This is a genomic window from Archangium violaceum (assembly GCF_016859125.1).
Classification (GTDB): Bacteria; Myxococcota; Myxococcia; order Myxococcales; family Myxococcaceae; genus Archangium; species Archangium violaceum_A.
The window spans coordinates 5,627,367-5,685,037 of record NZ_CP069338.1 but is presented as its reverse complement, the minus strand read 5'-3'; the positions used below and the strand labels follow the sequence as shown (position 1 = coordinate 5,685,037).

Below are 57,671 nucleotides of genomic sequence, written 5' to 3'. Positions count from 1 at the left end.
GGAATCAGCGCTTCACGCGCTTCATCGTGTCCTGGATGAGGTCCACGTACTGCCGGTTCTTCGGGTTCAGCTTGAAGGCCTTCCGGTAGGCGTCCTCGGCCTGGGCCCACTGCCCCTCGCCGCGCGACACCTCACCCGTGAAGAACCACGCCTCCTCGCACCCGGGCTCCTGCTTCACCACGTCCAGCAGCTCCTGCAGCGCCAGCTTCCCGTGTGACTCCGGCTTCATCAGGTAGCGAGCCCAGGCCCGGTACGCCCGGTACACCGGCTTCGGATCGATGTCGCACGCGTACTCGAAGTACTCGAACGCGGCCGCGTAGTTCTCCGCCTTCAGCCGCCTCATCGCCTCGTCGTACTGCGTGCGCGCGTCCAGCAGATCCGTCCGGATGCGGAACTGCTCCTCCGTCGACGGCCGTCCCGTCCCCACCTTCTTCTCCCGCGCCGCCGCCCGCCGCTTGCGCCACAACGCCGCCTGCTCCGTCTCGGACAGAGCGCCGTACGCCCTCGCGTACCCCACCAGCAGCGCCTCCGCCTTCTCCTTCAGGTCCGCCGTCTGGAAGCGCAGCGGAGAGAACTTGTCCGCCAGCGCCAGGAACGCCTTGCGCAGCGCCACCGGCTGCACGTTCTCCGGCACACCCAGCAGATCGAACGGATCCTGGCTCCGGTGCGACATGAAGGCGCTCAACAGCGCGTTCTTCACCGCCTCGTCGTCGTCGGAGAACGGCACGCCCGAGGGCCCCGCCGGCACGAGCGTCGCGGGGTCCACCGTCTCGAGCGTCCCCGGCAGTGGCGTCAGCGCGGGGCCGGGCATCGGGGCCGGAGTGTGGGCCATCGCCGAGGGCGCCGGCTGCGGCCGCTTGTCCACCTCCTCCGCGAAGTCCGCCAGCCCCAGCAGGCAGAAGGCGTAGAGCCGGCGCAGCGTGGCGTCGGTGTCCAGGCCCGAGCGCGCCATCAGCTCCGGGAAGGTGGGCCGGAAGCGCAGCGCCTGGAACAGCCGCGCGTCCTTCGAGGACAGCCGAGGCCCCTCCACGCCCGGCACCTGCGCGAAACGCCGGTCATCCGTGAAGGTGAAGTGCGTGGCCACCTCGTCGAAGGGCATCACGCTGGCGATGCCCGTGAGGATGAGCTGCGCCGTGTTCATCCGCACGCTGGTGTCCGGCGGCTCGATGTCGGCGATGAGCCGGAAGCGCGCGTCCGTCCAGCGGAAGCAGTCCAGGAGCTTCATCGCCATGTTGGCCTGCATCTGCTTGTACAGGTCGAACGGGCTGATGAGCCCCTTCTGCACCAGCAGGCCGCCGATGGGCACCTCCGTCTGCACGCTCTCGGCGAGCGCCTTCTGGTAGTCCACCTCGGACAGCTTGCCCTTCTCCACCAGGAACTTGCCCAGCGTCTCGTGCAGCAGGTTGCTCGAGCACGCCACGGGCGCGCCGTCCTCGAAGGTGATGCGCTTCTCGCGCTGGCGCACCTTCAACTCCAGCGTGCACGTGCGCTCCTCGACGGCCAGCGCGTGCAGGAGAAGTGGGAACGGAGTCTCGGCGAGCGCCCCCTCGCGCTGCCTGAGGACCTGGGCGGGGGTGGGAAACATGGAGCCCGCAGCTTAGAGGTCCGCCCCCCGCCCCTCCAAACCCCTTCACTGGGGGAGCGGCCTCACTCGCTGTCGGACGCCATGCCTGGATCGCCGTAGTACCCGTACCCGTCCGGCGAAGGGTCGGGGACCGACAACCGGCTCACGAGCGAGAAGCCGAGCGCCAGGACCACCACCAGCGCCGCCCCGTAGGCGATGGGGCGGCTGGGACGCGCACGCCACGCCCACAGCCGCTCACGCCGACGCTGGAAGCCGGGCGCGATCACGTACTCCTTCCAGGCCTCCTCGCGCATCAACGCCCCCTCCCCGTCCCGGCCACTCCGGTCGAGCGCCCGCGCCAGCAGCACCCGCCCCTCCACCGTCCCGGGCCGGGCCGCCCGCAGGCGCTCCAGGGCCTCGATGGCGCCCTTCAGGTCCCCACGCGCCAGCCGGAAGCGCCCACGCTCCAGGTCGATGGCCCCCATCTGGTAGCCCGGCTCGTGCTTCGACGCCTCCTCCAGCAACAGCTCGCCCCGGGCCGCGTCCCCCGCGCCCAGGTACGCCACCCCGAGCAGGAACAGCGTCGCCGCGTCGTCGTCCCCCGCCTCCAGGTTGGGCTTGAGCACCTCCACCGCCGCCGCGTACTTCCCCCGCCCCACCCACAGGTCCGCCAGCTCGTAGCGCGCCCTGCGGTCATGCGGGTTGGTCTGCAGCATCCGCTGCAGCTTCGAGGCGCGCTGCCACCGCCCCAGTGCCCGGAAGGGGCTCGGGAGGATACCCACGGTGTAGCGGTCCGCCACCCAGAGGAAACCCAACACGGCCAGGGCCGATAGCACCGGGCTGCCGGTCAACGCGGAGAGGACCAGCCACAGGAGCCAACTGGTGTTCATGGGGTGGCCTCATATCAGGAGGGGCAAAGGCGCCACACGCCACCGGGAGTGTGGCGTGGCGTTTCGCCACAGGGGCGTTCCGCTACAGCGCCCATGTCCGCCTGCAGAGCACAGGCGTCACCTCCCCCAGACTCCCTGGTGCCCAAGCCGCCCCCAGAACCTCCAGGCAGGCGTGAGGCAAGAATTCGGAGCCTGGAATAGGACTGGCATATGATGAACACTCGGGCGCGCGATGGCTTCGGCTTTGCACTACAGGGAGCGCCCTGGTCATCCACCCCCCTCGATTCAATCCCGTGGCTCCTATGCGAACTCCTTTCCCGCCAACCCCGGCCGAACGCCGTGGCCTCGCGGCGCTGACGTCCGCGCCAACGCTGCTGCTGGCACTCCTGGTGTTGCTGACGGCCGGCCGCGCGCAGGCCCAGGCCCCTACCAATGACGCGGACCCCAAGCTGCGCTACTGGAGCGACCAGTACGGCAACTTCGCGCTCATCGGAAACACGCTCGGGCAGGACTGCCGCAGCACGACACCCCGGCCGCTCGTCGGCACGACGCCGCCCAATGAAGCCGTGTACGGGGAGCGGAGCTGCTCCCAACGCGATACCTCCCCGGACTTCTTCTGGACCCTGGATGACTGGACGGTCGAGAACACCGGAGCCGCCACCAGGCCCTATCTCTTCCTGACCGATGGCAGCACCCCCGTCACGCCTCCCCCTGATCCCCTGAAGGCCCGCTCCCAGGCGGTGCTCACCCTTCCCCCGGGGGCAAGGGTCACGTACGCGCGCCTCTACTGGGCGGCCACCCGCTTCAACGCATCGGCGGGCGACAAGGTCCAGGCGCCGGACCTCACCGCCATCCTGTCCCGGCCTGGCGTGGCCGGCTTCGAGAAGTCCCTCACCGCCGACGACTACGCCTTCCAGTACGACGGGGTCACGGAGTACCAGTACCAGTCCACGGCGGACATCACGAACCTCGTGAAGGCCTACGGTCCGGGTGCCTACCAGGTCAGTGACGTGCTGGCCCTTCCCCTCGACACCACGAGCGGCGAGTACCTCTTCGACGCCTGGTGGATGGTGGTCTTCTACGAGGAGCCGGGCGCGAACAAGCGGCACCTGAAGCTCTTCGACAGCATGCGGGTCGTGGCGGGCGCGCCCGGCACCACCGTCGCCCTCTCCGGCTTCCACGTGCCGGCCTATGCCCAGGACGCCAAGCTGGGCGTCATCGCCTTCGAGGGTGATGATCCCGAGCCGGACATCAACGACACGTTCGAGTTCAACGGCAAGCTGCTCAGCAACGACCTCAACCCCGCGAACAACTTCTTCAACAGCACGCGCTCCTGGACCACCCAGAAGAGCACCGTGCGCACGGACACACCGCTCGGAGGGCTCGACGCGGGCACCGACGGGGTGCTCGACACCCTCCCGGTGAGCCACAGGTACGACCGTCCCCAGCTCACCGGCACGCCCGGAAGCATGTCCGGCATGGACCTGGACGTGGTGGACGTCACGGTGGCCGCGGGCACGAAGTCGGCCACGGTGAGGGTCAACACCAGTGGTGACAAGTTCTGGCTGGGCGGCTTCGTCACCTCCATTACCACCCAGGCCCCGGACTTCACCAACACCGTCAAGTCGGCTCGCAATCTCAGCCGCGCCGATGGCACGGTCCGCCCTGGCGACATCATCGAGTACACCATCTCCACCATCAACGTGGGCGATGACCACTCCCGGGACACGGTCCTCATCGACGTGCTGCCCGCGCAGCTCGAGTACGTCCCGGAGTCCATCAAGGTCCTCACGGTGGCGGCGAGCGACACCGCAACTCCCGGTCCCCGCACCGACGCCAAGGGGGATGACGTCGCATGGTACGACGCCGCCACCCGGACCCTCACCGTCCATCTGGGAACGGGAGCCACGGCCAGCAAGGGCGGCAGCCTGAAGGGCATCGTGATTCCCGGGGATGTGGGCGAGAGCACCAGCATCTCCTTCCAGGTGAAGGTCAAGCCCGCCATCGAGGGCAAGGTGGAGAACCAGGCCTTCATCGAGGCCGGAGGCATGCTGGGCATCGATCCGGTGAGAACGCCCTCGCATAGCCCGAGCGGTAGCGGGCCCACGGCGTTCGAGGTCGCCATCGTCCCGGTGCCCGTCATCAGCACGCCCGCGAATGGCTCCTACACCACGGACAACACGCCCACGTACAGCGGGACGGCCCTGCCGGGAACCACGATCACCGTGAAGGATTCGGCTGGCAGGGTCCTCTGCACCGCCGCCGTCACGTCCTCCGGCACCTGGTCCTGCACGGGGAGTACGCCGCTGAGCGAGGGCCCCCACACCGTCACCGCGGTGGCCACGGACAGCGCGGGCAATCCGAGTCAACCAGCGACCACCACCTTCACGGTGGATACGGTGGCACCCGCTCCGCCCGTCATCACCGAGCCCCCCTCCGGCGCCGAGCTCCCCGTTCAGCGTCCCCTGTTCATCGGTACCGCCGAACCCAACTCCACGGTCATCGTGAGCGTCGACGGCAAGGTCATCGGCCGGGTGGTGGCGGATGCCTCGGGCAACTGGTCGCTCCAGGCCCCGGAACCGCTCCTGGACGGTCCGCACACCGTCGGCGCCAGGGCGCAGGACGCGGCGGGCAACATCAGCACCGCGACCAACGTCCCCTTCACCATCGCGGCGGACCCGCCCGATACGAAGATCACCGCCCAGCCGCCGCTCAAGACCTCGAGCACCACGGCCACCTTCGAGTTCACCGCCCCCCCCGACAGGTACGACATCGGCGGCTATGACTGCAGCCTCGACGGCCGTACCTTCGTGCCGTGCACCAGTGCGAAGACCTACACGGAGCTGCCCGAGGGTCGCCACACCTTCGCCGTGCGCGCCCGGACCTATAACGGCGTCGTGGACCCCACTCCGGCCACCTACACCTGGCTCATCGGTGTCGACACCGACAATGACGGCATCGCCGACAGCATCGAGAGGGCCACCGGCACCGACCCGAACGATGACGACTCCGACGATGACGGCCTCCTGGACGGCAATGAGGACGCCAACGGAGACGGCTTCGTGGATCTGGGTGAGACCGACCCGCGCAAGCGCGACACGGATGGTGATGGCATCCAGGACGGCACCGAGAAGGGCCTGCGCACGCCCCAGGGCCTGGGCACCAACGGGGCCATCTTCCAGCGCGATGAGGACCCCACCACCACGACGGACCCGCTCGACAGGGACACCGATGACGGCGGCGTGTCCGACGGTGCGGAGGACTTCAACTACAACGGCCGCATCGACTCCGGTGAGTCGGATCCCAACGACAAGGCGGACGACAAGCTCACGGCCGACTCGGATGGTGATGGCATTTCCGACAGCATCGAGAAGGCCACCGGCACCGACCCGGACGATGACGACTCCGATGACGACGGCATCCTGGACGGCAACGAGGACACCAATCACAACGGCATCGTGGACCCGGGCGAGCTCGATCCGCGCACGCGTGACTCGGACCACGACGGTCTCCAGGACGGCACCGAGAAGGGTCTGACCATGCCTCAGGGCTCGGGCACCAGCACGTCCATCTTCGAGCCCGATACGGACCCCGCCACCACGACCAATCCGCTCGACGACGACTCGGATGACGACGGCCTCCTGGACGGCAACGAGGACGCCAACCACGACGGACACACCGGCACCAGCGAGACCAGCCCGAACAAGGCCGACACGGATGGCGATGGCCTCCAGGACGGCACCGAGAAGGGCCTGACCTCGCCCCAGGGCTCGGGCACCGACGAGACCGTCTTCCAGTCCGACCTGGACCCGACCACCCAGACGAATCCGCTCGACCCGGACACCGACAAGGGCGGCGTGTCCGATGGTTCGGAGGACCTCAACCACAACGGCCGCATCGACACCAGCCTCGGCGAGACCAATCCACTCGACCCCAAGGACGACGTCGTTCCCGCCGACACGGACAATGACGGCCTCCCCGACAGCCTGGAGATGGTCTCCGGCACCGACCCGAACGATGACGACTCGGACGACGACGGCATCCTGGATGGCAACGAGGACGCCAACCACGACGGCGATGTGGACCCGGGCGAGACGGATCCGCGCGAGATCGACACGGACGGCGACGGCCTCCAGGACGGCACCGAGAAGGGGCTCTCCTCTCCCGAGGGCCTGGGCACCGACCTGGCCGTCTTCCAGCCCGACGCGGACCCCTCCACGAGAACGGATCCGCTCAAGGCGGACACCGATGGCGGTGGCACGAGCGATGGCTCGGAGGACACCAACCACAACGGCGCCGTGGACACGGGCGAGACGAATCCGCTCGACCCCAAGGACGACAGGGACACGGATGGTGACGGCATCGCCGACGAGGTCGAGGTGGATGCCGGCCTCGATCCGAACGACTCGGATAGCGATGACGACGGCGTCATCGATGGCGAGGACGGCCTCACCGACACGGACAAGGATGGCAAAATCGACGCGCTCGACCCGGACAGCGATAACGACGGCATCAACGACGGCACCGAGCGCGGTGTGACGCGAGACACCGCTCCCGCGGGCACCAACATCGACTCGCCCAACTTCGTGCCGGACGCGGACCCGTCCACCACAACCGACCCGAAGAAGGCCGACACCGACAGGGACGGCCTGAAGGACGGTGACGAGGACAAGAACCACGACGGCCGCCTCGACTCGGACGAGACCGCCGCGGACGACGCGGACACCGACGACGGCGGAATCCCGGACGGTGAAGAGGTGTGGAACAACACCAACCCACGGGACGACACGGACGACTTCCGCATCGTCGGCCGTGGCTGCAGCACCGCGGGTGGTGGCGCTCCGTTCGTGTGGCTGGCGGCGCTGATGCTCGCCGTGCCGATGATGCGCTCGCGGCGCTCCTCGCGCCGTGGCACCGCGGTGGCCGGTGGGCTGCTGGGGCTCCTGGGTGTGCTGTCCGCTCCGGCGGCGGACGCCCAGGCTCCCACCCCGTCCCCGCTGTCCCAGGCCATCGACGTGCAGCGCTACAAGCCCGGCCCGGGAGCCACGGACATCCTCGGCGTGCACGGCGCCCGGGTGGACGAGCACCTCGGCTGGCACCTGGGAGCCTCGCTCAACTACGCGAGCAATCCCCTCGGCGTCCTCGACCCGCGCCAGGATGACTTCGTCTACGACATCGTCGCCAACCAGGTGACGGTGGACCTGATGGGCTCCATCTCGCTGTGGAACCGGTTCGAGCTGGGCGTGGCGCTGCCCCTCACGTACCAGTCCTCCGAGAGCGGCGCCGCCGTCACGCCCGTCTTCCAGAACGGGGTGAGCGGCGGAGGCGTGGGCGACCTGCGGCTGGTGCCCAAGGCGCACCTGCTAACGGTGGGCGGGTTCGACCTGGGTCTGGTCGTCCCCGTCCTGCTGCCCTCCGCGGGGGGCAATGGTTTCCGCGGCGGCGCGGGCGTGAGCGCGCGGCCCCAGCTCGTGGGCGAGTGGGGCAACGGCAACGGCCTGCGAGTGGTGGCCAACCTGGGCGCCAACCTCCAGCCCGCGCAGCAGGTGCGCAACCTGCACACGGGTAACGAGCTGATGTACGCGGTGGGTGCCCAGGTGCCCTTCTCCGAGAAGCTCGCGCTCCGCGCCACCCTCGCGGGCGCGTACGGGCTGAACGAGCCGGACATGGAGGGGCGTCCGCTGGAGTTCCTCGCGGCGCTGCAGTACCGCATCAATCCGGGGCTGGCGGCGCATGTGGGCGGTGGCCCGGGCATCACCCGTGGCTACGGCACCCCGGGCTTCCGCGTCTTCGCCGGCCTCGACTGGACCCAGCCCGGTGAGCGTGCATCCGCTCCCGCCACCCAGGTCGACACGGATGGGGACGGCGTCGGAGAGGGCTCCGCGAACATCCAGGACACGTGCCCCAACGAGGCCGAGGACAAGGATGGCTTCGAGGACGAGGACGGCTGCCCGGATCCGGACAACGACAAGGACGGCATCCTGGACGCCCAGGACAAGTGCCCCCTGCAGCCCGAAACGGTGAACGGCTTCGAGGACGCCGACGGCTGCCCGGACAAGGAGCCGGTGGACACGGACAAGGACGGGCTGATGGACCACCAGGACAAGTGCCCGACCCAGCCCGAGGACAACGACGGCTTCCAGGACGAGGACGGTTGCCCGGATCCGGACAACGACAAGGACGGCGTGCCGGACTGGGAGGACCAGTGCCCCATGCAGCCCGAGGTCATCAACGGAGTGAAGGACGAGGACGGCTGCCCTGACGAGGGCGAGTCCAAGGTGCGCCTGGAGTCCAAGCGCATCGTCATCCTGGACAAGGTCTACTTCGCCACCACCAAGGACGTCATCCTGCCCAGGTCCTTCGACCTGCTGAAGCAGGTGGCGTCGGTGCTGCGCGCCAACCCGCAGATTCAACTGCTGCGCGTGGAGGGCCATACGGACGGCCAGGGCGGCTCCGTCAGCAACCTGAAGCTGTCGCAGCGCCGCGCGGCCAACGTGCGCGCCTTCCTCATCCGCGAGGGCATCGCCGCGGAGCGTCTCGAGTCGGTGGGCTACGGGCAGGAGAAGCCCGTGGACAGCAACAAGACGGCGGCCGGCCGTGAGAACAACCGCCGCGTGGAGTTCAACATCCTGAAGATGGCCGGAGAGTAGACTCCGGAGTCAGAACCCCGGCCCCGAGCCGGGCCCGGGCGGCGCGAGCAGGCAATCGACCTGCTCGCGCCGTTCCTGTTTGAAATCCCTTGTTACTGTGCGAGACCCCATGTCTTCCACCCTCGTCCGCCCGCTCCTCGTCTCCATGCTCGTTCCGCTGCTCCTGGCGGCAGCGCCTCCTCCAGCCACTCCGGCCCCGCCCCAACTGGAGGACACGCTCCCCGACACCTTCTCCGGCGTGGCGCGCGTGGTGGCGGTGGGAGACGTGCACGGAGACGTGGAGGCGTTGAAGGAGGTGCTGCGGCTGGCCGGCCTCATCAACGAGAAGGGCCGGTGGAGCGGCGGAAAGACCCACCTGGTGCAGACGGGGGACATCCCGGATCGCGGCGACCACACCCGAGAGGCCTTCGAGCTGCTGATGCGGCTGGAGAAGGAGGCGCGCGCGGCGGGAGGCCGGGTGCACGCGCTGCTGGGCAACCACGAGGTGCTGAACATGCTCGGGGACCTGCGCTACGCCACCCCGGGTGAGCTGGCCTCGTTCGCGGACCAGGACCCCACGCCGGATGCACCCGGCACGCAGCCTGGGCTCAACGGGCACCGCGCGGCGTATGGGCTCCAGGGGCGCTATGGCCGCTGGCTGCGCGCCCACCCCGCGGTGGTACGCATCAACGACACCCTCTTCGTGCACGGCGGGGTGGCCCCGGAGGTACCGGCGAAGACCCTGGCCGAGCTCAACCGCTGGGTGAGGCAGGACCTGTTCCCCGGCAATCCTCCGGGAGGTGCGACGGACCCGCAGGGGCCGTTGTGGTTCCGTGGCTACGCACTGGGCGAGGAGGAGAGCGCGACGCTCGCCCTCGAGGCGGTGCTGCGGCGCTTCGGCGCGAAGCGGATGGTGATGGGGCACACCACCGACCGCGATGGGAAGATCCGGACGCGGTGCGGCGGCAAGGCGGTGTTCATCGACACCGGCCTGAGCACCGGTTACGGCCACCACCTCGCCGCGCTGGAGATTCGCGGCGGCAAGCTCACCGCCCTCTACAAGGATGGCCGCGTGGAGCTGGGAGCCCCCTCCCCCGCGGCAAGCGATCAGGTCAGCCCCTGACCCGGGCGCGGTTCAAAGGAGCCGCGCGCTGATGGCGCTGTGCACGTCCGCGCCCGCGTCGGTGAGCACGAGCCTCCGGCCCTCGAGCCTCGCGAGGCCGTGCTGGACCAGCCGGGAGATCTCCGCGCGGCGCGGCTCCGGGTTCTCGCCGTAGCGCGCGCACACCGCCTCCCAGTCCACCCCGGAGCGAAGTCGCAGCCCCATGGCCAGGCGCTCCTCGAAGAGCTCCTGGGGCCCCAGCTCCTCGCGGCTGGACTCCGGCAGGCTGCCCTCCTCCGCCACCCGCATGTACGCATCCGAGCCGCGCAGGTTCACGTAGCGGTAACCCGAGGGCCGCTCGTCCGGCCCGGACGTGAGCAGCATCCCCGTGGCCCCCACTCCCAGCGCGAGGTACTCGCCCCCCGTCCAGTAGAGCGCGTTGTGCCGTGAGCTGAACCCCGGCCTCGCGTGGTTGGAGATCTCATAGCGGCGCAGCCCGTGCGCCTCGTAGGCCTCGCGAATGGCCTGTGCCATCTCCACCACCTCCTCGTCCGGAGGCAGCGCCAGCTCGCCCTTGTCGAGCTGCCGGGACAGCGGCGTGGCCACCGCCAGCACCTCCCGCTCCACCGTCAGCGCGTAGGTGGACAGGTGCTCGGGCTGCAGCGCCGCGGCCTGGCGCGCATCCGCCTCCGCCTGCGCCCGCGTCTGTCCATGCACGCCGTAGATGAAGTCCATGGACACCACGTCGAAGCCCGCCCGCCGCGCCATCTCGAACCCCGCCACCGCCTCCTGGCCGGTGTGCTCGCGCCCCAGCGCCCTCAGCGTCTCCTCGTGGAAGGACTGCACGCCCAGCGACAGCCGGTTGACGCCCGCGGCCCGGTAGCCCGCGAAGCGCTCGGCGTCCGCGACGCTCGGGTTGGCTTCCAGGGAGACCTCCGCGCCCGGCGCCACCTTCAGCCGCGCCGCCACGCCCTCCAGGACGTGCGCCACCCAGCGCGGGTGCCAGATGGAGGGCGTGCCGCCACCGAGGAAGATGGACTCCAGGGGCCGTTCGCGCAGCGAGGGCTCCGCCGCCAGCCGCGCGTCCAGCTCCGCCAGCACCGCGCGCGCGTAGCGCTCCTCCGGCACCTGGCGCACCACCGCCACCGCGAAGTCGCAGTAGGGGCATTTGGCCAGGCAGTACGGGAAGTGCACGTACAGTCCGAACCGCGCCGCCGGAGTTCCCGTGAGAGGGTCGATGGGGCCCGCGAAGTCCATCCCGCGCTACTTTCCTCCCCGGAGCTGCGCGAGTTGCGCCTCCAACCGGCTCACCTTCATCTTGTAGCTGGCCGCGGCCTCCAGCGCCGTCTCCGCCGCCATCAACTTGCGCTTCATCGTCGCCACGTCCTCCTTGAGCTGGTCGCGCTCGGCGAGCAGCTCGGCGGACGCCCCAGACTCCTCCGGGGTCGATGCTTCCAGCTCAGCACGCCGCTCCCGCTCCTCCGCCAGCTCCGCCTCCAACTCCGCCACCCGGGCCTGGTCCTTGTTGCGCGAGGCGTCCAGCGCGCCCTCCAGCATCGTCACCCGCTGGCGCAGCCGCTCCACCTGCTCCTCGGCCTCCCGCGCGCGGCGCTCGGCGTCCAGCTCCTCCACCTCGAGCTCCTCCGCCTCGCCCTCCACCTCCCGCTGCGCCACCTGCTCCCGCACCCGCCCCAGCTCCGCTTCCACATCGGCCAGTGCTCGCGAGAGATCCCGCCGATCCGACTCCACCGTCCGCAGCTCGGCCTGCAGCTCCGCCACCTGCGCCTCGGCCTGCTCCGCCGCCTCGCTCAGCGCCGCCGCGTCCGCCTCCATCCGATCGCGCAGCCGCACCACCTCGGCCTCGCTCGCCGCCAGCGACTCCTTCAACGACTCGAACTCCGCCACCTCGGCACGCGCCGTCTCGAGCTCGGCCTCCAGCTCACGGGTGCGCGCCCGCGCCTCCTCCAGCGAGCTGCTCGACCCCTCGGATTCCGCGAGCATCGCCTCCAGCTGCGTCACCCGCGCCGACAGCCCCGCCCGCTCCGCCGCCACGAGCTCCCGCTCCCGCTCGGCGGCCCGCAGCTGCTCGCCCGTGTCCTCCAGCTCGACCAGGTTGGCCTGATACTGCTCCCGGACGGCCTCCAGCGCCCCCTGCATCTCGGCGCGCTCGGCCGCCAGCTCCGCCACCCGGTCCTGCGCCAACGACAGGGCCTCCTTCGCCCCGACGAGCTCCTCGGCCAGGGCGCCGCGCGAGCTCCGCTCGTGCTTCAGCTCCCCGGTGACGCGCGACAGCTCCGCCTCCACCTCGGCCAGCGCGCGCGAGAGGTCCTTGCGGTCCTCCTCCGCCGTCTGCAGCTCGCCCTGCAGCTCCGTCACCTTCGCCTCGGCCGCCGCCGTGCGCGCCGTCTCGCGAGACAGCGTCAGGGAGGCCTGCTCCAGCTTCGCGGGCAGGTCCTTCAGCGCTCCGAGCTGCTCCTGCGCCTCCGCCAATTGTCTGCGCAGCGTGGCCTCGGAGACGCGCAGCTCCTGGAGCTCGGACTCACGCTCGGAATACAGCGCCCTCGCGCGGCTCAACGTCTCCGTCTTCTGCTTCAGCACCGAGCGGAAGTGCTCGAGCTTCTCCTCCGGGGAGCCCCCCAGCGGCATGCGCGGCTCGGGGGGTTCGGCGAAGGGATCCGCCGCCCCCACGGGACGCACCGGGGCCGTCACGGCCTCCGAGGCCCGGGACGAGGCCTGCACGGAGGGCAGCGACATGGCGGGCCGGAAGGCGGCCGGCGTGGCGGATGACCCCCTGCCCGAGTCCGGGGCGGGCGCCGCCCGGCGTGGCGGTAGCGGCGGGGGTCCGGGCAGGGCCGCGGGACGCGCGTCCTCCTCCAACCCGGTCCGCAGCTCCGTGAGTGTATCCCTCTCCTCTGGCGACGACCCCATGCGCGCCCACGTTAACGCCCGGACCGCCTCTTCTCCACAGACGTCCGCACTCCGTGCGCGTCCCGACCTCCCGCCTGGTCTCCAGGCCCACAACAAGGTCGCGGCGGGCCCATCGGGGCGTTAGGGACTGGGCGGAAAGGCCGCCGGCTTGCCTTGCCTCCCCACACAGGCGGTGACAGGTTCAGACGTTCCATGGCTCAGCGCTACACACTTCCCAACGGACTCACCGTCGTCTTCGAGGAGCTGCATTCCGCCCGGGTGGCCGCCTTCCAGGTGTGGGTCAAGGCCGGCAGCGCCGACGAGCGTCCTGATCAGGCCGGACTCGCGCACCTGCACGAGCATATGCTCTTCAAGGGCACGGCCCGGCGTGGCCCCGGGGAGATCGCCCGCGACGTGGAGGCCCATGGCGGTGAAATCAATGCCTGGACGTCCTTCGACCAGACGGTCTACCACATCGTCATCGCCAGCCAGTTCGCCCGCATGGGGTTGGACATCCTCGGCGACGCCATCCGCTCCTCCGCCTTCGACACGGACGAGCTGGCGCGCGAAATCGAAGTGGTGTGCGAGGAGATCAAACGCAGCCAGGACACCCCGGCCCGGCGGGCCTCGCGCGACCTCTTCTCCACCGCCTACCAGGTGCACCCCTACCGCGCCCCCGTCATCGGCACCGCGGAGAGCGTGCGCAGCTTCGACCGGGACAAGGTGCTCGAGTTCTACCGGCGGCACTACACGCCGAAAAACCTGGTGCTCTCGGCCGTGGGTGACTTCACCGAGGCGGAGCTGCGCCGGTGGGTGGAGGAGATCTTCGGCGGAGACTGGGGCCGGCCCTACGAGGGCGCCGTGGCCCGCGCGCGCGAGCCCGAGCTCACCCGCCGCCGCGTGTTGCTGCGCCCCGACGAGGTGAAGGAGGCCTACTTCAACCTCGCCTTCCCCATCCCCCAGGCGGACCACCCGGACGTGCCCGCCCTGGACGCGCTGGCCATGCTCGCCGGCCAGGGCGAGACGTCCCGGCTGGTGCTGGAGGTGAAGCGCAAGCGCAGCCTCGTCAACGACATCCACGCGTACGCCTACACGCCGAGGGATCCGGGCCTCTTCACCGCCAGCTTCACCCTGCCTCCCGCGAAGCTGCCCCAGGCGCTCGAGGAGACGGTGCGGGTGCTGGCCGCGCTGCGCACGGGCCTGGTGCCCGCGGACGAGCTCGCCACGGTGAAGGCCCTCATCGAAGCCGAGGCCATCTACCAGCGCGAGACGATGCAGGGCCTGGCGCGCAAGCTGGGCCACTACCAGTCCTCCATGGGAGACCTGGAGGCGGAGGCGCGCTACTACGAGGCCATCGCGCGCCTCACTCCCGAGCGCATCCTCGAGGTGGCCGAGCGCTACCTGCGCTTCGAGCGCACCGTCATCACCGGGCTGCTGCCTCCGGGCACCCCCTTCGGCGCGGAGCAGGCCGAGGAGATTCTGGACCGGGTGTCCCGCGAGGTCCCTGGCGCCCCCGTCGAGCGCCGCGCCCCCCGGGCCGCGCCCACCGGGCCGGCGCTGAAGGTGGGCCGCGCCACGGCCACCTCTCCGGGCCGGGTGGTGGAGGAGCGGTTGCCCTCGGGCGCGCGCATCCTCGTGCGCGAGGAGCCCGCCGTGCCGCTCTTCGCCATGCGCGCCGCCTTCCCCGGCGGCCTGCGCTACGAGACGGCGGAGAACAACGGCCTCACCACGCTGCTCGGCCGCTGCCTCACCCGCGGCACGCCGTCGCACGACGCGGAGGAGATCTCCCACCTCATCGACAGCTTCGCCGGCTCGCTCATGGGACAGGGCGGACGCAACTCGGTGGGCCTGCGCGGCGAGTTCCTCTCGCGCCACTTCCAGCCCGCCTTCCGGCTCTTCGCGGACTGCCTCCTCCACCCCCGTTTCCCCGAGGCCGAGGTGGCCCGGGAGCGCGCCCTGCTGCTGCAGGACATCCTCACCCGCGAGGACAAGCCCAGCGGCGTGGCGTTCGATCTCTTCGGCCGCACCCTCTTCCGCACGCACCCCTACCGGCTGTCCACGCTGGGCGAGCAGTCCTCGGTGGAGAGGCTGGGGCCGGACGCGCTGCGCGCCTACCACGCCGCGCACATGGATCCATCCCAGCTCGTCCTGAGCGTGGTGGGGGATGTGAAGGTGGACGAGGTCCTCGCCCTCGCGCACGAGGCCTTCGGGACCTCCCGCGGCCACGCGGCCCCTCCGCCCGAGGTGAAGCCAGAGCCGCCGCTCGAGGGCCCACGCTCGGACAAGCGAGTCCTGGCGCGCGCACAGGCCCACCTCGTCCTGGGCTTCCCGGGCGTGCGGGTGAACGACAGCCGGCGGCACGCGCTGGAGGTGCTCTCCACGCTGCTCAGCGGCCAGGGCGGGCGACTCTTCGTGGAGCTGCGCGACAAGCGCTCCATGGCCTACAGCGTCAGCAGCTTCTCCATGGAGGGAGTGGACCCGGGCTACTTCGCCGTCTACATGGGCACCAGCCCCGAGAAGCTGGAGGCCGCGCTCGCCGGCATCCGCGCGGAGCTCACCCGCGTGCGCGACGAGCCCATCCCCGAGGCCGAGCTCTCCCGCGCGAAGCAGCACCTCATCGGCACCCATGAGATTGGCCTGCAGCGCAACGGCTCGCGTGCCGCGCTGCTCGCGCTGGACGCGTGCTACCACCTGGGCCTGGAGAACTTCTTCCACTACGCGGAGCGCGTGGCGGCGGTGACGGCCGAGGACGTGCGTACCGTGGCCCGCCAGCTCATCGACTTCGAGCGCAGCGCGCTCGCCGTCGTCGGCCCCTGAGCCCCCCGCAAAACAAAATCCCCTCTCCCAGGTGGGGAGAGGGGATGAGGTCACCGGGCCTCGGAGGAGGCCCGGCTCACCGGGACACCCGGCTCACGGCTGCGCGCAGGCCTCGGCGTTCTCGTGGCGGCACTCATGCAGGTTGCGCGGCACCTCCATCCAGTAGATGTCCGGAGCCGCGTTCCTCTGGGTCTTCAGTGCCTCGGTGATGGGAGCCGAGCCCGGGCTGGACATCGCCACCTCGTAGCGCTTGGACCCATCCTTCGACAGCGTGACGACCGGCATACCCGAGCCCGGAGGACCGTTCGTCGGGCGAGCCTTCGAGGACATGAAGCCCGATAGGGTGCGCTTACCGGTGGCGGGATCGGTCGTGTACACCTGGAAGCTCGCGGCCTGGTTCGGATGGCCCGTGATGACGTCCGCCTGCCACGAGTAGGACAGGTCACCCAGACCCGACAACGAGCAGGCCGCGGCCCCCACGCCCGAGGACGGAGCGAAGGTGGGCCAGAAGACGACGCCCGCCAGAATGGTCGAACCTTCCGCCGTCCGCTCCAACAGGCTGTTGTCGTAGCGGATGAACCAACCGGGAGAGTTCGTGCTCGCGCTCGGGACCGTGTTCAGCTTGGCGGCGGTGATGTAGCGCTGCTCCACCCCCGACTCATCCGCGGGCAGGCGCTCGTAGAGCGAGCTCGGAATGGTCACGTCCACCAGCGAGCACGAGCTGCCGTCGACGCACTTGAAGCCCGCGGTGTCCGTCAGGCGCATCCCGTCGAACTTCACCGCGCCGTCGGCGTCATTGAAGGTACGACCACCGCTGCCGTACGCCTGGAAGCCGAAGTAGCGATGCAGCGCGACCTCCGACTTCTCGGCATCGCTCAACTTCAGGTCGCTGTGCTCGGCCGTGTTGAGATTGAGGTGGTCACACGAGAACGTGGAGCCCGAGGGCGAGCAATACGACATGGTCGAGAACTCCCTGGGCTTGCCATCCGACGGCAGGGTCGGCGGGTACACGGCGGAGCCGTACGCCGAGTCGGGGCAGCTGATGGTGAGCTTGCTCAGTTCCATCCGCGTGTTGCTGGAGCACGCCGAGCCCGGGGTACTGAGCCAGCTGTCCGCGTTGCTCTGCAGCACGCCACCCAGGTACTTGATGGTGCTGGTGCGCTTCTGACCGTTGAGCTCTCCGACGAACGTCGCTTCCACGTTGCACTTCAACCGGAGGCACGCCAGCAGGTCGTCCGCGCTGCAGTCCGTGCCCGGCGTGGTGCGCAGGTGCTGCCGGTCGCCGGTGCCCGCGAAGGCACGCAACCAGCCCGTCTCCGGCTGCAGGATGGTGGAGGCCACCTGGAAGAAGGGCGCCTTCTTGTAGGCACTATACGGCCCGTTCTCGTGCCCATCCTCACGCGCCATCTCCAACGAGCGCGCACCGAACCAGTTGGTCACCTCTCCCGTGGTGGCGTCGCGCACGCCCGGCTCGTAGAGACGGAACGTCCACATCTGGCCGCCCATGTCGCCGACGATGAGCGTGTCGAAGAAGCCGTCCACGTCGATCTGCACGCTATCGCCCTTGCCGATGTCCACCATGGCCGGTGAGGCCACCACGGGCATCATCTGGTTGAGCACCTGCTCGTAGGCGGACGTCTTGATGCCGGGCTGGGCCTCCGCGGCCCACAGCTTCTGGCCCGACCAGGCATCCACCAGGTACACGCCGCGGCCACGCGTCAGGTCCGGGCTGTAGCCGCCATTGAGGGCGACGACCCAGCGCTCCTCCCAACCGCGCTCGGAGTCCTTGGCCGAGGAACCCCCGTCGGCCTTGAGACGCACCGGCCCGATGGGCGGCGGCCTGGGCGAGAAGTTGGACCAGGACTGCCCCATGCTGATCGACTCCTTGTCGCACGCATTGGGGAACATCCAACGGAACGGCCGCAGGCTCTTGTTGTCCGGGCTCTGAACCGCCTTGAGCATCAGGTAGGGATCCGTCACGTCCAGCGCCAGGAAGCGCTGGCCGCCGCCACGCTCGGTGATGACGGCGATGGAGCGGAACTCCTGCGACTGCTTTTTGCCGTCCCGCCCGGGCGCCAGCAGGGAACCCGAGGGAGCACCATCCGCCCAGATGTCACGCACCATGGCCGTGCCATCCACGAAGTACTCGTGGCCGCTCACCATCAGACCCAGCTTGGGCATCAGGTCCGGCGGGATGAAGGCCCATAGCTCCTGGCCCGTGCCCACGTCGTAGATGTCGTCGAACTTGTTCTCCTTGGAGGCGCCCGAGATCACCGAGCCCGCGTGGACGGCGTGAACCATGCCACCGTTGGAGCCCACCAGGAGGATGCGGTCACGCGTGCCCGCCGCCGACGACATGTACTCGGTATAGGCGCCGAAGTTTCCGCTGTAGTAGTTCGGGATCGGTTCCATCGGCGTGGGCTTGGGGACCTCGACGAAGCCCACCCGGTTGTAGAGGGTGGACACGCACTGGCCGGCCAGGGCGTTGTCGCAGACGAAGGGCTCGACGGGCGGATCCACCACCACCGGCGTGGAGTGGAAGATGTCCGCGAGCTTGCAGGACGTGGCGGTCTCCGGCTTGTCGTTGTCCGCGCAGGGCCGTTCCTCGTCCAGGATGGAGTCACCGTCGTAGTCGAAGACGTCCATGCCGCGCACGAAGCGGATGAGCTGGAGGGCGCAGTCGTCCTGCTGCTCGGGGGTGCCCGCCCACGCCTTCTTCTGCTTGGAGAAGAGCGTGCCGCAGAAGGAGTCACCCCCCGCCAGCACGTAGCTCTTGAGCAGGGAGAAGTTGTCCTCGTGGAACTCGACGGGCGGGTTGTCCTCCGCAGTGTACTTGCCGTCGTTGTCCCTGTCGATCAGGGTGAAGATGCAGCGACCGCCGTCCTCCTTGAGGGGGTTGCTGGGGTCGCACTTCAGCGCGGCCTTGCGCTTGCCAATCGTCTCGCCCAGGTCCCAGAAGGGCCTCGCCGGGGTGCCACCCTCAAGCTTGCCGCCCTCCACGGGACTGGCCGTGTTCGCCTTGACCCAGATGCCCTCGGTGTTCTCCTGGACGATGTTGTCCTTCGTGAAGCTGGTGATCTCCGGCACGGAGCCCGGTGCGCCCGAGAAGCCCGTCGGCTTGTCCACGTAGAAGGAGTCGTCGCAGTCGCCGTCCTCGTTGAGGTCTCCCTCCGCACCCGGCTTACAGCCCTGGGCGAACTCGCTGTAGTAGAAGAAGCGGTAGAGGTGGCCCTCGTACGGACGGCCCCGGCGCGGGATGAAGCGCGGCACGTACACGGACGATTGAACCCCGCCCGCCTGCACGCCGGAGATGTTGGCCGCGGCGAACGAGGTGGACAGTTCCTTCAGGTCGCCAAGGGCATCGATGATGGCCTCACGCAGCTCGGTGGCGTTGTTGGCGCGGTAGAAGTTGCCCTTGCCGGCCTTCGCGATGCTCTGGAGCATGGCGCTGTTGTCGCCATAGCCAATGGTGTACGTGCGCACGGACTGCATGCCCGGCATGTCGTCGCGCAGGTCCATGTTGGCCAGGAAGAAGGCCACGTCATCCATGAAGTTCTTGTTGCCCACGCCCAGACCGGTCGGCCAGTTCCAGTCGGTGTAGTCGCAGTCCTCCTTGGTGTACTTGACGCCCGGGGACTTCTCGAACTGATCGCAGTAGTTGACACCACCCACGTCCGGGTTGGTCTCGGGGTCCACCGGATCGAATCTGACCAACGACGCGTCCGGGGCCGGGTGCCGGACCCCCTTGGCGACGAGCAGCTCCATCATCTTGGTGATGGGCACCGAGTTGTCGTACTTGGGCGCGCCGTCCGTCAGCACGATGACCGAGTTGACCTGGCAGCCGAAGCAGACGGTGCGCTTGTCGGGAGACGGCAGCTCGTTGCGGGGATCGATCTCCCAGGGCTGGCCCGGCCGGTAGTACCCCGTGGCGGAATCCACGTAGGGCGCCTTGACCCACTCATCGGCGCCCGCAGCGTAGGTAGCGCCCGGCTGACCCGTGTACGGGTTGTCGTAGGTGCCTCCGTTGCAGCAGCCCGGCCAACCGAAGTAACCGGGGCTGAGGGGCTGCTTGAACCAGTTCTCCCACTTCTTGTCCGAGATTTGAGAGGAGAAGTAGCCGCCCAGACCGAACAGGGCCTCACCGATGGAGCGCTCGTTGTTGCGGAACTCCGTCTTGTTGACGGCCTTCATCAGCAGGGGCCGATCGAGCGCCGTCTCGTTGATGGTGGGAAAGGACTTGTCGCAGGTCGGACGCAGACCCGCGAGAATCTCCGGCGGATCGAACCAACCATGGTCCTTGCCGAAGGTGGCCACGCCCATGCGCACGTTGGGCGCCATGTTGATGACGTCCTTGAGCACCTTGCGCGCCACCACGAACTTGGGCGGACGTACGTTGAGCACGCGGCCGGTGACAACCCACTTGCGGAAGGCCTCGGGAGGGAGCGGCGGCTCGTCGAAATCCCGCGGGGGACCCTGACTGGGCTTCAGCGCGTCGGTCACGATCGGACCACGCCACCAGCCCTTGGTCGTCAGGCACCGCCTGCAGTCGGTGACGAGCTGCGCTTCCGGGGAGTAGGGATAGTCCGCGAAATCCCAGCCCAAGCCCGAGTAGCAGGCGGTGAGCGCGTCCCCGGTGCTATCCATCGACTCGAAGTCGGGGTAGAGCGTAGCCGGAGATTCCTCCACGACGAAGTTAATGCGCCGACCGCGCACGTTGTAGAACCTGTTCGGATCGAAGAACGGCGAGGCCAGATCGGCGTCGCTGTCGTAGACGACGGAGCCGTTCTTCCCCGGATCCGCGCTGTCCTTGTCGAACCAGCTCATCGCGGCGACCAGCGCCGGGTCATCGCAGCCCGTGTTGAGGGCGTGTCCCGCCGAGCCCGTACCTCCGCGGTCACCGGGCTTGGTGGTGGACGTGGCCGGGGGCTCGTAGCCGGGCGTGAAGGCCTCGGGCAGGAACTCGGGGAAGTCCTGCATGGACTCGTTGTTGCCCAGCAGGAACATGGCGCTCGGAGGGCTGGCGGGGACCTCGAAGAAGTCCTTGTCGCCGCCGACCGCGGGGCTGATCATCGCGTCGCCAATGGCCACGGCGCTCGTGCAGCACATGGCCTTGTCGGGCTTGGGAACAGCACCCGAGCGACTCTCCACGGCCAACAGACCCACGGCCCCCGCCGCCACCACTCCCGCAGCCATGCTCACCCTGCGGACAAAGGGCCTCCGCAGGGCGTTTCGCATGGTGTCGAAGTTGATGCGCATCATGAAAGGCTCCTAGACACCGAAACGCACCACGAATTCCACTTCGGTGCCACGACCGTTTTCGTCCATACAGTGGACCGTCACTTTATACGGCGTTCCGCCCAACGCACTATCACCGACGATATTGGACAGATCCCGCAGGTTATTGCGGTTACCACCCGCCTTCTGCTTGACCTGGATCATGCCACCCACCTTCACCTGACCGATGTGGCCGCTGCGTACACACCGGGCGTCGTGGGGGACCTCGCCGCTCTCGGGACAGTCGACGACACCCGCCGAGTTCAAGTCCTTGTTCACCGGCTCGACGCTGGCGGTGACGCCCTGGAAGCGCGAGAGCATGTATTGACGACCCGCGTCAGCGCACGCGAGCAACTCGTCACCACTGCGCTCGTTCCTGGCCGCCCCCAGCTCACTGTGGGAAAAGGCCACGGCGGCGGCGGCCAACAGACTGATGACGGCCAGCAGCACCACCACCAGCAACAGCACGGAACCGCGTCTGTCGGGGTGTTTCTTCATGGGCAATCCTCCTAGCCACCGGCACAGTTGAAGGAGTTGGCTTCGCCGGGAAGCTCGCCCCTGCAGGCGTCCGGCGTCACCCCGTCCGGCTCATAGTAGAGCGGGACGGGCATCTCCGTGGACAGCATGTTACGGACCTGGACGGACATCTCCGAGACGATGCGCCGGAAACCGTAGGGCACCGGCTTTCCGGTGGTCGGATCCACACTGAGCGCCTCCTCCGGGGTGCCGTCCGCCTTCCTGCCGAACGCGGGAATCTGGTTCATCACCTCGGGGCCCGCGCCCGAATCGCGGGTGGTGCTGCGCGCCACCAGGCCCACCACGACAGCACGAATGTTGCCGGGGTGGTTGTTCGTGAGGCGCGGATCACCCACATCCATCCCATAGTCGGGCGCAGCTTCATTCGGGTCGGGGATGAAGGTGCTGCCATCCGCCTTCACGAAGGTGACGCGCAACGCCTCGATGTCCTCGGCCACCGGCTCGCCGAACGAATCTTCGGGGCCATCACCGAGCCCATGCCGCCGGAACAGGTAGGGCCGGCCTGGCGAGGCGGGATCTCCATCCTCGTCGATGAGCTGGATGGAGTAGTCGTAGACGTCGATCTTGAACACGTAGACCGCCAGAGCTCCCGAGTTGGAGAAGCAGTTGTGGACCTCGTTGAGGTTGGGGAAGGTGCCCGTCTTGGGCTGCAGCGACAACGACTTCGCCCCCTTCGGGGCGTCCTCGCGCAGCCGCGCGTAGGTCCAGGAGATCGCACCCGGGCACATCAACTGGACGATCTGCCCCCGGCGCAGCCGCTCGGTCAACCCATCGACGAGGGTAACGGAGTCCTCAGCGACGCTCTCGACGCGGGCATTGAACGCCGGGTTGCGCATCCGGAAGACGAGCCGATCCGACCTGTTGATGGCCGTGGGGGACTCTCGGGACCAGTCCGCTGGGAAGCCGAAGGCCAGGGACGGCTCGATGCCATAACCCGCCATGCGCAGGTTGCGCACCACCATCAGGTGCGTCTGCCTCAGCGACGCCTGCCCACCCCGGATGCCCGCCTGCGTGTAGAAGGACTGGGTGTAGCCCAGGAAGGCCGCGGATACCGCGAGCACCGTGATGAAGGTCACCGCGGAGCTCACCATCAGCTCGATGAGCGTGAATCCTCGCTGGCGCCGCATCACAACATCCCTCCTACCCTGGTACGCATGGCCTGCGTGGTCACGACGCGGGGCTCGCCCGCATCCAAGTAGAGCACCTTCACCCAGATCTGCAGCATCCGCTCGTCCACGCGGCGGACGATGTAGAAGCGCTCGTATTCGGTTCTGTTCTTGGACGGATCCTTCTCCTCGTTCCTGAAAACGGGCTCCTGTATCCCGCCGAACTTGGCGTCCTCGAACGTGAGCATCATCTCGTCGTGCATGCACGCCTTGTAGGCGTTGTAGTCGCCCGTGCCCGGCTTGAGCAGCTTGCCATCCTTGTCCAGCGGATCATCCGCGCACAGGGGGTCGGAGGGGATGAGCCGCGGGTCGTCGAAGCTCCAGAGTTGGATCTGCTCGGCCAGATCGTTGGCGACGTCGGTGGCCTGCATGAGCCGACGTGCCTGAGCGGTGGCGCCGCGCGCCTGCACGAGCGCGCCGAGCAGCCCGGCGAGACCCAGGAGGAATACGACCGCGGCGATGAGCGACTCGATCGTCGTGAAACCGTGGTCCTGGCGGGGAGAGGCTCGTCTCAGCATGGGAATCACCTCTAGCGATGCGCCGAGAAGGTCCGGACGATACCGGTGTTGGTGATGACGACGGCCTGGACACTGTCCGAACCGCCACCACCCATTGGGCGGAAGGAGATGGAGGCAGACCCGTCCGGGGACGGGTTGCCCAGTGCGTCGGTGAAGCTCACGGTGCCGTCCGGCTCGAAGATGATGGCACCCCGCCGGGGCTCGTCGGCAGCGCCGTCATTGGTGCAGAAGGTGCACGGGGTGTCGTTGGGGACGAAGCAGAAGGGCGGCGGGAAGGTGCTGGTGCCATCCGTGGGACCCCTGGCGAGCCCGACCTTGCTCTTGAGATCGGCGGTGCATCCCTTGTGCGCCACCCGGCCCACCGCGTCCACGAAGCCCCTGTCGTACAGCCGCACCGAGGGGTTGAAGTGCCCCGAGTCGAACAGCGGGTACTCCGAGCCCGCGGGAGCGGGCGCCACCGGAATCAGATCGCTCAGGGTCCTCCAGCCGGGATTGGCCCTGAGCGTCGCGGTCATGTTCGACCAGGGATCCACCACCACCCAGTACTGGATGGGGTTGCCCAGGTTGGGCGTGTCCGCGTTGAGCAGCAGCACCACGCGGTGGTTGCGGCCATACGCGTGGGAACGCGCGCTGGAGATCGCCGCGGCGAACTCGAGCGCTCCACCCGTCAGCCGTGTGCGCTGGGGCAGCACGTCCAGCGCGGCGAACGCGAGCACGGCGAGGATCGCGATGATGCCGACGACGGTCGACATCTCGACCAGGGAGAAGCCACTGTTGCGGCGAGTTCGCTTCATAAGGGAGTCCATCGTCGGCGCCCCCCGAGCAGAGCCACACTCCAACCTGACACGGGCGCACAAAAGTAAGAGCTGAGCTTCAACGGCCTGCTAATTGGTCCTCTGCGGGCCAGCTTACCGCAAATTCCGACGAAGGATCATCGCATCCTCGAACACACGACGAGCGGGCGACGCGGCGGGCCTCGCGCCGGGAAAATTTCTTTCCCGGCTGCAGCCATCCCGGCATCTTCCAGAGAGCAACGCGAAACGCGAGAAGGGCGACATGACGGGGACGTATCAGACACTCACAGTGGATCTGCCGGAGGCGGAGTCGGAAGCCGCCCAGGACCTGCTGCACGAGGCGGGGGCCATGGGACTGGAAGTGCGAGACCGGGAAACGCCCACCATGCCAGGAGTGCGAGCCCCCTCGGTGGGAGAGGCCATCCTCGTGGCCTACTTCGAGGACGCGGAGACGGCCGAGCAGGCCCGCGCGATGCTCGCCGAGGCCCATCCCTCGGCGCGTCTGCGGATTGCCGAGGAGCAACAGCAGGACTGGAGCAACGCCTGGAAGGCCCACATCAAGTCGGTGCAGGTAGGACGACTGTGGGTGGGTCCCCCCTGGGAAGCGCAGAACGCGCCGGCGGACAAGGTGCGCCTCGTCATCGAACCGAAGATGGCCTTCGGCACAGGTGACCACCCCACCACCTCCCTGTGTCTGGGTGCGGTGGACGACTACATGAGCACCCACCCGGGAGCGAGCGTGCTGGATGTGGGCACGGGTACGGGCGTGCTGGCCATCGCCGCGAAGAAGCTGGGCGCCGGCCGGGTGGTGGGCACGGACAACGATCCGGTGTCGGTGGAGCTGGCGAGGGAGAACGCCCAGGACAACGGGACTCCGGACGTGGAGCTGTCCGGCAAGGAGCTGACGGCGGTGGAGGGCACCTTCGACCTGGTGGTGGCCAACATCCTGGCCAACACACTCATCGAGCTGGCGCCGCTCATCGCCCCCAAGGTGAAGGACAAGCTGCTGATGGCGGGCGTGCTCGCGCACCAGAAGGCGGAGGTGGAGGCCGCGTATGTGAACCTCGGCCTGGTGCCAGAACCGGGCGCCCAACAGGGCGAGTGGGTGCGGCTGGACTTCCACCGCGCCAGGTAACGCGCCGCGGCGGTCCGCCTGAATGAGTTCGGTAGTCACCCGTGTGCACCCTGGGTTGACTACCGTTCACTCCCGGGAGGGGTAGAGTCGCCGCATGCTCAAGCCCCATACCCAGGCCCTGTTCGACGAGTACATCTCCTCCCACCAACACCCCACCAATCGCCTCACCCACAAGATCGCCATTCCCCTCATCGTCCTGCACATCGTCGCGATGCTGGACTGGGTGCGGCTGGCGTCCGTGCCCTGGCTGCCCGGTGGCTCGCTCACGCTGGCCTTCGTGTCCTGGATCCTCGCGTCCATCTGGTACCTGCGCGCCGACGCGAAGCTGGGACTCATCGTCTCCGTGGCCATGGCCCTCTGCATCCCCCTGGGCCGGCTCCTCCCCGTCTGGACCGTCGTCGGCATCGCCGTCTTCGGCTGGCTCGTCCAGCTCGCCGGCCACGCCGTCTGGGAGAAGAAGTCCCCCTCCTTCTTCACCAACCTCATCCACGCCCTCGTCGGCCCCCTCTTCTTCGTCGCCCTCCTCACGGGCGACTACAAGCTCGGCGCCCAGACCCGGGGCACCCCCGAGACCGCCAGCTAGCCGTCCGGGGGAAGAGGAGTTGGAGGCTCAGAGAGAGCTGGCGAGCCGCGCAGGACGCGGAGGGGGCATGAGCTCCTGCTCCGACGACGCGCGGCCCTTCAGCGAGTACACCACCACCGCCTCCCGGCGCCCCTTCACCCGCTCCTCGGAGATGCGCTCGCCGTGGAACCGGCCTCCGCCCGCCCTCCAGGTGCTCTCGCTCACCAGGATGTCCACCCCCAGGACCTTCGTCAGTCCCTCCACCCGCGAGGCCAGGTTCACCGCGTCACCGATGACGGTGTACTCGTGCTGCTCCGCCCCGCCCAGCATCCCCGCCGCCACCACCCCCGTGTGCAGCCCGACGCCAATGCGCAGGGGCGGCTCCCCTCGCTGCTCCCTCCACGCGTTGAGCTCCTCCAGCTTCTTGCGCATGTCGAGCGCCGCCTGCATCGCGTGCACCGCGTGATTCGCATCCCCGTCCGGCACGCCCCAGCACGCCAGCATCCCGTCCCCCAGGAACTTGTTCACGATGCCCCCGTGCCCCATGACGATCTGCCCCATGTGCCCGAAGTAGTCGTCCAGCAACTCCAGCACCGCCCGGGGCGGCAGTGACTCGCTCAGCGAGGTGAAGTCCCGGATGTCGCTGAAGAGGATGGTCACCTCGCGCTGCACCGGCGCCAGCGCCTCGTCCCCGTGATGCAGCACCCGCTCCACCACCTGTCGCGGCAGGAAGCGCGAGAGGTTGTCGCGCCGCCGCAGCCCCAGGAACATGCTGCTCACCGCCGTGTTCGCCCACCCGATGAGCAGCCCGAGCGTGATGTAGCAGCCGAGCACGAAGCTCACCTGCGCGAAGGAGAACCCTCCCACCCACCAGTTCTCCAGCACGTACGTCGCCGAGGCCATCACCGTGGACATCAACACGTGCAGCCAGCTGTAGCGCGCCACCGAGAAGGCAATCACCACCGCGCAGCCCGCCGCCAGCATCTGCGGACGGAACTCCCCCGTCACGGAGACGACCCTCCACGCCAGGAAGCCGAAGAAGCCACAGTCCATCACCGTGACGGCCACCGGTCTCCACATCGCCTGGCGCCGGTTGGGCTTCTGCGTGTAGAGGTTCAGCGTGATGACGATGGCGAGGCCCGTGTAGAGCAGCGAGCCCACCAGCCGGAGTGGATCCTTCGGCAGCAGCTCGCCCGACATCCGCGCGACAACGCCCTGGCTCAGCATGACCAGGACCACCAGCGCCAGTCGCACCAGCGACACCACGCGCTCCCCGCGCTGCGCGCTCTCCGCCAACACCTGCTCCTGGTTCGCCCGGGCCACCTCGAACCGAGCCACCGTACTGTCACTCGGGCGACGCGCCACGACGGGCTCCCTCCCCACGCATAAAAGAGGCCATGTCGCGCTGCGCATAGCAGGTGTCCTGCCCCTTTGCCTCGCTCCCGATGGCCCGCCCGCCCGCCTCCCCTCCCCCAGGGGAGGCTGGACGGGTTGGCGAGGGACCCCGGCCGCCCGAGATTGACGGATGTCGAACATCCACCAGTCAGGAGCCCACCATGGCAGGCAAGTTCAGCAAGACCACGACACCCGGCACGGGCTACGCGGATGCCGTCAAACAGTCGCGCGGCCTCACCGACACGTCCGGACGCGGCGTCCCCGACGAGCGGCGCACCTTCTCCGAGCAGCGAGAGGGCCTCTTCCCCGGCAACGCGGACGACGACACCATCACGGGCCGCAAGGCCGGTTACGGAGGCGATCCCACCAACACGCCCGAAGGCTCGTCCGCCGAGGCGGCGAGCGGCCCAGCGGACGCCGGGACAGGGAGCGACGAGGCGCCTTGAACTCGCGTGCAGGGTGAGTGATGCACAGACAGTAGAGGACTCATGCCAGGACAGGCCCTCTCTCGACTTTTGGATCGCCTCCCCTTCGGGAGGAGTGTCATCGATGGTGTCCCCGCCGCACCGCCCCAGCACCTGCCGCACCAGGAGCCCACCCACGTCTTCCAGGGCTTCGAGTCGCTGCCGGAGGCGGATGGCCCGCGCCGGCTCGGCACGGGCATCACGCTGCTGGTGCACCACCCACGGCCGCGCCCGCCCCGCGACCACGTGCTGCGCGTGATGACGTACAACATCCTCCTGGGCGGGGAGCGCCGGGAGCTGCTCGAGCGCTACTTCGCCACACTGGAGGAGACCGGCCGGATGCCGGATGTCATCGCGCTCCAGGAGGCGAGCCAGCCCACCGCCGTGGAGCTCGCGCGCGACCATGGCTTCCACCTCACCTACCAGGGCCGTGACGTCCGGCGGCCCGTGGTGAACGGCAAGGCCATCCTCAGCCGGCACCCCATCCTCGAGGCCGCGCACTTCACCTATGACTTCCCCGAGGACGTGCGCGCGGCGGCCATCGCCCGCCAGGGATTCGTCGGCGAGCTGGACGAGGACCGGGGCGCGCTCTTCGCGCTCATCGACGTGTGCGGCCACCCGGTGGCCCTCTACAACGTGCACCACACGCTGGGCGACAGCGGCATCAACGCCGGCCAGCTCTGGCAGCTCCAGTCCCTCGTGCACGCGCGAGATGGCGTGCCCTCCATCGCCCTGGGCGACTTCAACGCCAACATCAACGTCAAACACCACTACTCGCTGCTGCCCAACCCCCTGCGCAAGCACGAGCCCACCGAGACGGTGAAGGACTACGAGAACCGCTACGGCGACGTGCACCCCAGCGTGGGCGACTGGGGCGTGGGCAACATCGGCGACGTGCGCGTCCGCCGCGCCCTCCATGCCCTCGAGCACGAGCTGCCAGACCCGCTCCGCCGCGCCCGCGAGCTGCGCGTGCGCATGCCGGATGGCTCCCTGCTGCGGCCGGACGAGGCCCGCGAGATGCTCGTCGCCGGCAAGTGTCCGAAGCACTCGGAGCAGTGGCTGCGCCTCCAGGACGTGGCGGACATGTCCACCCTCAACTCGCTGCCCGACGGGAAGGGCGTGGTGCCCGCCACCGGCAAGCGCTTCGACACCTTCTTCGCCTCCCACCAGCTCGAGCCGCTGCTGCTGGAGGTGGACCACTCCACCGAGGCGTCCGATCACCTGCCCTCCTCCGCCGACTTCCAGCTGCGCGACGCACGGCACTGAGTCGGCCCTGGTGGGGACGGCGGCTTCCTGCTGAAGTCGCCCCTCCCCACCTCCCTGGAGGCCAGCCCACCCGTGGTCCGACTCTTCGTCCCCATCCCCGAGCCCGCTCCCCCCGAGGTGACGCTCTCGGGGGACAGGCGCCACTACCTCCTCCATGTGCTGCGGCTCGGCGAGGGCGCCTCGCTCGAGGTCTTCGACGGCTCCGGCCGGGCCTTCGACGCACGCGTGGCCTCGGTGGACGCGGACACGGTGCGCCTGGTGCTCGGCCCGGCCCGGCACGCCCCTCCGGCTCGCGAGGTCCACATCCTCCAGGGCCTCCCCAAGGGCGACAAGCTGGAGTGGGTCCTGCAGAAGGGTACCGAGCTCGGCGCCACCGCCTTCCACCCCGTGGCCGCCGCGCGCAGCGTGGTGAAGCTCGAGCCCAAGCGCGCCGAGGAGCGCACCTCCCGGTGGACGAAGATCGTCGAGGAGGCCGCCCGCCAGTGCCGGCGCAACGACGTGCCCCTCGTCCATGGACCCCGCCCCCTCGTGGAGGCCGCGCGCGCGCTCGCTCCGGGTACCACGCTGCTCGTGCTCGACGAGGAGGAGTCCGCCGTGCCGCTGGGCGAGGCCATCCGCTCCTGCGCTCCCGGTGCTCCCGTGGCCCTCGTGGTGGGTCCCGAAGGAGGATTGGATCGCGAGGAGGTCTCCGCGCTCCGGGCCCTCGGGGGACGGCCCGTCACCCTCGGCCGCCGCATCCTCCGCACCGAGACGGCCGCGCTCGCCGCACTCGCCGTCATGGCCTACCTGGACGGAGAGCTCGGTTAGGGAGCGGGAGGACGAGCCCCCGCCTCCTGGCGGCTGCCTCCCTCTCGCCGCCATTCCTATGTTTGCCGCGCAACGGCACTTCATTCCGAAGTGCCAGAAGAGGGAGCGGCACACATGGCCATCTACGCCTACGCGCTCATCGGGCTCATCGTGGGCATCATCGCGCGAGCCATCCTGCCATCGACGCGGCTGGTGGGACTCTGGGGCAGCGCGCTGCTCGGCGGGGCGGGAGGCATCATCGGCGGCCTCATCAGCTCCGCCATCGCCCCGGTCAGCGCGACGTCCACCGTTCATCCCCTCGGCATCGTGCTGGCCGTCATCGTCTCGGCCCTCGTGTCGGTCGGGTTGATCGTCATCACCCGCAACAAACGTTTCGCCTGACACGGTCACCAGGCGGGGAAGCCCTGGCTTCCGGCGGTTTTCTTGCTCCCGGCCCGGAGAGGGCGTTTCATGCTGCTACAGCCTTCTCCAGCCTGGAGGAATCGTTGTCCAAGTGCCTGAAGTGCGGAGCTTCGCTGCCGCCCGTAGGGGATTGCCCCACCTGCGCCGCCGCGTCCCAGCTCGCGGACCGGGCCGTCCCGAGTCTGCTGGACAAGGAGATCCAGATCGACCGCCGCCGCCCGGATCGCGACGCGCCGGCGATGGCTCCCCTCACGCCTCCTGGAATGACGGCTCGCCAGACGCCCCGCCCGCCGAACGCGCCGGGTCTCCCCGTCATGCCTCCGCGCGCACAGGCTCCGGCCGCGCAGATGGCACAGGCCCCGAAGGCTCCCGCGCCCCGGCCCGTTGCCGTTCCGAGCGCACCGGAGACCCCTCCGGCTCACGCCCAGGCCGCCGCGCCCCGCGCGCCGACGCCGCCTCCGCCAGCGTCTTCCATCCACCTGCCCGGCGTCGCGGCTCCAGCCCCCCGTTCGAATACTCCGGCCTTTGGTGTTCCCAACACCTCCGCTCCGGCTCCCACTCCGCAGCAGGCGTCCGCTCCGTCCGGCCTTCCCCGCATCCCGCCAGTCACGGCCGCCGAGCCCGCGCCGATGCAGGCGTCCACCGAGGAAGAGGCGTCCTTCTCGGTCGACGTCGAGGATTCCGAGGCCGTGACCCTGCCCGCGACGCCCATGCCCGCCCCGCGCCCGCCGCCCCCCGCGCTCGCTCCCGCTGGCGCCACCGCGAGGGCCAACGCGGAGCCCGGGGTGACGGAAGTCCACGCGCGCCCGGCCTCGCTCTGGCGCCGGCTGCTGGCCTTCACCATCGACACCGGTGCCATCGGCGGAGTGGCCGCGCTCTACCTCATGCTCGCCTCCACCGTGGCCGGCGTGCACACGCCCCAGACGGGCCTGTCCGGGCTCGACGCCTTCGTCATCCAGGTCCGCGCGCTCCAGTCCGTGCTGCTCCCCGGTGCAGTCCTCCTGTTGGTGCTGTCGCTCGTCTACTGCGCCGTGGCCGCCTTCCTCTGGAATGGCCGCACGCTGGGCCGGCGGCTGCTCGGCCTGAGGCTCGTGGACACCCATGGCCTCGCCCCCGCTCCCGGCCGGGCCATCGTCCGCGCCATGCTGGCCAGCCTGTCCTTCGGGCTCTTCCTCGCCGGCTTCTGGATGGCCCTCTTCGACCGGCGCGGCCAGACGCTCCACGACAAGCTCACGTCCACGTACGTCGTCCAACCCAGCTAGCGCCCCTTCCTCCCTAGGAGTGAGGGTCGGGCTCGAACACGCGCAACGTCCAGAAGGAGCCGGTGTTGTAGCCAGGCAGACGTCGGGGGTTGAAGACGCTCGAGCTCGTCACGAAGCCCCCCACGTAGCCAGCGGGGAATCGCGTCAGCTTCAACGCGCAACTGGTGAGCACCACGCCGGGGCGAGGCACCGCGTTGCTCACCATGGTGCACTCGCCCAGCGCGATGAAGAGCCCCTCGGGCAGCTCGAAGCGCACGTAGAAGTCCGCCTTCGAGCCCTCGGTGAAGGTCCAATCCATGATGCGCGCGCACGCCAGGGCCACCCCCGCCTGCCGCTCATGGCCCGGGTCGCTCCTCCCGCCGCCCCCCGGGGTTCCTCGCGCGAAGATGCGCGCGGGCAGCCGCACGTTCACCTCGAAGGGCGCGGCCTGACAGCCACCCGGATCCACCGCGCTGGCATCCTCCACGGTCCGGAACTGATACACCCGCTCCCCTGCCAGAGCGGAGGTGGACAGACCCAACACGAGCACAGACGGCAGCATCCGCGACATAGGGCGTCTCTTTCAGGAGGAGAGGGGAGAGGAAGACGGAGGCGGCGTGCCTCGGGGACGAGGGGCGGTCGGAGACCGGGGGACTACTCCCAGGAGAAGTCGTACGCGCTGTCCAGCGGCCCGGTGGCATAGCCTCGTATCCTCGGGGCGCGGGCTCCCGCCGTGAGCAGCACTCCTCTCAGGATGCCCTCATGGTAGGCATGCGGCATGAAGTCGTGCTTGATGACGAAGTGTCCGCTCTTCTGGTAGTGGGGGCACGTCATCGTCCTCTCGCCGTAGCTCACCGCCGCGCTGTAGCCGGAGGGGACCTGCTTGAGGATGCGCTTCACGTCGTTGCCCGCCAGCAGCAGCAGCGTCTTGCCCGCCGTGGAGGACAGGAAATCCTTCGCGGACTGCTCGCCAATCCGGTGCAGCGTCACCTCACAGCCGCCAAACAGGGGACCCACCTCCTTCACCGCGGTCAGACACAGCCGCAAGAAGGAGGACACCGGGTAGCTGAAGAAGTCGATGTGATGGCTCTCACCGGTAGCGGCCCGACACCGCTGGGCCACCTCCTCCCCCGCCAGCTTCCGCACCACCTCCAGTACGCCGTTGAAGAACATCCCTCGCGCCGTATCGCCGGAGGCCGCGAGCGCCACGTTCCGCTCGAGGTGGGCTTCCGAATTGAAGTCCGTCGTATACATAGCGGCCACGCTCTGTTGCCTCATGGGGAACACTCCTGCCTGCCTTCGGGGGAAGGGAAAGAAACGGGCCGCGCCTACAACCGGATCAACTGCGCCCCGTAGTGGACATTCGCGCCCACCGCGGCCAACAGCACCAGGTCTCCACTGCCCAGACGTACCCGGCCCGCCTCCAGGTCCTCGGCCAGAAGGATCAGCTTCCCGGCCGCGGAGGTGTTGCCGTAGCGGTCCACGTTCATGGCCACGCGCTCGTGGGGCAGACCCGCCGTCTGGATGAAGTGCTCCATCAACCGCTTGTTGGGCTGGTGGAAGTAATAGCGCTTCACCTCGGAGCACAGCTCGGGCCGGTCGGCGAGCACCGCCTCGAGGCACTGCTTCATATAGGTGGAGTAGCCCCTCGCCACCCGAGGCCCGTCCACCACGAAGGCCATGTCCGCCGGCCGCGCCCGCCCCTGGTACGGCAGCCGCAGCATCCCCCCGCCCCGACGAATCACCAGCTCCGCGTGGGCGTTGCCGGACATGGTCGCGAGGATGCCCTCTCCCTCCCTGCCGTCCGCCCGCAACACCACCGCGCCCGCCCCATCCCCGAATACATAGACGGAGAGATAGGCGTTGAGCGGCTTGCGCCCCGGGGCCGGGACGACCTCGGCGGTGTAGACGTCCGGGTGGAGCTGCGGTGAGAGCAACGAGGACGCCACCACGGCCACCGTCTTGAAACGGTGGCCCTGCATCATCTTGCACACCATGTCGAGGATGTAGGGCGTGCCGCCGCAGCCATCGTCTATCACCAGCGCGAAGGTGTCGGCACGGCAGCCCAACCGCTGGTGCAACGCCATCGCGTCATGGTTGAAGTTCAGCTCGTCCGGCGAGCAGGTGACGAGGAAGAGCGCGTCCAGTTCCCGGGCGTCCACGCCCGACTGCTCCAGCGCCCGGCGCAGGGCGACCTCGCACATGTCGGTATTGGAGGCCGGGTAGATGGGGAGATCTCTCTCGGGCGGAGCGATGGCATGACCCCGCGCGTCGATGTCCCACAGGTAGCGCCGCTCGCGGATGCCCGTCTTCTCGAGAATCCGCTCAGCGGACCAGCCCGGAAAAGCCGCGGCGATCCGCTCGTTGCTGATGGACCGAGAAGGAACGAAAGCACCAGCGCCTGCAACGCGAACAGTCTTCATGTCCGCCCCTTGCTTGATTGCGGGTCTGTTCCTTGCATGGAGACTGACAAACAGAGACCACCATGCGACCCCCCATCTCCCCAGGGCCATCCCCTACTTCAGGGCAAGCCCGGGAAAGACACGCCACATTGTTGGACCATGAGAGCGCAAGAATAAAGGTGGGCTGGGCCAGAAACCGTTGTCGCACTCCGCTGGTGAACAAAGCTCCGCGACATCCATCCAACATCCAGCCCATCAGGTCCCCCAGGCCGGAGCTACCTGATGGCTCCACCGTCAGCGGTCGGCCATCCGACCGCTCCACCCCCTCCTCCCGAGGAGGAACGGCAAGTCCCCTCGGTTCTTGAAGGATTCGTTGTGCCCGCCGTCCAGGGCCGTAAGATGCCGCGTCCCCCATGCCTGCCCATCTTGCACACACCCTGATCGCGCATGGCCTCCTCCCCCAGGACAAGGCCGAGGAAGCCTTACGGCATCAGGCGGCGCAGGGTGGCGCCATCGACACCGCGCTCCTCGAGCGCCGGCTCCTGCCCGAAGCCCAGGTCCTGCACGCGCTCGGAGAGGCCTCCGCGCTGCGTCCGGTCAACCTCGCCGATTTCGAGCCCAACGCGGACGTCGCCTCCTTCATCCCTCCGAAGATCGCCGACCGGCTGTGCGTGGTGCCGCTGTCGCTCGACGGCAACACCCTCCACGTGGCCTGCGGCTACCCGGTGCCGATGAAGGAGCTGGAGGAGGTGGGCTTCCTGCTCGGCAAGCCGCTCGAGCTCTGGGTGGCCACCGAGGTCCGCGTCCGCGAGTGGATCTCCGTCATCTACCGGCAGCCGCTCGCGCCGCGCTACGCCGCCCTCCTCGCCTCGCTCGACCCCGAGCGGCCCCAGCCCGTCCCTCCCGCGCAGCCCGCCCCCGCCCCGGCTCCCGCGCCCAGGCCCGCGGTCGATGAATCCGCGGCCCTCACCCTGGAGATGGTGGAGCGACTGGCGCGCTCCGTGGCCGCCGAGCCCATCCCCATCGAGAGGACGCCCGCCGCGCCGCCCGCGCAGCCCCAACCCCAGGTTCAGCCTCAGCGAGGCCCCGCCGCACCTCCGGCTCCGGCCCCCCACGCCGCGCCCGCGCAGCCTCCGCGTCCCGCCGGTCCCCCCGCGCCCACGGCTCCCGCGGCACAGCCCTCGGCGCCCGTCCGCGAGCCGCTGCGGCTGAACATGCCCGAGCCCGCGCGCCCCGCGGCTCCGGCTCCGCAAGCACCCGCGCAGCCCGCGCCCGTCGCTCGCCCCGCGGCTCCGCCCCAGGCCCAGCAGCCCGCGCCCGTCGCGCGCCCCGCGGCTCCGGCTCCGCAAGCACCCGCGCAGCCCGCCGCTCCGGCCGCCACGCGTCCTCCAGTACAACCCCAGGCGCAGGCCACCGCGGTACAGGCGCCCGTGCCGCAGCCCGTCGCCCAGAGCGGGCCGCAGGCGCGCCCGCGGCTCGAGCCCCGCGCTCCAGAGGTCGCCGCGCCGCAGTCCGCTCGCGACGAGGTACCCGACTGGACGCTCGCGCAGGCACGCGCCGCCCTCAAGGAGTCCACGAGGGATCGCGATCGGCTCATCGACACCGCCCTGCGCTTCGGGCGCCGCACCTTCGACTACGTGGCCGCCTTCGCCGTGCTGCGCGGCGCGGCCGTGGGCTGGGACTCGCGTGGCGACGGCCTGGGCAGCGACAAGCTCTCGCAGGTCTCCATCCCGCTCGACGCCTCCAGCGTCTTCCGCACCGTGGCCATCACCCGCGGCAGCTACGCGGGTCCCATGCCGCCCGACAGCCTGACGAAGCACTACCTGGAGCTGTTCGGCCGGCAGCCGCCCCGCACCCTCTTTCTCTACCCGGTGGAGGTGCGCGGCCGGCTCGTGGCCGTCATCTATGGAGACTGCGGCCAGAAGCCCATCAGCCAGCGCCGCCTCTCCGACTTCATCCTGTTCTGCCAGGACATGCCCGGTGCATTCCAGGAGCTCATCCTCTTCCGCAAGCAGCGCCTGGGCGAGCTGCGCAACGTCCTGGACTTCGACGTGGACGTGGACGAGCCCGCCGCCAACACCGGCGCGGCCCCGAGCACCCCGGCCCCCAACATGGCCGCGGGCCTGGGGTGGAGCCCCTTCGTCACCCGCTCCGCCAACGTGCTGGGCCGCGCCGCCGCCATGGCCCCGCTCGTGATGTCCCAGGAGGAGCGCCCGCCTCCGGACTTCGGCCCCCTCCTCAAGCGCCTCACCGGCCCGGACGCCAACCAGCGCGCGAACGCCATGGCCGAGCTGGCGCGCTCGCCCGAGGCCAGTGCCCGGGTGCTCGCCACCCACTTCCCCGGCCCCACCGCGTGGAGCCGCCTGCCCGTGGTGGAGCTGCCCGAGGCCGATGAGCTGGGCCCCATCCCCGGCGCCCTCTCGCGGCTCGGCCGGCCCGCGGCCCAGGCCCTGGCGCCCCTGCTGGACTCGAGCGATCCGGACACGCGCTACTTCGCGCTCCTCACCGCCGGCAGCCTCCCCTACGTGGAGCTGGTGGACGGCGTGCTGCGCGGCCTCTTCGACTACGAGCCGGACATCTCCAGCGCCGCGCGCGTGGCCGCCGCCGCCCTCAAGCACCTGCCCCGCCTGGACGCGGCCCGGAAGGAGCTGCGCCAGGAGCTCACCAGCCGGGACGCGCTGCGCCGCTCGCTGGCCGCCCGCGCCCTGGGCACGTTGCACGATCGCGAGGCCATCGAGGGCCTCATCCACCTCACCGCGGGCGACGACGAGATGTGCGCCCAGGCCGCCTCCGAGGCGCTGCGCGAGGTGACGCGCGCCACGTTCGGCCTGGACACGCGCGCGTGGACGGCCTGGTGGGCGGAGAACCGGCAGCGCCGCCGCGCGGACTGGCTCGTCTCCGCGCTGCGCCACCCGGAGCTGGACATCCGCCTGGCCGCCAGCGAGGAGCTCAGCCGCGCGCTCAACGACGCGCTCGGCTACTACGCCGACGCGCCCGAGCCCGAGCGCGAAGCCGCCGTGCGCCGGTGGGAGGCCGCGGTGGCGGATCCCTCCCGGGCACGTCGGCTGGCCCTGCTCTGATTCGCGGGTGACGGGGGGGCATGAGATGACCCAGGCGTGGATCAGCCTCGGGGCCTGCGCGGGCCTGCTGGCGCTGGCGGGCCTGGCCCTGGTACGCGTGGGACGCAGCCCGATGGCGCTCCCCCTGTCGGTGCTGTGCATCGCGCTGTCCACGTGGAACTTCGCCGACTTCGCGCTGGCGCACTCGGGCGAGGCGGGCTGGCGCCTCATCGCCACGGGCGCGGCGCTGATGAGCGCTCCGTCGGCCATGCACTTCATCCTCTCCTTCGTGGGCGAGCGGCGCCGGTTGTCCGCGGTGATGTTCTCCGCGTACGGCGTCTTCGGTGTGCTGGCGATCACCACCCTGGTGGGGCTGGGCTCGGCGCGAGTGGCCGCGGCGGTGGCCTCGCGGGGCTTCGCCGTGGCGGTGCTGGCGCTCAGCGCGCCGCTGCTGCTCGGTGGCTTCGGATTGCTCACCTGGCACCTGCGCCGCGAGGTCCGCTCCACCGAGCGCACCCGGGCGGGGCTGCTCCTCACGGGACTGGCGCTGCTGGTGACGCTGCTGGGCACGGACCTCGTGGCGGTGCTGGGCACGGACGTGCCGCGCCTGGGCAACCTGGGCACGCTGCTGGGCCTGCCGGCGATCGCCGTGGTGGCGCTGCGCCTGCGCCTCTTCGGGAGGGAGCTCTCCAACGTCCACGCGATGTACGCGCTGCTGCTGGCGCTGATGGGCGTGCTGTCCTACCTGGCCGTCTTCCAGATGTTCGCCGCGCAGTACGGCGCGCTGGTGGTGGGGACGGCGGCCATCACCCTGGCGCTGCTGGCCATCACCCGCCGGGGCGTCATCGCCTTCGTCGCCCAGCGCGAGCGGCTGGAGCAGATGGCCACCCTGGGCCGCTTCTCGGCGCAGATGGCGCACGACCTGAAGAACCCCATCGCCGCGCTCAAGGGAGCCGCGCAGTACCTCAAGGTGGAGCACGCGCAGGGGCGGCCCTGGGACGACAAGGGCGAGTTCCTGGACCTCTTGCTGGAGCAGGTGGAGCGGTTGGACCGCGTGGTGAGCACCTACCAGCGCCTGGGCCGGGTGGAGCCGCTCATGCAGCCGCTGGATATGAACCAACTGGTGGCGAGCGTGCTGTCCCTGCAGACCTTCACCGGCCGCCCCGAGGTGGAGCTCCGGCGCGAGCTGACGGTGGACCTGCCGCGCTGCGCGGGGGATTGGGATCTGCTGGCCAACGCGCTGGAGAACCTGGTGCGCAACGCCTTCGAGGCCATGCCGCGCGGGGGCACCCTCACCCTGCGGACGCGGCTCGAGGGGACGGGGGTGGAGCTCAGCGTGGAGGACACCGGCGAGGGCATGAACGTGCGCACGCGCGAGCGGGCCTTCGACGACTTCTACACCACCAAGGCCACGGGGAGCGGATTGGGGCTGGCCTTCGTACGGCGGGTGGTGGAGGCCCACGGGGGACAGGTGACGCTGACGAGCCACGAGGGACGTGGCACCACGGTGACGCTGCGCCTGCCTGCGTCCGACGAGTGCGCGGGGGCGCTCCTCGAGCGGGAAGCGGAGCCCTGGCCGGGCTGAGAGTGAAAAGAGCCGCCGCTGACGGGCCCGCGAGGGCGCGGTAGCATCGGACGGCCCCGTACCAGGAGATGAAGCACCGTGGCCGAGCTGCTCAAGGGAAGCGTGTTGCTGGTGGATGATGACCCGGCCGTGGCCAAGGTGCTCGGCGCGCTGCTGGGCCAGGCGGGGCTCACCGTGCACACGGCCACCCAGGGCCAGGAGGCGCTCGCCCTGCTGGGCCGCAAGCCCATCGACGTGGTGGTGAGCGACGTGCGCATGCCCGGAATGAGCGGCATGGAGCTGCTCGCCGAGGTGGGACGCACCTGGCCGGACGTGCCCGTCATTCTCCTCACCGCGCATGGAACCGTGCCACTGGCCGTGGAGGCCATGAAGGCGGGCGCCGCGGACTTCGCCCTCAAGCCCTTCGACCGGGAGGAGATCCTCTTCAGCATCCGCAAGGCGCTCCTGCGGGCCCAGCAACAGCAGGAGGGCATGCGCCCCCTGGTGAAGGAGGCCAGCGGCTTCGTGGGCCAGAGCACCGCCATGGCCGAGGTGCAGGCGCTGCTGACGCGAGCGGCCACGGGCACCGCCACGGTGCTGCTGCGCGGCGAGTCCGGCACGGGCAAGGAGCTGGCCGCCAAGGCGGTGCACGACGCCAGCCCCCGGCGCGGCGGACCCTTCGTGAAGCTGCACTGCGCGGCCCTGCCGGACACCCTGCTGGAGAGCGAGCTGTTCGGCTACGAGAAGGGCGCCTTCACCGGCGCGGCCACGCGGAAGCCCGGCCGCGTGGAGCTGGCCAACGGCGGAACCCTCTTCCTGGACGAGATCGGCGACATCACCCCGCAGGTGCAGGTGAAGCTGCTGCGGCTGTTGCAGGAGCGCGAGTTCGAGCGGCTCGGCGGCACGCAGACGCTGAAGGTGGACGTGCGCTTCGTGGCGGCCACGCACCGCAACCTCGAGGAGATGGTGCGCAAGGGCGAGTTCCGCGAGGACCTCTTCTACCGGCTCAACGTGGTGCCGGTATGGATGCCCCCGCTGCGGGCCCGGACCGAGGACATCGAGCCCCTCGTGCGGCACTTCCTCGACGTGCACGCGAAGGCCAATGGCAGGCCGCCCTTCACCCTGACGCCGGACGGGCTCGCCGCCCTGCGCGCCCAGCCATGGCCCGGCAACGTGCGCCAGTTGCAGAACTTCATCGAGCGCCTCGTGGTGCTCTCCGATGGGCCCCTCCTCACCGGCGACGAGGTGATGCGCGAGGTCGCGAGGCAGCCGGGCATCGTCCCGGTGGCGCCCGCGCCCGAGCCCGTGAGTCCCTCCTTGAGCATCGCGGCCGTGCCCACGGCGGGAAGCACGAATGGCGAGGGGCGCACCCTGGAGTCACAGCGCAAGGAGATGGAGCGGCAGGCGCTGGTGGACGCATTGAAGCGAGCCGGGGACAACCGCACCCTCGCGGCGCGCCTGCTCGGCATCAGCCGACGCACCCTCTACAACAAGCTCGAGGAGCACGGGCTGCTCTAGCGCGGTGTGTCCACGGAGTTCCTGGACGAAGTCCGTGGATGTCCCCTCTCCCCCGGGAGAGGGAGCAGGCGGAGCCCGGCACGACCGCCCGGATGCCTGGGAGGGAGGGAATTTCGGAGTGTCCGAGCCCGCGCTCCCCAAAAGCCCGCACTCCCTCCACCTTCGTGGCATGGGCCAGACATCTCGTCCGACGTCTCGTCGGTCTCATGGTGCACTGCTGATCAGCCTGGGACTGCTGCTGGGCCTCGCCTCTCCAGCCTGGGCCGTGGAGCTCCTCTATCCAGAGAGGAACACCACCCGCGAGCTGTCCGTGAGCACGCCCGAGGGCCAGCCGCTCGGCAAGGGCTCCCTCACCCAATGGACCGAGGGGGATCGGCTCCACGTCCTGCTGACCTACCGCTACGAGGATGGACGCATCATCGAGGAGTCCGCCGTCTTCCTCACCCAACCGGAGCTCGTCCAGGAGCGCTGGAACTGGCGCGAGCGCAGGGAGGGGCGGACGACGCGACAGTTCACCTTCGATTTCGGCAGCGGGCGAGCCGTGGGCCTCTCCCGCGAGGGCGGCAAGACGCGCCGGTACAACGAGCGGCTGAAGGTGGAGCCGGGCCGCACCTTCGCCGGAGTGGGCTTCGCCCTGGTGGCGAAGAACCTGCTGCCGCAACTGCGCCAGGGAGAAGAAGTGAAGCTGCAGGCCCTCGCCGCCACCCCCAAGCCTCGCAAGGTGAACGTGAAGCTGTCACGCGAGGGGACCGAGACCCTCACGCTCGGCGGACGGACGCTCACCGCGGACCGCGTGGTCGTCCATCCGGAGATCGGCCTCGCCTCCCTCGTGGTGAAGGCTCCCGACACCAATCTCTACTTCACCGGCTCCGAGCCCCCCGTGATGGTGGGCGGAGAGGGGCCGGTGCTCGAACCGGGAGACCCCGTGGTACGCACCAGGCTCCTCCCGCCGCGTCGCGCTCCCGCGGCGGCCCGGCGACAGACCCCGCCCACGCGTTGAGCGCCCTACCCCAACCCTCCTGGGATGGGCATAGTCTGTGCGCCGCATGAGCATGGACGAGCACGCCTTGGAGAAACTCGGCTGGGGGCCCACCTTCCAGGAGGCCTGGAGCGCCCGCGCGAGCGAAGGAGAGGAGCCGGCGCGCATCGCCGCCGACTACGGCGTGGAGTACGTCCTGTACTCGGCGCGTGGGGACCTGAGGGCCACCGTCCCGGGGCGGCTGCGCATGGCCATCCGCAAGGGAGAGTCCGTGCGCCCGGTCGTCGGGGACTGGGTTGCCTTCGAGCCCCGCATCCAGGAGGGCACGTCCCTCATCCAGGCCGTGCTCCCCCGGCGCACGCAGCTCGCCCGCAAGGCCGCTGGCCGGATCGACGAGGAGCAGGTCGTCGCCGCCAACGTGGACGTGGTCTTCCTCGTCTCCGCGCTGACGCGGGACCTGAACCCGCGGCGGCTCGAGCGCTACCTGGCGCTCGCCTGGGACAGCGGAGCCCAGCCCGTGGTGGTCCTCACCAAGGCCGACCTGTGCGAGGACGTGGCGGCGGCCCGCGAGAGCATCGCCGCGCTGGCCCCGGACGTCCCCCTCCACACCGTGAGCAGCGTCACCGGCGAGGGCCTGGACGCGCTCTGGCAGTACATCGGCGGCAACCGGACGGTGGCGCTCATCGGCTCGTCCGGCGTGGGCAAGTCCACGCTCATCAACCGCCTGGTGGGCACGGCGCGCATGGTGGTCGGCGAGGTGCGCGAGGACGACAAGGGCCGGCACACCACCACCCACCGCGAGCTGTTCGTGCTGCCGCAGGGAGGCCTCGTCATCGACACGCCGGGCATGCGCGAGCTCGGGCTGATGGAGAGCGAGGAGGGCCTGCGCACCGCCTTCGTGGACATCGAGGAACTGGCGGCCGGGTGCCGCTTCAACGACTGCCGTCACGAGAAGGAGCCCGGGTGCGCCGTCCAGCAGGCGCTCCGGAACGGGCAGCTGGCCCCGGAGCGCCTGGAGAACTACCACAAGCTCGTCGTGGAAGTGGCCCGCCAGGAGCGCCAGCGCGACGCGCAGGCCCAGAAGAAGGCCACGCGCGCCCCCAATGACTTCCAGAAGAAGCGCGGCCGCTGACGCCAGGCGAAGGTCAGTGGAGCGGTGGGGAACGTCCCGCCTTCCTCACCGCCTCGGCCAGGGCGTCGAGCTCCTCCTCGAAGTCCGCGATGAGCTCCCGCGGCTCCGGCACCAGGCCCGCGTCCGCCGCCACGCCCAGCGTCACGTGCCCCGCGTAGCTGAAGATGCTCAGGCCCAGCCCCAACCGCGCCGCCATGGGCACCCAGAACATCACGCCCGCGAGCCTCGCGCCCGCCAGGTACACCGGCCGCTTCGGCCCCGGCACGTTCGTCAGCACCAGCGAGGCCTTCTTCCTCATCACATCCACCGCCATGCGCTCCACGGGCGCCGGCGCCATTCCCGCCGCGGACAGCATTCCGAATACCACCGCCGCCTCCGGCGAGCGCTTCAGGCCGTCCATCCGCCGCTTCAGCGCCCACAGCCGCTCCACCGGGTCCGCCAACCCGAGCGGCAGGGGCAGGAACACCACCCCGAACCGGTTGCCCAGCTCCCTCGGAAGGGGCTCCCTCAACGGCCGCAGATTCACCGGGACCACCGCCCGCACGTCCTCCGGCGACTGTCCCCGCGCCTCCACGTAGCGGCGCAGCATCCCCGCCACCACCGCCATCACCACGTCGTTCACCGTGCTCCCGCTGCCGTGGCCGATCTCCCTCACCTTCCCCACCGGTACCGGCTGGGACCAGGCCACCCGCTTCTCCCGCCCGAGCTCGCCCGTGAAGGGTGACGGAGGGTCCTGCATCAGCGTCAGCAGCCTGCTCAGCGCGGAGGCACTTCGCGCCCCCTCCACCGCCAGATCCATGAGCTGGATGGGCTCGGCCAGCAGCTCCGCGCCCCGCTTCCATGCCGCCCGCGTCGAGCCCATCACCGTGCGCGCTCCCCGCAGCAGCCGGGCCAACCGCCCCGAGGCGTCCTCCGCTTCCTCGAAGTCCTCCCTGCGCCCGCCGCCAGCGGCGTGCTCGTCCGTGAGTGCCAGCAGCACCCGCGCCAGCGAGATGCCATCCGCGATGCAGTGGTGCACGCGCAGCAGCAACGCGCCCCCGGCCGCATGGTCCTGGATGACGTGCAGCGACCACAGCGGCCGGGAGGAGTCCAGGGGCGTGCTCATGGACTCGGAGACCAGCGCCTCCAGCGCGGCGCGGCCTCCGGGTGCCGGCAGCCGCGTGCGCCGCAGGTGGTTCTCCAGACGGAAGTCGGCGTCATCCTCCCAGCGCGCGCTCCCCCACAGCCCTCCCGGCACCACCCGCTGCCGGAAGCGGGGGTAGCGCTCCACCAACCGCTCGCGGACCACGTCCTTCAACCGCTCCAGGTGCACGGGCTCGTCGAACCAGAGCACCGCGGTGATGACCATGAGGCTCGTGGGCTCCTCCATCTGGAGCCACGCGGCGTCGGCGTGGTGCATCCGCTCGGACATGGGTTACTCGGCCCGTTCCTTCTGCTCCCGCGTCAGACGGCGGAACTGGAACGTCTGCCTGGAGGGCGTCTGCGCCGTCAGGGTGAGCGTATCCCCCTCCACGTCGTACGAGTACTCGGGCCGCTGGAACTTCCCCTGGGACAGGCCGATGACGCGGGGCTTGCCGCAGACCGGCCCCACCGCCTGCCCGGACTTCGTCCACAGCCGCACCGTGTCCTTCTCCTCGTCCACCTGGAAGGCGCCCCAGGAGCGGATCTCCAGGGCATTGCCCCGCCCCAGCGTGGCGTCCTCCAGCTTCGTGCGCAGCAGGAAGCAGCCCCCGGGCGTCACCACCAGCGCGCGCTCGTAGTCCGGGCGCGGCTTCACGTCCACGCCCCCCTCCTGTCCGGCGAACCGGGGCCGCTCCTCGGGCCGGATGCTCGCCGCCTCCAGCGACCAGCGGCCCACCACCTCCTCGGGGGCCTTCCCCGAGCCCACCGAGGCGTCCGCGCAGGGCTCTGGCGTCTCCTTCTCGGGGCTGGGCGGGGCGGGCTCGAAGGTGCGCCCGCATTGCTTGCCGCAGGCGCGCGACACACAGGCCGAGTCGTCCGGACCACAGCCGGAATTCGCCGCGCACCGCGCGAGCGCGTCCAGCGCCTGCTCACAACCCTCGGCCAGACACCTGTCCACGCACGTCACATCGATGCACTGGGACACACACACCCAGTTGGCCGAGCCGCACCGGCCAGCCAGGGTGCGCGGCTTGCCCGCGGCGGACGGGCCCGCGGGGTTCTGTGCCCTGGCGGACGATGTCAGCAGCAGGAGGAGCAGGACGGAACTGGAGACACGCAGGCGGGTACCCTCACACGAAGCTCCACCGCCATGTGGTGATGTCCGACAGTTCCGGCAACGACAGCTCCAGGCGGATCGTCTCGTAGCGGGCAAATTCCCGGGGATCCACCCGCAGCAGGAGCACCGGAGTACAGGCCCGCGGCCGCTCGGGGAAGGTGTCGAAGGACAGCTCGGAGTCGAAGCCGGCCCGGTAGAAGAGGCACAGGCCGTCCACGCGTCCCTCGCGCACCACCGGCCGCTCCAGCCGCAAACGAGTCGGCAGCGAGCCCGCGCGCAGCGTCTCCAGATCGAGCGCGAAGGCGGGCTCCGCGTCGCACAGCCGCCGCTCCACGTCCTGCGGCCGGATGAAGCGGGTGAAGTACGAGGGGCTCATCGTGTCCCGCAGCATCTGCAGGCAGCTGAAGTCCACATCCGGCAGCCGCTGGTTCCAGATGAAGGGCAGACGCGCCTCCTCGCGCAGCTGCACCGGCTCGAAGAAGACCTCGAAGCGGTTGGGCAGGATGCGGCCCCCATTCACGAGGATCCGATCCCTCAACCCCAGCAGCTTCGGCACCAGGCCCGTGTCGAAGAGCGCGTCCCCCACCTGCTCGTGCAGCAGCACGTCCACCTTGCCCGAGGGCTGGAAGCGCGAGCTGTCCGCGCGGACGAACTGGATGTCCGACAGCCCGTTGCGCCGGGCCACCCAACGCGCCGTGTCCAGGTTGCGCGAGCCATCCACCGCGTACAGCTTGCTCGGCCCACGTCGGGCGGCGAGGAAGGCGCGCAGTCCGCTGCCCGTCCCCACGTCCACCACCACCTGGCCCGGCTTCACGTAACGCTCGATGGCGCGCTGGTACGCGGCCACCCGCTCCGCATCCACCAGTCCCGTGTCCCGAGGCACCGGACTCGACAGCTCCGGCGCGTCCGCGAGCAGGTTGCGCAACGTGCCCACCAGCGGCAGGTGGAACAGCCTCGACTGCAGGTCTCCCCAGGCCTGACGCGGCAGGTCTCTCAGGTTCGCCATATGTCCCCCCAGGCGCTTGGCGCCATGCTTCCAGCCCGTACTGCTCAACCCTGAATACCGGGAAGGCGTGAAAGCGGGAAGAGCCGGCGAACCGGACGTCACCCTCCGGACGGGGAGAGTTTCCGCGGATGAACACTCACGAGCGGCCCAACACCACGAGCTTCATCGCCCCCTCGAAGGGATGGTTGTAGTCGGTGGCGAGATAGCCCCGCATCCGCATGTGCAGGTCGGCCTCCACGCGGGTGCGGAAGATGGTCCAGGGCTTCTGGGCCATCGTCGCGACCGTGTAGATCATCATCCGTGGAATGGGCGCGGGGACGGCGCACACCACCTCCGTCATGCGGCCCGCCAGCTCCCGGTCGAGCTCCTTGAAGGCGTTCGCGTAGCCGATCCTCGCGTTCACCATGCCCGTGCCATCGTGGAAGAAGCAGAAGGTGCCCGGGTGGTTCCTCACGAGCTGGCGGATCTGCTCGCACAGCGCCTTGCCGTTGAACTCATCGCCCTGCTCGGGATGCTTGAGCAACACCAGGCAGGTCGCCAACGAAGGCGCCTTGAGACTTCCCAGAGCCGCTCGTGTCATGGGCACCCGATCGGAGGCATGGGTTTCTGGCTTGGAGGGGACGGGCATGACACTCACATTCTACGCATGGGAACGACGTTCCTCTGAGCGGGTTGAGGGGACGTCATCATTCGTATTCATCAGGACACGTCCGCGGCGGAAAGATGTGCCCTCATGGCGGTCGGATTTCCCGCGAGCTCCGGGAGTGCGGGGAGCGGCCCGGTTGGCACGTGATGTGGCAAGGCGGAACGACGTGCGCGGAGTCCACACGGTGCGCAAAATGGCCTCCGCGCATCCCTTCGCACGGAGCCCCCCATGCGCCTCGCACAAGCCTTCCCAGCTCGTTCAGTCCTCGCCGTCCTGCTGCTGTCACTGATGGCCCTGGGTGGAGAGCCCGCGCGAGGACGACAACCACTCCTGCCCGCCATCCAGGCCTCGCAGGTCGTCACCGGGCTCCGCCAGTTCTCCCCCCTGCCGTGACGCCTCGCCCATGCGCAGGAAGAAACTGACGAACGAGGACACCTGGGCCCCCATCCAGGAGAGTCTCGACGCCTTCCAGCCCGCGCATCTCGCGGCCCGTCTCCGGGAGTACCTCGTCGACGCACCGACGCGCCGCGCGCGCCTCGAGGGTGTCGACGCGCTGCTCGCCGAGCACGCGGGGGCCTGGTACACGAAGGCCGATGTGCGGCTCGGTGACGAGTGCCTCGGCCAGGGCCAAGCGCCGGACGCGGACGTGGAGGGCCACATCCAGCGCATCCTCTCCGCGCTCGGCGAGGCCCACGCGTGGCTGTGCACGCTCGACACGTACTTCCGCTCGCTCGCGCTGCCCCTGGACGAGACGGATCGCACCGCGGTGTTGTCGGACGCGGTGCGGCGGGTCATCGCCCTCACCGCCGAGGCGAGGGGCGGCGCGGGCGCATGGGCCCACCCCGCGCACCTGGCCCTGGGCTGGTTGTTGGAATCCCAGGGCATCCGCCGGACCGAGCGCGTGGAACGGGCACTGCGCGAGGCCCTGGCGGACTTCGGGAGCGGCTCGCCCCCCACCGCCGAGCAGGCCCGCCGGGCCGCGAACACCATCGCCCTGGCGGCGGTGAAGGTGGACGTCCCGCTGCGTTACCGGGAGGAAGAGGTCTCCTGAAACCAGGCGGAGTGCACCGGGCTCAGGCCGGCTGGATGCCGAGCCGCTCGTCCCGGCGCCGCAGCCAGGCCACCAGGGGCAGCGACAGCAGCACCATCCACGCCTTGCCCAGCACCTGCCCCAACAGGAAGTCGAGACCGCCGAAGGCGAGCTGGAGGAAGAGGACACTGTCCACGACGAGGCCGACGAGGCTGCTGGCGAGCACGGCCAGCACCAGGCCCCGCCGCTGCAACGGGGTATAGACGGCGAAGTCGGCCAGCTCCGAGATGGCGAAGGCGCCGCTCGAGGCGACGACCAGCTGCGGCGGAGCGAGCACCGCCGAGAGCAACGCGCCCAGTCCGATGGCCAGCAACGTCCAGCCCTTGCCCAGCCGGCGCTGCACCAGGTCGCGCAGCACGAAGGCGATGCCAACGATGAGGACCCCGCTCGGAGCCAGGATGCCGGGCCCCACGGGAAGCAGGCAGGGACCAGTGCCCGGGCACACCACCCCGATGTGACCGATCATCCAGTTGGAGAGAGGAATCGAGGCCCCGAAGCCCGCCAGATAGAGGAACCCCTCGATTCGACGCTGTTCCATTGCGACCTGCTCCACGACGTAGGACCCGGGGGCCGAGCAACCCGGGGCGCGCGGCATAGCACGTTTCCCCGGAGCTGTCAGAATGGGCCCAAGATGCCCGCGCTCGATCGCGCCACCTTCGACGACTCCCGGTGGCCCATGCTTCACCTCTGGCTTCCGGGAACACTCCCCGCGCAGGGGCTCGAGGAGAGTCTCGCCGCCGTCAGCCGCTACCTGCTGCGCGGTGAGAGGTTCCTGATCATCATCGACATGAGCCGGGTGGGAATCATCCCCCTCGAGCAGCGCTGGCGTCTGGTGGAGTGGCTCGACGCGCACAAGCAGCCCCTGCGCGAGCGGATGATCGGCGTCGCCATCATCGTCGCCTCGCCCGTCGTCCAGCTGTCGGTCAGCGCCGTCCTGTTCGCCAGACCGCTCCCCTTCCCGAACATCTCCTGCCCGGATCTGTCCTCCGCGGAGGCCTGGGCGGCCAAACGCCTCCAGGAGGAGGCCGGGCACACCCAGGCCGGGAAGAGCCGCTGACGGCGACACCCGCTACATCATCGGCGCCGTCGTCTCGAGCTCCTGCGAGTCCAGCAACCCCGTCTGCTTGAGCAGCGGCTGGGTGCTGGGAGCGCGGCCACGGAACTCCTGGAAGACCTCCAGCGGGTGGCGGCTGCCACCGAGCGCGAGCACCGTGTCCCGGAAGCGCCGTCCGGTGCGGGCCAGCGCCTGCGAGTCGGCCAGCCCCGCCTCCTCGAAGGCGGAGAAGGCATCCGCGGAGAGCACCTCGGCCCACTTGTAGCTGTAGTAGCCCGCGGCGTAGCCGCCCGCGAAGATGTGCGTGAAGGAGCAGAGGAAGCGATCCTCCGGGAGCGGCGGGAGCACCGTGTTCTCCGCGGCCACGCGCTTCTGCACCTCGAGGAAGCCGGCCTGCCCGTCGCTTCCGGGCTGGTAGCGGTGGTGCAGCTCCAGGTCCAACGTGGCGAAGTACACCTGCCGCAGCGACATGGAGGCTGCCCGGTAGATGCGCCCGGCGCGAATCTTGTCCTGCAGGTGCTTGGGCAGCGGCTCACCGGTGTCCACGTGGCGCGCCAGCTTGGAGAGCGTCTCCTCGTGGAAGCACCAGTTCTCCATGAACTGGCTGGGCAGCTCCACCGCGTCCCACTCCACGTTGTTGATGCCGGCGGCCTCCGGGTAGTCCACGCGCGTGAGCATGTGCTGCAGGCCGTGACCGAACTCGTGGAAGAGCGTCTCCACCTCGCGGAAGGTGAGGAGCGCGGGCTTGTTGCCCACGGGCGGCGTGGCGTTGCAGACGAGGTAGGCCGCCGGCAGCCGCAGCCCGCCGTCGGGCTCGCGCTTGCGGTCGAGCGCGCCATTCATCCACGCCCCGCCGCGCTTGGAGGCCGGACGGCTGTAGGGGTCCAGGTAGAAGGCGGCGATGTCCTTGCCCGACTCGTCCGCCACGCGGAAGAAGCGCACGCTCGGATCCCACACGGGCACCTCGCCGTCGGCGGCGCGCACGGAGACACCGAAGAGCCGCTTCGCGGTGTCGAACAGGCCCTCCAGCACGCGCGGCAGCGCGAAGTACGGCCGGAGCTCCTCGTCGGTGTACGCGTAGCGCTCCTCGCGCAGACGCTCGGCCCAGAAGGGCACGTCCCAGAGCTTCAGCTCGAGCGAGGCCTGGCCCGTCTTGCGGCGCGCGTACTCCGTCAGTTCGGTGTGCTCCTTCCGGGCACGCGAGCGGGCGGCGTCGCGCAGCTCACCGAGCAGCTGCTCGACCGCCTGCACGCCGGGCGCCATCTTCGCGGCCAGGCTCACCTCGGCGAAGGACGAGTAGCCGAGCAGGCGGGCCTTCTCCCGGCGCAGGGTGAGGATGCGCTCGATGAGGGGCCCGTTGTCCAAATCCCCCGACGAGGCTCGGGTGACGAAGGCGCGGTAGAGCTTCTCGCGCAGGTCCGGCCGGCGCGAGTGCTCGAGGAAGGGCACGTAGCTGGGAGCATCCAGGGTGATGCGCCAGGGCCCCTTCTCGGGGGTGGGCTCGGGGGCTCCCTCGGCCAGCCCCTGCTTCGCCATCTGGGCGGCCATGGCGAGCGCGCTGGGCGGCAGCCCCTCCACCTCCTCGGGCTGCGTGAGCGTCATGGACCAGGCCTTGTTGGCGTCGATGACGTTGTTGGTGAAGCGGGTGGACAGCTCGGCCAGCTCGCGCTCGATGTCCTGGAAGCGCTCGCGGGCCTCGCCCTCGAGTCCCACGCCGGACAGCTCGGCGTCACGGATGGAGGCATCGACGATGCGGTGCTGCGCCGGGTCGAGTGTCTTCCACTCGGGCCCCTCGCGCAGGCCCTTGAGCGCCCGGTAGAGGGGAACGCTCTGGCCGATGCGCATGAAGGTCTCGACGACATCCCCCTCGACGGCGGCGTGGGCCTGGCGCAGCTCCGGGCTGTTCTGCACGCCCATGAGGTGGTTCACCACCCCCCACGCGAGCCCGATGGGCTCGGTGATGGCGGACAGGCGCGCCACCGTCGCCTCCCACGTGGGCTTCACGTCACGCTCGAGCGCATCGAGGTCGGCGTTCAGGCGCGCCAGCAACTCGCGGATGGCCGGCTCGACGTGCTCCGCGCGGATGCGGTCGAACTTCGGGAGTCCTTCGTTCTGAAGCAGCGGATTGTCAGCAATGGACGCAGTCATCACCCGCTGACGTTAGGGCAGCCGTTCGCCGTTGGCAGCAATCACGTGGGGGATGCCAGGCGGGCAGTCAGGGAGTGCACGTCCTCGGAGAGCCGGAAGCCTCCGGGATGTTGGAGCAGTTGACAGGCAACGGGGCGCACTGCACTCACACCGGGCCATGATCTCCCTCGCCCTCGCGGCCTCGCTCGCCGCCGCCCCCGCGCCCCGTGCCGCCACCTCCGCGGAGACCGTCGTCCATATTCCGCGCACGGACGCACTCCAGGGAGTCACCGCCTTCCTCGACCGGGCGGGACAGAGCGCCGCCCTGCTGCGGCCCGTCGTCTGGTATGCCGAGCTCCACCCCTTCCTCTCGTTCGACCTGAGCCAGCCGGCCACCCTCACCCGCCTGGGCATCGACCCCACCGGCCCCCTCACCGTCTCCGTGCGCGGGGGAGGCCGCATCTCCTGCACGCGTCTGACGGACCCGAAGGTCTTCCAGCAGAAGGCCGCGGAGATGCTGGTCACCGCGAGCGGCAAGGCCGAGGCGAAACCCACCACCTCCGGCGGGGTCACCACGGTGAGCGTGCCGCGCGAGTCCGGTGGCCGGGCCGGCTATGCCCTGAAGGGACAGGAGGCGTGCGCCTTCTCGAGCGCCAGCGGGGGCTTCGTGGACGACGGCCAGGGGCAGGTGCTGCTGAAGGAGGCCTCGCGGCTGGTGGGCAGGGCGCCCAGGCCGGACGCGCGGCTGGCCCAGCTTCCCGGCTCCTTCTACGTGCTCCTGCCGGGCCGCGGCATGGTGGTGGGCGTGGACGGAAGCGCCACCGGGTTGCGGCTGGAGGGCACCGCCACGCAGCTGCCCCTGCCCCCCTTCCAGGCCTCGGGAACGAGCCCCTACGGCGCGATGAAGCCCGAGGGGCTGCTCTTCTCGCGAGCGCGGGTGGCGCCGGCCGGGGTGTCCCAGGCCGTGGGCAGCGTGACCGCGAGCATCCAGCAGGTATGCCCCACCTGCCCTCCGGCCCAGGTGTCCTCGGTGGCGCGCGCGGTGGCCGAGCACCTCACCGGCCATGTGTTGATGGTGGTGGACAGCGTGAGGTCGCGCCCCAACCTGCGCACGCTGGAGGGCCGCTTCTTCGCGCCACGCCAGGCCCTCGCCGCCGAGGTGACGGACGCCGCGGCGGTGAAGAGTGCACTCGCGCCGCTGGCGAAGTTTCCCGGAGTGAAGGCGACGGAGGACGGATACGCACTGGAGGTGAAGGGCGGCACGCTCTTCCTCCGGTTGAAGGGCCGTCAGCTCGTGGTGGGCAATGACGAGGCGGTGAGCCGCTCGCTCCTGGCCGCGCTGCCCCAGGCGGGCGCGAAGCTCCCCCACGCGGTGGAGTACACCGTGGACCCGAAGCGGCTGGCGAGCGGGCTGAACCAGGTGTCGCTGCTGGACGTCGTCGCCGACAAGCAACTCGCCGGTCTCTTCGCCATGGGGCTCGAGCTGGGCCCACTGCTGAGCCGGAGCGAGCGCATCTCGGGCTGGCTCGACAGCACCAAGGGGGGAGCGCACCGCTTCTCCACCACCTGGACGCTGCCCGCCACGCCCTGAGACTCATTCCACGCGAAAGTTTTGCAAGCTGTCATTCTTGCAATCCCAAAAGCCAGGAAACAGACATGCGCGCGGGGCCACGCGCCCGAGGCTCCGAACGCCACTGATTGTGACAAGTGCGTGTCAACTTCCCGCTGAAGCAATGCATTGCGTCAAGGGCTGACAATCATCGCGATGCGTCATCGAGCACACGTGCTCGGCCCGGTAAAACCTTCATGACGCCGCGCTGACGAAACGGAATCACTGCCCCCGCGCGAGCAAGAATCAGCAGCCCTGGGCAAGCTCACTTATTTGCCCTATGCGTTCTTGTCTCTCGCGCACCACGGGGGCATGTGTATATTCAAGAAGACGCTCAGGCAGCGCGAGCCCCAAAGGGCGGTTTTGCAATGTCTGAGAATCCGCCAACATCATGACATTTAATGAAGCCCATCAAGCGGGAAGGGTTGTCAGCCCCACCTGCTACTCACATGGCCGGTGCGGACACGCATCCGTCATTCGGGAATAAAAAACAACCACCAGGGCTTCACGTGGTCGCTGGCCGCAATGAGCAAGCGTTTGCTTTTGTCATCATGAAGCACATCACCAGGGAGAGGTATACAACTATGAGAAAGTTGATGAACGGCGCGGTGTTCACCATGGCTTTGGCTGCGTCGGTCGTGAGCGCGCAGGCGGTTGCGCAGACCTCCGCCCCCGTGTCCGTGAGCTACACCTTCGCGCAGGGCGCGCAGGGCTGGACGGCTGGGTTCGCCGATCTTCCGACGGACTACCTCAGCACGGGCATCTACGAGACCGCCTTCGGGTGGAGCGCCATTCCGGATCAGTCCGGGGTGAACGGCCTGATGATCCAGAGCTCCAACCGCAGCGACGATGTCTTCATGTACATCACGAAGAAGATCGACGCCTCCGTGGGCCTTGCTCCCAACAGGCAGTACACCGTCTACCTGAACTTCGACCTCGCGACGAAGGAAGTCGAGGGCTCGTTCGGCATCGGCGGCTCACCGGCCAATTCCGTCTACGTCAAGGCCGGAGCCGTGAACTACGCGCCCGTCCTCAACGTGGAGGACTACGGCGGCTTCCCGTACTACATCCTCAACGTCGACAAGGGCAACCAGCGACAGGGTGGTGCCGACATGGAAACCATTGGCGACCTCGCCAAGCCCGACTCGGAGGTGGAGGGCTACCAGTTGAAGCACTTCGAGCACTCCTTCACCGTGACGACCAACGCCCAGGGTGAGGCCTACCTGATCATCGGCACCGACTCCGGCTACGAGGGCTTCACCAAGATCTACTACACGAACATCCAGGCCAGCTTCTACTAAGGCTTTGACTCACAACGCAGCACATCCATCACCCAGGAAAGGGAGTTCCATGAAGAAGCTGATGAGCAGCGCCGTGTGCGCCATGGCAGTGGCGGCCTCGTTCGTGACCGGGCAGACGGAGGCCCAGGCCACCGCGCCCGTGTCCGTGAGCTACACCTTCGCGCAGGGCGCGCAGGGCTGGACGGCTGGGTTCGCCGATCTTCCGACGGATTACCTCAGCACGGGCATCTACGAGACCGCCTTCGGGTGGAGCGCCATTCCGGATCAGTCCGGGGTGAACGGCCTGATGATCCAGAGCCACAACCGCAGCGACGATGTCTTCATGTACATCACGAAGAAGATCGACGCCTCCGTGGGCCTGGCTCCCAACAAGCAGTACACCGTCTACCTGAACTTCGACCTCGCGACCGACGCGCCAGGAGGCGGGTTCGGCACCGGCGGAGCACCGGCCGAGTCCGTTTACGTCAAGGCCGGGGCGGTGAGCTACGCGCCGACCCTCACGGTGGAGAACCACGGCAGCACCCCGTACTACGTCCTCAACGTCGACAAGGGCAATCAGGCGAATGATGGCGCCGACCTGCAACTCGTTGGCAACATCGCCAAGCCCGACTCGGAAGTGCCCGGCTACCAGCTGAAGCACTTCGAGCACACCTTCACCGTGACGACCAATGCCCAGGGCGAGGCCTACCTCATCATCGGCACCGATTCCGGTTACGAGGGCTTCACCCGGATCTACTACACGAACATCCAGGCCAGCTTCTACTAAGCGGGGCCTGAAACCACCGGGGCCGGAAACCGCTGAGCGTCCAGCAGCTTCCGGCCCCGATCAGGGATGACATGCCTTGCCCACTCGCGACACGCAGGCGCGCGGGAATGTCAGCCAGGAAGCGGTCCGGTCAGTAGAGGTTGTTCTTGTAGTCCTTCTCCAAGCCCTTCTGGAGGAGGCCGGTGACGCCGGGAACCGACAGGAGCGCGCCCGCCAGTCGGACCCCGAGGCCCTTGTCGCTGTTGAGCTTGAAGTGCGCGACGAACACCTTCGCCGGATCGACGCTCTCGGTCCGCGTCTGGAGGGGCCAGAGCCGGGCGCGCACGAGGGTGGGGCTCTCGCGCAGCTCGAGGGCCGGCTGGTCGATGCCGATGACCAGCGTCGGTGTCTTGCCCTGGACGGTGAAGCGCGCGCGCACCGCGTCCTCGCCGGTCGTGAGCCTCGCGCTCCCCGAGAGCTGGACGACGTGCGTGGAGCCGGGAATCAGGAGCGTGGCGGCGACGTGCGGCTGGACGACGATGTTGTGGAAGCTGTCCACCCGGCGGTTTCCCGGGCGATCGGCGAACCAGGCCCTGCCGTCCTGGAGACTCGCCATCGTGCCCGCCGGATCTCCCCGGGGGCTGAGGTCGGCGCGTCCCTGGGCGTCGATCGTCGCCAGCGCCATGAAGCGGCTGGCGGCCAGGAAGGTCTCGGCATCCCGTGGCGTGGCCACGCCAGGCGAGGCCGCCCAGAACTCCGAGCGGAGCAGTGCCTTGGCGCAATGGCCGTAGCATTCCTCGACCGTGACGCGCAGCTCGCCCTCGTCCACCCGGGCCACCCTGCCGTTGACGCGCAGGGTCTCGCCAATGCCGGGCAGCAGGAACAGCGAGCCGAACCCCATGCCCGGCCGGGCCAGTGTCGGGTCATCGAGCAGCGCGGTGGGCACGCGCAGCTCGTGCGCATCGCCCCCGGCGAAACCGGGGGAGCCGCCACCGAGGGTGACGCCGATGCGCGGAGCCTCCCCGAACCCGGCGAACATCACCGGCGACGCGGCGAGCCAGCGCAGCGCCCCTTTGTCCAGATGATCGATGACCTTGAGGTTCACCGGCGCCGGCGCCTTGCCGATGCGGGCTTCCAATTCAGCCACCGTGGTGATCGCGCCATTCATGAGAGGCTCCTGGGTTCGGGCGCGCCTCGAGGCCGTGCGCGCGGTGGGGTGTCTCCGTCCCTTCAACCTGCGCCGGATTCGCGCTTGACCGCAAGCCGCAACCCGGACAACTTGTTTCGAGATTCGGCCACAACCGCTGAACCGAGCCCGCATGCGCCTCCCGGACGGTGTCCCCCAGCACCTGGATGTCGATCCGGACGAGATCTCCCGGCCCGTCCTGGTGGTGGGGACGGGGCTGGTGACCGAAGGGCTGGAGCTGGACTTCCACACCCACCGCAAGGCCCAGCTGTTCTTCGTGAGCCGCGGCGAGGTGACCTGCGAGGCTTCCAACGCCCTGTGGCTCGTTCCGCCCCAGTCGGCGTTGTGGCTTCCCGGCGGGACGAACCACCGCCTCACGGGCCGGGCCCCGCTCGAGGGGCTCGCGCTGTTCGTGGAGCCCGACGCGGTCGCCACCCTGCCGAAGGAGTGCTGCGCGGTGTCCGTCAGCCCGCTGCTGCGCGAGCTGCTGCTCCGTGCCGCGGCGCTGCCCGTCCTGTATCCGCTCGACGGGCCCGAGGCCCGGCTGGTCACCGTGCTGCTCGATGAGCTGGCGGCGGCCCAGGTGGAGCAGCTGCGCCTACCCATGCCCACCGACGCGCGGCTCCGGCGGCTCGTCGAGCTGCTCACCGCCCATCCGGCGGACGGCGCCACCCTGAAGGACTGGGCGAAGCGGATGGGCATGAGCGAGCGCACCTTGAACCGCCTGCTCGTCCACGAGACCGGCATGAGCTTTGGCCGGTGGCGCCAGCGCCTTCACATCATCCTGGCGTTGCAATGGCTCACGCGGGGCGCCTCCGTGCAGAGCGTGGCCATGGATCTCGGCTACGAGAGCGCGAGCAGCTTCGTGACCATGTTCCGCAAGGCGCTCGGCACGTCGCCCGCGCGCTACATCACGCGGCGGCTCGACCCCGCCAGCGCGGGCGGTGGCGCTGACCCGCTCGCGGAGAGTTGAGTCTCATTTCAAAGGAGCGAGCCTCGTGACCGAGAGCGCCACCCCGGAGTCGTCGCCGTCGATCAGGGTGCTGTACATCGAGGACGACGAGTTCACCGCGACGCGCACCTCACGCTATCTCGAACGCCACGGGCTCTCCATCCGGTGGTTTTCCGATGGGCGGAGCGGACTGGCGGAGCTGATCCGCGAGGAGCCCGACATCGTCCTTCTCGATCTGCAGATCCCACAGATGGACGGCCTGCAAGTCTGTGCGGAGCTCCGGCGCAGGTCCGACGTCCCGATCATCATCATCACGACTCGCGAGGAAGAGGCCGATCGGGTCCTCGGGCTCGAAGGCGGAGCGGACGACTACCTCGTCAAGCCGTTCTCGACGCGCGAGCTCCTGGCGCGAATTCGCGCGCACGTTCGGCGAGCACGAGGACGCGCCGGACCGGAGTCCCCGGTGCTGCGGGTCGGGCGGCTCACGATCGACCCGAAGACCTATTCGGCGGCACTGGACGGCGAGCCGCTTCGCCTCACGACGTACGAGTTCGCACTTCTCAAGGCGCTCGCGGAACGGGCCGGGCGGGTGCCTTGGCCTGTCACTCGTGAGACGGATCGTCGAGGCGCATGGAGGCACGATCGAGCTCGCGCCCGCGGAGGACACGGGCACGCGTGCGACGATCCGCCTTCCGGCGGCGGCCTTTACAAATCCACACGATCCACGCATCCGCCGCTAACGGAGACGCGTGATGTTCCGCCCGTGCTTGGGTCAGTCGCTCCAAGCACGCTCGGTTGGTTCGCGACAAGGAACATCACATGAATCGATATGCCACTCTTGCCATGGTCGCCATCGGTCTGGCGGCCTGTGGGAACCCTGCCATCAAGGAAATCCGGGACGGGAAGATCGAAGGGACGATCGTGGACGGGGTCAGCAGTTACAAGGGGATCCCCTTCGCGGCTCCACCGGTCGGCGACCTGCGCTGGCGTGCTCCCGAGCCGGTGGTGCCATGGAGCGGCGTCCGGTCGGCCAGGGATTTCGCGCCGGCCTGCATGCAGGGCTGGCTCGGCGTTCTCCTGTCGGGAGGGCGAAGCGGCGTCAGCGAGGACTGCCTGTACCTGAACGTCTGGACACCGACAGACGAGCCTGACGCGAGGCTGCCCGTGCTCGTGTACATCCACGGGGGGGCATTCACCGGTGGGACCCCTGGCATCCCCGCCTTTGACGGAGAGCGGCTCGCCCGCGAGGGCAACATCGTCGTGGTGACGATTCCCCACCGGCTCGGAGCCCTCGGCTTCCTGGCATCCCCGGAACTGAGTCGCGAAACGGGCCACGGCTCGGGGACCTGGGGGCTCCAGGATCTCGTGGCAAACGCGCCGCTCCGGCCGAGGCGCGGGAAGCGCCTGCGCCTCGTGCACTCGAGGCAGCCCCCTCCCCGCCGCTTTCCGGCGGCGCGGCAAGGAATGCGCTCTCGATAAACGTGGCCAACCTCCTGCTGAGCGTGGTTTCCCTTTTCGGATGCGGCGCCAGCGGGGTTGTATCTCGCCCCAGGAGCGCAGTTCGCGCTGACGACGGAGGGAAGCCACCTGGC

At 69.5% G+C, this 57,671-nt stretch carries 44 protein-coding genes and 1 pseudogene; 25 read left to right on the top strand and 20 right to left on the bottom strand.

The genetic code is table 11. The features are described 5' to 3' along the window. Positions 1 to 4 precede the first annotated feature (4 nt). On the bottom strand, positions 5 to 1,585 hold the full coding sequence (locus JQX13_RS24380; RefSeq protein ID WP_203411315.1) for a DUF4388 domain-containing protein: 1,581 nt from the start codon (positions 1,583 to 1,585) through the stop codon (positions 5 to 7). A gap of 62 nt (positions 1,586 to 1,647) precedes the next feature. Next, complete coding sequence (locus tag JQX13_RS24375) at positions 1,648 to 2,454, bottom strand: tetratricopeptide repeat protein (RefSeq protein ID WP_203411314.1); 807 nt, start codon at positions 2,452 to 2,454, stop codon at positions 1,648 to 1,650. A gap of 302 nt (positions 2,455 to 2,756) precedes the next feature. Here JQX13_RS24375 and JQX13_RS24370 point away from each other — a divergent pair, with 302 nt between their 5' ends. Together JQX13_RS24370 and JQX13_RS24365 are read left to right on the top strand one after the other, a co-directional pair. Then, positions 2,757 to 9,104 (top strand): Ig-like domain-containing protein, encoded by a 6,348-nt coding sequence (locus JQX13_RS24370; RefSeq protein ID WP_203411313.1) that lies wholly within the window; start codon positions 2,757 to 2,759, stop codon positions 9,102 to 9,104. A 109-nt stretch (positions 9,105 to 9,213) separates the two neighbouring features. After that, a complete protein-coding gene (locus tag JQX13_RS24365) occupies positions 9,214 to 10,206 on the top strand; it encodes a metallophosphoesterase (protein ID WP_203411312.1) in 993 nt (330 codons plus the stop codon). Between the two features lie 12 nt (positions 10,207 to 10,218). Here the strand turns inward: JQX13_RS24365 and hemW are convergent, their stop codons facing one another. Further along, positions 10,219 to 11,442, bottom strand: coding sequence for a radical SAM family heme chaperone HemW (gene hemW / locus JQX13_RS24360; protein ID WP_203411311.1), 1,224 nt, complete (start codon positions 11,440 to 11,442; stop codon positions 10,219 to 10,221). Between the two features lie 6 nt (positions 11,443 to 11,448). Then, positions 11,449 to 13,113, bottom strand: a complete 1,665-nt coding sequence (locus JQX13_RS24355) for a hypothetical protein (RefSeq protein WP_203411310.1) — start codon at positions 13,111 to 13,113, stop codon at positions 11,449 to 11,451. Positions 13,114 to 13,305: 192 nt separating this feature from the next. Between JQX13_RS24355 and JQX13_RS24350 the strand changes: the two genes are divergently transcribed. Next, positions 13,306 to 15,909 (top strand): M16 family metallopeptidase, encoded by a 2,604-nt coding sequence (locus JQX13_RS24350; protein WP_203411309.1) that lies wholly within the window; start codon positions 13,306 to 13,308, stop codon positions 15,907 to 15,909. A gap of 93 nt (positions 15,910 to 16,002) precedes the next feature. Here JQX13_RS24350 and JQX13_RS24345 read toward each other — a convergent pair whose 3' ends face one another. From JQX13_RS24345 to JQX13_RS24325, 5 genes are read right to left on the bottom strand one after another with little or no spacing between them, the layout of a single operon-like run. Further along, a complete protein-coding gene (locus JQX13_RS24345) occupies positions 16,003 to 21,168 on the bottom strand; it encodes a hypothetical protein (RefSeq protein ID WP_203411308.1) in 5,166 nt (1,721 codons plus the stop codon). A 9-nt stretch (positions 21,169 to 21,177) separates the two neighbouring features. Continuing rightward, a complete protein-coding gene (locus JQX13_RS24340) occupies positions 21,178 to 21,681 on the bottom strand; it encodes a hypothetical protein (protein WP_203411307.1) in 504 nt (167 codons plus the stop codon). Between the two features lie 11 nt (positions 21,682 to 21,692). Further along, positions 21,693 to 22,847 (bottom strand): prepilin-type N-terminal cleavage/methylation domain-containing protein, encoded by a 1,155-nt coding sequence (locus JQX13_RS24335; protein WP_203411306.1) that lies wholly within the window; start codon positions 22,845 to 22,847, stop codon positions 21,693 to 21,695. Then, the gene (locus tag JQX13_RS24330; RefSeq protein ID WP_203411305.1) at positions 22,847 to 23,404 is read right to left on the bottom strand and encodes a type IV pilus modification PilV family protein; all 558 of its coding nucleotides are present in this window, start codon (positions 23,402 to 23,404) and stop codon (positions 22,847 to 22,849) included. The genes JQX13_RS24335 and JQX13_RS24330 overlap by 1 nt, the downstream gene beginning before the upstream one ends. 11 nt (positions 23,405 to 23,415) lie before the next feature. Beyond that, positions 23,416 to 24,198, bottom strand: coding sequence for a pilus assembly FimT family protein (locus JQX13_RS24325; RefSeq protein WP_203411304.1), 783 nt, complete (start codon positions 24,196 to 24,198; stop codon positions 23,416 to 23,418). Positions 24,199 to 24,460: 262 nt separating this feature from the next. Between JQX13_RS24325 and prmA the strand changes: the two genes are divergently transcribed. Together prmA and JQX13_RS24315 are read left to right on the top strand one after the other, a co-directional pair. Further along, positions 24,461 to 25,333, top strand: a complete 873-nt coding sequence (prmA, locus tag JQX13_RS24320) for a 50S ribosomal protein L11 methyltransferase (protein ID WP_203411303.1) — start codon at positions 24,461 to 24,463, stop codon at positions 25,331 to 25,333. 94 nt (positions 25,334 to 25,427) lie between these two features. Next, positions 25,428 to 25,916, top strand: coding sequence for a DUF962 domain-containing protein (locus JQX13_RS24315; RefSeq protein ID WP_203411302.1), 489 nt, complete (start codon positions 25,428 to 25,430; stop codon positions 25,914 to 25,916). 27 nt (positions 25,917 to 25,943) lie between these two features. Here JQX13_RS24315 and JQX13_RS24310 read toward each other — a convergent pair whose 3' ends face one another. After that, positions 25,944 to 27,260, bottom strand: a complete 1,317-nt coding sequence (locus tag JQX13_RS24310) for an adenylate/guanylate cyclase domain-containing protein (protein ID WP_239015102.1) — start codon at positions 27,258 to 27,260, stop codon at positions 25,944 to 25,946. Between the two features lie 191 nt (positions 27,261 to 27,451). Here JQX13_RS24310 and JQX13_RS24305 point away from each other — a divergent pair, with 191 nt between their 5' ends. From JQX13_RS24305 to JQX13_RS24285, 5 genes are all read left to right on the top strand, one after another. Beyond that, positions 27,452 to 27,736, top strand: a complete 285-nt coding sequence (locus JQX13_RS24305; RefSeq protein ID WP_203411300.1) for a hypothetical protein — start codon at positions 27,452 to 27,454, stop codon at positions 27,734 to 27,736. 42 nt (positions 27,737 to 27,778) lie between these two features. Further along, the gene (locus JQX13_RS24300) at positions 27,779 to 29,020 is read left to right on the top strand and encodes an endonuclease/exonuclease/phosphatase family protein (protein ID WP_203411299.1); all 1,242 of its coding nucleotides are present in this window, start codon (positions 27,779 to 27,781) and stop codon (positions 29,018 to 29,020) included. A 72-nt stretch (positions 29,021 to 29,092) separates the two neighbouring features. Then, entirely contained in the window at positions 29,093 to 29,827 is a 735-nt protein-coding gene (locus JQX13_RS24295) for a 16S rRNA (uracil(1498)-N(3))-methyltransferase (protein ID WP_203411298.1), read from the top strand. A 114-nt stretch (positions 29,828 to 29,941) separates the two neighbouring features. Continuing rightward, complete coding sequence (locus tag JQX13_RS24290; RefSeq protein ID WP_203411297.1) at positions 29,942 to 30,208, top strand: GlsB/YeaQ/YmgE family stress response membrane protein; 267 nt, start codon at positions 29,942 to 29,944, stop codon at positions 30,206 to 30,208. 104 nt (positions 30,209 to 30,312) lie between these two features. Then, complete coding sequence (locus JQX13_RS24285) at positions 30,313 to 31,491, top strand: RDD family protein (protein ID WP_239015101.1); 1,179 nt, start codon at positions 30,313 to 30,315, stop codon at positions 31,489 to 31,491. Positions 31,492 to 31,504: 13 nt separating this feature from the next. Here the strand turns inward: JQX13_RS24285 and JQX13_RS24280 are convergent, their stop codons facing one another. From JQX13_RS24280 to JQX13_RS24270, 3 genes are all read right to left on the bottom strand, one after another. Continuing rightward, the gene (locus JQX13_RS24280; protein WP_203411296.1) at positions 31,505 to 32,041 is read right to left on the bottom strand and encodes a hypothetical protein; all 537 of its coding nucleotides are present in this window, start codon (positions 32,039 to 32,041) and stop codon (positions 31,505 to 31,507) included. Positions 32,042 to 32,124: 83 nt separating this feature from the next. Continuing rightward, on the bottom strand, positions 32,125 to 32,748 hold the full coding sequence (locus JQX13_RS24275) for a DUF2378 family protein (RefSeq protein ID WP_239015100.1): 624 nt from the start codon (positions 32,746 to 32,748) through the stop codon (positions 32,125 to 32,127). 50 nt (positions 32,749 to 32,798) lie between these two features. Then, a complete protein-coding gene (locus JQX13_RS24270) occupies positions 32,799 to 33,893 on the bottom strand; it encodes a 3-oxoacyl-ACP synthase III family protein (RefSeq protein WP_203411295.1) in 1,095 nt (364 codons plus the stop codon). 392 nt (positions 33,894 to 34,285) lie between these two features. Between JQX13_RS24270 and JQX13_RS24265 the strand changes: the two genes are divergently transcribed. The 5 genes from JQX13_RS24265 to rsgA all read left to right on the top strand — a co-directional run bounded on the left by JQX13_RS24265 (position 34,286) and on the right by rsgA (position 42,124). Next, positions 34,286 to 36,952 carry a FrgA protein gene (locus JQX13_RS24265; RefSeq protein WP_203411294.1) on the top strand — a complete coding sequence of 889 codons (2,667 nt, stop codon included), beginning with the start codon at positions 34,286 to 34,288 and terminating at the stop codon, positions 36,950 to 36,952. Positions 36,953 to 36,977: 25 nt separating this feature from the next. Then, complete coding sequence (locus tag JQX13_RS24260) at positions 36,978 to 38,516, top strand: two-component system sensor histidine kinase NtrB (protein WP_203411293.1); 1,539 nt, start codon at positions 36,978 to 36,980, stop codon at positions 38,514 to 38,516. Between the two features lie 78 nt (positions 38,517 to 38,594). Then, a complete protein-coding gene (locus tag JQX13_RS24255) occupies positions 38,595 to 40,013 on the top strand; it encodes a sigma-54-dependent transcriptional regulator (RefSeq protein ID WP_203411292.1) in 1,419 nt (472 codons plus the stop codon). A 169-nt stretch (positions 40,014 to 40,182) separates the two neighbouring features. Continuing rightward, entirely contained in the window at positions 40,183 to 41,013 is an 831-nt protein-coding gene (locus JQX13_RS24250; RefSeq protein ID WP_203411291.1) for a hypothetical protein, read from the top strand. A gap of 46 nt (positions 41,014 to 41,059) precedes the next feature. Beyond that, positions 41,060 to 42,124 (top strand): ribosome small subunit-dependent GTPase A, encoded by a 1,065-nt coding sequence (gene rsgA, locus JQX13_RS24245; protein WP_203411290.1) that lies wholly within the window; start codon positions 41,060 to 41,062, stop codon positions 42,122 to 42,124. 13 nt (positions 42,125 to 42,137) lie between these two features. On the opposite strand, the gene JQX13_RS24240 is transcribed toward rsgA, so the two are convergent. The 4 genes from JQX13_RS24240 to JQX13_RS24225 form a co-directional block, all read right to left on the bottom strand. Continuing rightward, positions 42,138 to 43,535, bottom strand: a complete 1,398-nt coding sequence (locus JQX13_RS24240) for a WS/DGAT/MGAT family O-acyltransferase (protein WP_203411289.1) — start codon at positions 43,533 to 43,535, stop codon at positions 42,138 to 42,140. A gap of 3 nt (positions 43,536 to 43,538) precedes the next feature. Continuing rightward, on the bottom strand, positions 43,539 to 44,231 hold the full coding sequence (locus JQX13_RS24235) for a hypothetical protein (protein WP_239015099.1): 693 nt from the start codon (positions 44,229 to 44,231) through the stop codon (positions 43,539 to 43,541). 145 nt (positions 44,232 to 44,376) lie between these two features. Then, a complete protein-coding gene (locus JQX13_RS24230; RefSeq protein WP_203411288.1) occupies positions 44,377 to 45,369 on the bottom strand; it encodes a 50S ribosomal protein L11 methyltransferase in 993 nt (330 codons plus the stop codon). A gap of 136 nt (positions 45,370 to 45,505) precedes the next feature. Then, positions 45,506 to 45,949, bottom strand: a complete 444-nt coding sequence (locus JQX13_RS24225) for a hypothetical protein (protein WP_203411287.1) — start codon at positions 45,947 to 45,949, stop codon at positions 45,506 to 45,508. 294 nt (positions 45,950 to 46,243) lie between these two features. Here JQX13_RS24225 and JQX13_RS24220 point away from each other — a divergent pair, with 294 nt between their 5' ends. Both JQX13_RS24220 and JQX13_RS24215 read left to right on the top strand, forming a co-directional pair. Then, on the top strand, positions 46,244 to 46,408 hold the full coding sequence (locus tag JQX13_RS24220; protein WP_203411286.1) for a hypothetical protein: 165 nt from the start codon (positions 46,244 to 46,246) through the stop codon (positions 46,406 to 46,408). Between the two features lie 10 nt (positions 46,409 to 46,418). Further along, positions 46,419 to 47,066, top strand: a complete 648-nt coding sequence (locus JQX13_RS24215) for a hypothetical protein (protein ID WP_203411285.1) — start codon at positions 46,419 to 46,421, stop codon at positions 47,064 to 47,066. Positions 47,067 to 47,088: 22 nt separating this feature from the next. Here the strand turns inward: JQX13_RS24215 and JQX13_RS24210 are convergent, their stop codons facing one another. Beyond that, entirely contained in the window at positions 47,089 to 47,643 is a 555-nt protein-coding gene (locus tag JQX13_RS24210) for a VUT family protein (RefSeq protein ID WP_203411284.1), read from the bottom strand. Between the two features lie 93 nt (positions 47,644 to 47,736). Here JQX13_RS24210 and JQX13_RS24205 point away from each other — a divergent pair, with 93 nt between their 5' ends. Beyond that, positions 47,737 to 48,162, top strand: a complete 426-nt coding sequence (locus tag JQX13_RS24205) for a hypothetical protein (RefSeq protein ID WP_203411283.1) — start codon at positions 47,737 to 47,739, stop codon at positions 48,160 to 48,162. Between the two features lie 12 nt (positions 48,163 to 48,174). On the opposite strand, the gene JQX13_RS24200 is transcribed toward JQX13_RS24205, so the two are convergent. Then, positions 48,175 to 50,307 carry a M3 family metallopeptidase gene (locus JQX13_RS24200; RefSeq protein WP_203411282.1) on the bottom strand — a complete coding sequence of 711 codons (2,133 nt, stop codon included), beginning with the start codon at positions 50,305 to 50,307 and terminating at the stop codon, positions 48,175 to 48,177. A 157-nt stretch (positions 50,308 to 50,464) separates the two neighbouring features. Here JQX13_RS24200 and JQX13_RS24195 point away from each other — a divergent pair, with 157 nt between their 5' ends. From JQX13_RS24195 to JQX13_RS24185, 3 genes are all read left to right on the top strand, one after another. After that, on the top strand, positions 50,465 to 51,877 hold the full coding sequence (locus JQX13_RS24195) for a hypothetical protein (protein ID WP_203411281.1): 1,413 nt from the start codon (positions 50,465 to 50,467) through the stop codon (positions 51,875 to 51,877). A 602-nt stretch (positions 51,878 to 52,479) separates the two neighbouring features. Next, entirely contained in the window at positions 52,480 to 53,196 is a 717-nt protein-coding gene (locus tag JQX13_RS24190; protein WP_203411280.1) for a hypothetical protein, read from the top strand. Positions 53,197 to 53,245: 49 nt separating this feature from the next. Then, positions 53,246 to 53,962 (top strand): hypothetical protein, encoded by a 717-nt coding sequence (locus tag JQX13_RS24185; protein WP_203411279.1) that lies wholly within the window; start codon positions 53,246 to 53,248, stop codon positions 53,960 to 53,962. A gap of 130 nt (positions 53,963 to 54,092) precedes the next feature. Here the strand turns inward: JQX13_RS24185 and JQX13_RS24180 are convergent, their stop codons facing one another. Then, positions 54,093 to 55,109 (bottom strand): pyridoxamine 5'-phosphate oxidase family protein, encoded by a 1,017-nt coding sequence (locus JQX13_RS24180; protein WP_203411278.1) that lies wholly within the window; start codon positions 55,107 to 55,109, stop codon positions 54,093 to 54,095. 151 nt (positions 55,110 to 55,260) lie between these two features. Here JQX13_RS24180 and JQX13_RS24175 point away from each other — a divergent pair, with 151 nt between their 5' ends. From JQX13_RS24175 to JQX13_RS24160, 4 genes and pseudogenes are all read left to right on the top strand, one after another. Continuing rightward, complete coding sequence (locus JQX13_RS24175) at positions 55,261 to 56,100, top strand: helix-turn-helix domain-containing protein (RefSeq protein WP_203411277.1); 840 nt, start codon at positions 55,261 to 55,263, stop codon at positions 56,098 to 56,100. Positions 56,101 to 56,125: 25 nt separating this feature from the next. Continuing rightward, positions 56,126 to 56,671 (top strand): annotated as a pseudogene (locus JQX13_RS24170) (response regulator transcription factor); the annotation flags it as partial. A 16-nt stretch (positions 56,672 to 56,687) separates the two neighbouring features. Then, positions 56,688 to 56,819, top strand: coding sequence for a hypothetical protein (locus tag JQX13_RS56455; protein ID WP_430384217.1), 132 nt, complete (start codon positions 56,688 to 56,690; stop codon positions 56,817 to 56,819). A 79-nt stretch (positions 56,820 to 56,898) separates the two neighbouring features. Continuing rightward, positions 56,899 to 57,558 (top strand): carboxylesterase family protein, encoded by a 660-nt coding sequence (locus tag JQX13_RS24160; protein WP_203411276.1) that lies wholly within the window; start codon positions 56,899 to 56,901, stop codon positions 57,556 to 57,558. Positions 57,559 to 57,671: the final 113 nt, after the last annotated feature.

Bases quoted from the DNA above. Each gene is read 5' to 3' on its own strand.
- JQX13_RS24380 (WP_203411315.1), bottom strand. From the start codon at position 1,585: ATGTTTCCCACCCCCGCCCAGGTCCTCAGGCAGCGCGAGGGGGCGCTC.
- JQX13_RS24375 (WP_203411314.1), bottom strand. From the start codon at position 2,454: ATGAACACCAGTTGGCTCCTGTGGCTGGTCCTCTCCGCGTTGACCGGC.
- JQX13_RS24370 (WP_203411313.1), top strand. From the start codon at position 2,757: ATGCGAACTCCTTTCCCGCCAACCCCGGCCGAACGCCGTGGCCTCGCG.
- JQX13_RS24365 (WP_203411312.1), top strand. From the start codon at position 9,214: ATGTCTTCCACCCTCGTCCGCCCGCTCCTCGTCTCCATGCTCGTTCCG.
- hemW (WP_203411311.1), bottom strand. From the start codon at position 11,442: ATGGACTTCGCGGGCCCCATCGACCCTCTCACGGGAACTCCGGCGGCG.
- JQX13_RS24355 (WP_203411310.1), bottom strand. From the start codon at position 13,113: ATGGGGTCGTCGCCAGAGGAGAGGGATACACTCACGGAGCTGCGGACC.
- JQX13_RS24350 (WP_203411309.1), top strand. From the start codon at position 13,306: ATGGCTCAGCGCTACACACTTCCCAACGGACTCACCGTCGTCTTCGAG.
- JQX13_RS24345 (WP_203411308.1), bottom strand. From the start codon at position 21,168: ATGATGCGCATCAACTTCGACACCATGCGAAACGCCCTGCGGAGGCCC.
- JQX13_RS24340 (WP_203411307.1), bottom strand. From the start codon at position 21,681: ATGAAGAAACACCCCGACAGACGCGGTTCCGTGCTGTTGCTGGTGGTG.
- JQX13_RS24335 (WP_203411306.1), bottom strand. From the start codon at position 22,847: ATGCGGCGCCAGCGAGGATTCACGCTCATCGAGCTGATGGTGAGCTCC.
- JQX13_RS24330 (WP_203411305.1), bottom strand. From the start codon at position 23,404: ATGCTGAGACGAGCCTCTCCCCGCCAGGACCACGGTTTCACGACGATC.
- JQX13_RS24325 (WP_203411304.1), bottom strand. From the start codon at position 24,198: ATGAAGCGAACTCGCCGCAACAGTGGCTTCTCCCTGGTCGAGATGTCG.
- prmA (WP_203411303.1), top strand. From the start codon at position 24,461: ATGACGGGGACGTATCAGACACTCACAGTGGATCTGCCGGAGGCGGAG.
- JQX13_RS24315 (WP_203411302.1), top strand. From the start codon at position 25,428: ATGCTCAAGCCCCATACCCAGGCCCTGTTCGACGAGTACATCTCCTCC.
- JQX13_RS24305 (WP_203411300.1), top strand. From the start codon at position 27,452: ATGGCAGGCAAGTTCAGCAAGACCACGACACCCGGCACGGGCTACGCG.
- JQX13_RS24300 (WP_203411299.1), top strand. From the start codon at position 27,779: ATGCCAGGACAGGCCCTCTCTCGACTTTTGGATCGCCTCCCCTTCGGG.
- JQX13_RS24290 (WP_203411297.1), top strand. From the start codon at position 29,942: ATGGCCATCTACGCCTACGCGCTCATCGGGCTCATCGTGGGCATCATC.
- JQX13_RS24280 (WP_203411296.1), bottom strand. From the start codon at position 32,041: ATGTCGCGGATGCTGCCGTCTGTGCTCGTGTTGGGTCTGTCCACCTCC.
- JQX13_RS24275 (WP_239015100.1), bottom strand. From the start codon at position 32,748: ATGAGGCAACAGAGCGTGGCCGCTATGTATACGACGGACTTCAATTCG.
- JQX13_RS24270 (WP_203411295.1), bottom strand. From the start codon at position 33,893: ATGAAGACTGTTCGCGTTGCAGGCGCTGGTGCTTTCGTTCCTTCTCGG.
- JQX13_RS24265 (WP_203411294.1), top strand. From the start codon at position 34,286: ATGCCTGCCCATCTTGCACACACCCTGATCGCGCATGGCCTCCTCCCC.
- JQX13_RS24260 (WP_203411293.1), top strand. From the start codon at position 36,978: ATGACCCAGGCGTGGATCAGCCTCGGGGCCTGCGCGGGCCTGCTGGCG.
- JQX13_RS24250 (WP_203411291.1), top strand. From the start codon at position 40,183: ATGGGCCAGACATCTCGTCCGACGTCTCGTCGGTCTCATGGTGCACTG.
- rsgA (WP_203411290.1), top strand. From the start codon at position 41,060: ATGAGCATGGACGAGCACGCCTTGGAGAAACTCGGCTGGGGGCCCACC.
- JQX13_RS24240 (WP_203411289.1), bottom strand. From the start codon at position 43,535: ATGTCCGAGCGGATGCACCACGCCGACGCCGCGTGGCTCCAGATGGAG.
- JQX13_RS24230 (WP_203411288.1), bottom strand. From the start codon at position 45,369: ATGGCGAACCTGAGAGACCTGCCGCGTCAGGCCTGGGGAGACCTGCAG.
- JQX13_RS24225 (WP_203411287.1), bottom strand. From the start codon at position 45,949: ATGACACGAGCGGCTCTGGGAAGTCTCAAGGCGCCTTCGTTGGCGACC.
- JQX13_RS24220 (WP_203411286.1), top strand. From the start codon at position 46,244: ATGCGCCTCGCACAAGCCTTCCCAGCTCGTTCAGTCCTCGCCGTCCTG.
- JQX13_RS24215 (WP_203411285.1), top strand. From the start codon at position 46,419: ATGCGCAGGAAGAAACTGACGAACGAGGACACCTGGGCCCCCATCCAG.
- JQX13_RS24210 (WP_203411284.1), bottom strand. From the start codon at position 47,643: ATGGAACAGCGTCGAATCGAGGGGTTCCTCTATCTGGCGGGCTTCGGG.
- JQX13_RS24205 (WP_203411283.1), top strand. From the start codon at position 47,737: ATGCCCGCGCTCGATCGCGCCACCTTCGACGACTCCCGGTGGCCCATG.
- JQX13_RS24200 (WP_203411282.1), bottom strand. From the start codon at position 50,307: ATGACTGCGTCCATTGCTGACAATCCGCTGCTTCAGAACGAAGGACTC.
- JQX13_RS24195 (WP_203411281.1), top strand. From the start codon at position 50,465: ATGATCTCCCTCGCCCTCGCGGCCTCGCTCGCCGCCGCCCCCGCGCCC.
- JQX13_RS24190 (WP_203411280.1), top strand. From the start codon at position 52,480: ATGAGAAAGTTGATGAACGGCGCGGTGTTCACCATGGCTTTGGCTGCG.
- JQX13_RS24185 (WP_203411279.1), top strand. From the start codon at position 53,246: ATGAAGAAGCTGATGAGCAGCGCCGTGTGCGCCATGGCAGTGGCGGCC.
- JQX13_RS24180 (WP_203411278.1), bottom strand. From the start codon at position 55,109: ATGAATGGCGCGATCACCACGGTGGCTGAATTGGAAGCCCGCATCGGC.
- JQX13_RS24175 (WP_203411277.1), top strand. From the start codon at position 55,261: ATGCGCCTCCCGGACGGTGTCCCCCAGCACCTGGATGTCGATCCGGAC.
- JQX13_RS24160 (WP_203411276.1), top strand. From the start codon at position 56,899: ATGAATCGATATGCCACTCTTGCCATGGTCGCCATCGGTCTGGCGGCC.